This is a genomic window from Dyella sp. AtDHG13, from assembly GCF_003201105.1.
GTDB lineage: Bacteria > Pseudomonadota > Gammaproteobacteria > Xanthomonadales > Rhodanobacteraceae > Dyella > Dyella jiangningensis_B.
In genome coordinates this window covers 57,672-114,317 of record NZ_QICJ01000014.1, presented here as the reverse complement: position 1 = coordinate 114,317, position 56,646 = coordinate 57,672, and the positions used below count along the sequence as shown (strand labels likewise).

At 63.8% G+C, this 56,646-nt stretch carries 57 protein-coding genes and 3 pseudogenes (1 of these 60 cut by a window edge); 45 read left to right on the top strand and 15 right to left on the bottom strand.

Annotated elements, in window-relative coordinates:
* Positions 1–227 precede the first annotated feature (227 nt).
* Positions 228–710 (bottom strand): hypothetical protein, encoded by a 483-nt coding sequence (locus BDW41_RS20140; RefSeq protein ID WP_074551651.1) that lies wholly within the window; start codon positions 708–710, stop codon positions 228–230.
* Positions 711–843: 133 nt separating this feature from the next.
* On the opposite strand from BDW41_RS20140, the gene BDW41_RS20135 reads away from it, so the two are divergent.
* The 4 genes and pseudogenes from BDW41_RS20135 to BDW41_RS20120 all read left to right on the top strand — a co-directional run bounded on the left by BDW41_RS20135 (position 844) and on the right by BDW41_RS20120 (position 3,033).
* The gene (locus tag BDW41_RS20135) at positions 844–1,323 is read left to right on the top strand and encodes a hypothetical protein (protein WP_074551653.1); all 480 of its coding nucleotides are present in this window, start codon (positions 844–846) and stop codon (positions 1,321–1,323) included.
* Between the two features lie 42 nt (positions 1,324–1,365).
* A pseudogene (locus BDW41_RS20130) lies at positions 1,366–1,539 on the top strand (transposase); the annotation flags it as partial.
* Between the two features lie 166 nt (positions 1,540–1,705).
* Positions 1,706–2,665, top strand: coding sequence for a zincin-like metallopeptidase domain-containing protein (locus tag BDW41_RS20125; protein WP_074551655.1), 960 nt, complete (start codon positions 1,706–1,708; stop codon positions 2,663–2,665).
* A complete protein-coding gene (locus BDW41_RS20120) occupies positions 2,662–3,033 on the top strand; it encodes a DUF2958 domain-containing protein (RefSeq protein ID WP_074551656.1) in 372 nt (123 codons plus the stop codon). The genes BDW41_RS20125 and BDW41_RS20120 overlap by 4 nt, the downstream gene beginning before the upstream one ends.
* Before the next feature lie 122 nt (positions 3,034–3,155).
* On the opposite strand, the gene BDW41_RS20115 is transcribed toward BDW41_RS20120, so the two are convergent.
* Both BDW41_RS20115 and BDW41_RS20110 read right to left on the bottom strand, forming a co-directional pair.
* A complete protein-coding gene (locus BDW41_RS20115; RefSeq protein ID WP_199535394.1) occupies positions 3,156–3,572 on the bottom strand; it encodes a VOC family protein in 417 nt (138 codons plus the stop codon).
* A gap of 8 nt (positions 3,573–3,580) precedes the next feature.
* The gene (locus BDW41_RS20110; protein WP_074551660.1) at positions 3,581–4,300 is read right to left on the bottom strand and encodes an alpha/beta hydrolase family protein; all 720 of its coding nucleotides are present in this window, start codon (positions 4,298–4,300) and stop codon (positions 3,581–3,583) included.
* 680 nt (positions 4,301–4,980) lie between these two features.
* On the opposite strand from BDW41_RS20110, the gene BDW41_RS20105 reads away from it, so the two are divergent.
* The 11 genes from BDW41_RS20105 (at position 4,981) to BDW41_RS20055 (ending at position 21,376) form a co-directional block, all read left to right on the top strand.
* A complete protein-coding gene (locus BDW41_RS20105; protein WP_004624787.1) occupies positions 4,981–6,627 on the top strand; it encodes an Nramp family divalent metal transporter in 1,647 nt (548 codons plus the stop codon).
* A 65-nt stretch (positions 6,628–6,692) separates the two neighbouring features.
* Positions 6,693–7,970, top strand: a complete 1,278-nt coding sequence (locus tag BDW41_RS20100) for a CBS domain-containing protein (protein ID WP_083337770.1) — start codon at positions 6,693–6,695, stop codon at positions 7,968–7,970.
* Between the two features lie 87 nt (positions 7,971–8,057).
* A complete protein-coding gene (locus BDW41_RS20095) occupies positions 8,058–9,950 on the top strand; it encodes a KUP/HAK/KT family potassium transporter (RefSeq protein ID WP_074551662.1) in 1,893 nt (630 codons plus the stop codon).
* A 92-nt stretch (positions 9,951–10,042) separates the two neighbouring features.
* Complete coding sequence (locus BDW41_RS20090) at positions 10,043–11,113, top strand: DMT family transporter (RefSeq protein ID WP_074551664.1); 1,071 nt, start codon at positions 10,043–10,045, stop codon at positions 11,111–11,113.
* Between the two features lie 164 nt (positions 11,114–11,277).
* Entirely contained in the window at positions 11,278–13,410 is a 2,133-nt protein-coding gene (locus BDW41_RS20085) for a ParB/RepB/Spo0J family partition protein (RefSeq protein ID WP_074551665.1), read from the top strand.
* Between the two features lie 101 nt (positions 13,411–13,511).
* Positions 13,512–13,937: a hypothetical protein gene (locus BDW41_RS20080; RefSeq protein ID WP_074551667.1), complete on the top strand. Its 426-nt coding sequence runs from the start codon at positions 13,512–13,514 to the stop codon at positions 13,935–13,937.
* The gene (locus BDW41_RS20075; RefSeq protein WP_012047167.1) at positions 13,934–14,176 is read left to right on the top strand and encodes a DUF6117 family protein; all 243 of its coding nucleotides are present in this window, start codon (positions 13,934–13,936) and stop codon (positions 14,174–14,176) included. The genes BDW41_RS20080 and BDW41_RS20075 overlap by 4 nt, the downstream gene beginning before the upstream one ends.
* A 147-nt stretch (positions 14,177–14,323) precedes the next feature.
* Positions 14,324–14,665, top strand: coding sequence for a DUF4326 domain-containing protein (locus tag BDW41_RS20070; protein WP_074551668.1), 342 nt, complete (start codon positions 14,324–14,326; stop codon positions 14,663–14,665).
* Positions 14,666–14,731: 66 nt separating this feature from the next.
* The gene (locus BDW41_RS20065) at positions 14,732–19,066 is read left to right on the top strand and encodes a strawberry notch family protein (protein ID WP_110301671.1); all 4,335 of its coding nucleotides are present in this window, start codon (positions 14,732–14,734) and stop codon (positions 19,064–19,066) included.
* Entirely contained in the window at positions 19,063–20,127 is a 1,065-nt protein-coding gene (locus BDW41_RS20060; protein ID WP_199535392.1) for a toprim domain-containing protein, read from the top strand. Before BDW41_RS20065 ends, BDW41_RS20060 begins: the two co-directional genes overlap by 4 nt.
* A gap of 310 nt (positions 20,128–20,437) precedes the next feature.
* Positions 20,438–21,376: a DUF2493 domain-containing protein gene (locus BDW41_RS20055; protein WP_041751752.1), complete on the top strand. Its 939-nt coding sequence runs from the start codon at positions 20,438–20,440 to the stop codon at positions 21,374–21,376.
* A gap of 18 nt (positions 21,377–21,394) precedes the next feature.
* On the opposite strand, the pseudogene BDW41_RS20050 reads toward BDW41_RS20055, so the two are convergent.
* A pseudogene (locus tag BDW41_RS20050) lies at positions 21,395–21,884 on the bottom strand (flavin reductase family protein).
* 169 nt (positions 21,885–22,053) lie between these two features.
* Between BDW41_RS20050 and BDW41_RS20045 the strand changes: the two are divergent.
* Positions 22,054–22,536, top strand: a complete 483-nt coding sequence (locus tag BDW41_RS20045; protein ID WP_074551672.1) for a hypothetical protein — start codon at positions 22,054–22,056, stop codon at positions 22,534–22,536.
* Positions 22,537–23,082: 546 nt separating this feature from the next.
* A complete protein-coding gene (locus BDW41_RS20035) occupies positions 23,083–23,403 on the top strand; it encodes a DUF736 domain-containing protein (protein ID WP_041751086.1) in 321 nt (106 codons plus the stop codon).
* A gap of 70 nt (positions 23,404–23,473) precedes the next feature.
* Here the strand turns inward: BDW41_RS20035 and BDW41_RS20030 are convergent, their stop codons facing one another.
* The gene (locus BDW41_RS20030; protein ID WP_233496957.1) at positions 23,474–24,925 is read right to left on the bottom strand and encodes a heavy metal translocating P-type ATPase; all 1,452 of its coding nucleotides are present in this window, start codon (positions 24,923–24,925) and stop codon (positions 23,474–23,476) included.
* Complete coding sequence (locus tag BDW41_RS23605) at positions 24,889–25,131, bottom strand: heavy metal-associated domain-containing protein (protein ID WP_199535391.1); 243 nt, start codon at positions 25,129–25,131, stop codon at positions 24,889–24,891. The genes BDW41_RS20030 and BDW41_RS23605 overlap by 37 nt, the downstream gene beginning before the upstream one ends.
* Positions 25,132–25,338: 207 nt before the next feature.
* Between BDW41_RS23605 and BDW41_RS20025 the strand changes: the two genes are divergently transcribed.
* Entirely contained in the window at positions 25,339–25,845 is a 507-nt protein-coding gene (locus BDW41_RS20025; protein WP_083337771.1) for a helix-turn-helix domain-containing protein, read from the top strand.
* Here BDW41_RS20025 and BDW41_RS20020 read toward each other — a convergent pair.
* Positions 25,758–26,447: a transporter gene (locus BDW41_RS20020; RefSeq protein ID WP_233496955.1), complete on the bottom strand. Its 690-nt coding sequence runs from the start codon at positions 26,445–26,447 to the stop codon at positions 25,758–25,760. The two genes, BDW41_RS20025 and BDW41_RS20020, sit on opposite strands and share 88 nt — an antisense overlap.
* A gap of 45 nt (positions 26,448–26,492) precedes the next feature.
* On the bottom strand, positions 26,493–26,810 hold the full coding sequence (locus tag BDW41_RS20015) for a zf-TFIIB domain-containing protein (protein ID WP_199535396.1): 318 nt from the start codon (positions 26,808–26,810) through the stop codon (positions 26,493–26,495).
* 318 nt (positions 26,811–27,128) lie between these two features.
* On the opposite strand from BDW41_RS20015, the gene BDW41_RS20010 reads away from it, so the two are divergent.
* From BDW41_RS20010 to BDW41_RS19880, 25 genes and pseudogenes are all read left to right on the top strand, one after another.
* A complete protein-coding gene (locus tag BDW41_RS20010) occupies positions 27,129–27,854 on the top strand; it encodes a response regulator (RefSeq protein WP_233496954.1) in 726 nt (241 codons plus the stop codon).
* Between the two features lie 194 nt (positions 27,855–28,048).
* On the top strand, positions 28,049–28,327 hold the full coding sequence (locus BDW41_RS20005; protein WP_041751091.1) for a helix-turn-helix transcriptional regulator: 279 nt from the start codon (positions 28,049–28,051) through the stop codon (positions 28,325–28,327).
* Positions 28,328–28,375: 48 nt separating this feature from the next.
* Complete coding sequence (locus BDW41_RS20000) at positions 28,376–28,654, top strand: DUF2285 domain-containing protein (RefSeq protein ID WP_012047181.1); 279 nt, start codon at positions 28,376–28,378, stop codon at positions 28,652–28,654.
* Positions 28,655–28,990: 336 nt separating this feature from the next.
* Positions 28,991–29,548, top strand: coding sequence for a DUF2285 domain-containing protein (locus BDW41_RS19990; RefSeq protein WP_074551769.1), 558 nt, complete (start codon positions 28,991–28,993; stop codon positions 29,546–29,548).
* 120 nt (positions 29,549–29,668) lie between these two features.
* Complete coding sequence (locus BDW41_RS19985; protein WP_041751092.1) at positions 29,669–29,953, top strand: helix-turn-helix domain-containing protein; 285 nt, start codon at positions 29,669–29,671, stop codon at positions 29,951–29,953.
* Between the two features lie 8 nt (positions 29,954–29,961).
* A pseudogene (locus BDW41_RS19980) lies at positions 29,962–30,741 on the top strand (replication initiator protein A); the annotation flags it as partial.
* Positions 30,742–31,013: 272 nt separating this feature from the next.
* Positions 31,014–31,652 carry a ParA family partition ATPase gene (gene parA, locus BDW41_RS19975; protein ID WP_074551678.1) on the top strand — a complete coding sequence of 213 codons (639 nt, stop codon included), beginning with the start codon at positions 31,014–31,016 and terminating at the stop codon, positions 31,650–31,652.
* A complete protein-coding gene (locus BDW41_RS19970) occupies positions 31,649–31,903 on the top strand; it encodes a hypothetical protein (RefSeq protein WP_074551680.1) in 255 nt (84 codons plus the stop codon). Before parA ends, BDW41_RS19970 begins: the two co-directional genes overlap by 4 nt.
* Positions 31,900–32,406 (top strand): DUF2840 domain-containing protein, encoded by a 507-nt coding sequence (locus tag BDW41_RS19965; protein ID WP_074551681.1) that lies wholly within the window; start codon positions 31,900–31,902, stop codon positions 32,404–32,406. The genes BDW41_RS19970 and BDW41_RS19965 overlap by 4 nt, the downstream gene beginning before the upstream one ends.
* 17 nt (positions 32,407–32,423) lie before the next feature.
* Complete coding sequence (locus tag BDW41_RS19960; protein ID WP_199535389.1) at positions 32,424–32,915, top strand: S26 family signal peptidase; 492 nt, start codon at positions 32,424–32,426, stop codon at positions 32,913–32,915.
* Between the two features lie 2 nt (positions 32,916–32,917).
* Positions 32,918–33,736, top strand: a complete 819-nt coding sequence (locus BDW41_RS19955; protein WP_199535388.1) for a lytic transglycosylase domain-containing protein — start codon at positions 32,918–32,920, stop codon at positions 33,734–33,736.
* Between the two features lie 247 nt (positions 33,737–33,983).
* A complete protein-coding gene (locus BDW41_RS19945; protein WP_074551687.1) occupies positions 33,984–35,735 on the top strand; it encodes a DUF3363 domain-containing protein in 1,752 nt (583 codons plus the stop codon).
* Positions 35,736–35,841: 106 nt separating this feature from the next.
* Positions 35,842–37,824, top strand: coding sequence for a conjugal transfer protein TraG (locus tag BDW41_RS19940; protein ID WP_074551689.1), 1,983 nt, complete (start codon positions 35,842–35,844; stop codon positions 37,822–37,824).
* Positions 37,825–37,826: 2 nt separating this feature from the next.
* On the top strand, positions 37,827–38,264 hold the full coding sequence (locus BDW41_RS19935; RefSeq protein WP_012047192.1) for a ribbon-helix-helix domain-containing protein: 438 nt from the start codon (positions 37,827–37,829) through the stop codon (positions 38,262–38,264).
* A 187-nt stretch (positions 38,265–38,451) separates the two neighbouring features.
* Positions 38,452–39,369, top strand: a complete 918-nt coding sequence (gene trbB / locus BDW41_RS19930; RefSeq protein WP_074551690.1) for a P-type conjugative transfer ATPase TrbB — start codon at positions 38,452–38,454, stop codon at positions 39,367–39,369.
* Complete coding sequence (locus BDW41_RS19925) at positions 39,369–39,692, top strand: TrbC/VirB2 family protein (RefSeq protein ID WP_012047194.1); 324 nt, start codon at positions 39,369–39,371, stop codon at positions 39,690–39,692. The genes trbB and BDW41_RS19925 overlap by 1 nt, the downstream gene beginning before the upstream one ends.
* The gene (locus BDW41_RS19920) at positions 39,692–39,961 is read left to right on the top strand and encodes a VirB3 family type IV secretion system protein (RefSeq protein ID WP_012047195.1); all 270 of its coding nucleotides are present in this window, start codon (positions 39,692–39,694) and stop codon (positions 39,959–39,961) included. The genes BDW41_RS19925 and BDW41_RS19920 overlap by 1 nt, the downstream gene beginning before the upstream one ends.
* Before the next feature lie 10 nt (positions 39,962–39,971).
* Entirely contained in the window at positions 39,972–42,404 is a 2,433-nt protein-coding gene (gene trbE, locus BDW41_RS19915; RefSeq protein WP_041751095.1) for a conjugal transfer protein TrbE, read from the top strand.
* 11 nt (positions 42,405–42,415) lie between these two features.
* Positions 42,416–43,147: a P-type conjugative transfer protein TrbJ gene (gene trbJ, locus BDW41_RS19910; protein WP_233496949.1), complete on the top strand. Its 732-nt coding sequence runs from the start codon at positions 42,416–42,418 to the stop codon at positions 43,145–43,147.
* On the top strand, positions 43,147–43,461 hold the full coding sequence (trbK-alt, locus tag BDW41_RS19905; protein ID WP_074551691.1) for a putative entry exclusion protein TrbK-alt: 315 nt from the start codon (positions 43,147–43,149) through the stop codon (positions 43,459–43,461). Before trbJ ends, trbK-alt begins: the two co-directional genes overlap by 1 nt.
* A gap of 5 nt (positions 43,462–43,466) precedes the next feature.
* Entirely contained in the window at positions 43,467–44,729 is a 1,263-nt protein-coding gene (gene trbL / locus BDW41_RS19900) for a P-type conjugative transfer protein TrbL (protein WP_012047199.1), read from the top strand.
* 3 nt (positions 44,730–44,732) lie between these two features.
* On the top strand, positions 44,733–45,413 hold the full coding sequence (trbF, locus tag BDW41_RS19895; RefSeq protein ID WP_074551693.1) for a conjugal transfer protein TrbF: 681 nt from the start codon (positions 44,733–44,735) through the stop codon (positions 45,411–45,413).
* Entirely contained in the window at positions 45,413–46,399 is a 987-nt protein-coding gene (trbG, locus tag BDW41_RS19890; RefSeq protein ID WP_074551695.1) for a P-type conjugative transfer protein TrbG, read from the top strand. The genes trbF and trbG overlap by 1 nt, the downstream gene beginning before the upstream one ends.
* Positions 46,396–47,571 carry a TrbI/VirB10 family protein gene (locus BDW41_RS19885; protein WP_233496945.1) on the top strand — a complete coding sequence of 392 codons (1,176 nt, stop codon included), beginning with the start codon at positions 46,396–46,398 and terminating at the stop codon, positions 47,569–47,571. Before trbG ends, BDW41_RS19885 begins: the two co-directional genes overlap by 4 nt.
* 7 nt (positions 47,572–47,578) lie before the next feature.
* Positions 47,579–47,812 (top strand): DUF2274 domain-containing protein, encoded by a 234-nt coding sequence (locus tag BDW41_RS19880; protein ID WP_074551697.1) that lies wholly within the window; start codon positions 47,579–47,581, stop codon positions 47,810–47,812.
* A 22-nt stretch (positions 47,813–47,834) separates the two neighbouring features.
* Here BDW41_RS19880 and BDW41_RS19875 read toward each other — a convergent pair whose 3' ends face one another.
* The 7 genes from BDW41_RS19875 to BDW41_RS23245 all read right to left on the bottom strand — a co-directional run bounded on the left by BDW41_RS19875 (position 47,835) and on the right by BDW41_RS23245 (position 55,985).
* Positions 47,835–48,722, bottom strand: coding sequence for a LysR family transcriptional regulator (locus BDW41_RS19875; RefSeq protein WP_074551699.1), 888 nt, complete (start codon positions 48,720–48,722; stop codon positions 47,835–47,837).
* Positions 48,723–48,773: 51 nt separating this feature from the next.
* Positions 48,774–50,501 carry a Na/Pi cotransporter family protein gene (locus BDW41_RS19870; RefSeq protein ID WP_199535387.1) on the bottom strand — a complete coding sequence of 576 codons (1,728 nt, stop codon included), beginning with the start codon at positions 50,499–50,501 and terminating at the stop codon, positions 48,774–48,776.
* Between the two features lie 44 nt (positions 50,502–50,545).
* Positions 50,546–52,666: a carbohydrate porin gene (locus tag BDW41_RS19865; protein ID WP_199535386.1), complete on the bottom strand. Its 2,121-nt coding sequence runs from the start codon at positions 52,664–52,666 to the stop codon at positions 50,546–50,548.
* A gap of 159 nt (positions 52,667–52,825) precedes the next feature.
* Positions 52,826–53,143, bottom strand: coding sequence for a hypothetical protein (locus BDW41_RS19860; RefSeq protein ID WP_110301670.1), 318 nt, complete (start codon positions 53,141–53,143; stop codon positions 52,826–52,828).
* Between the two features lie 272 nt (positions 53,144–53,415).
* The gene (locus BDW41_RS19855) at positions 53,416–53,616 is read right to left on the bottom strand and encodes a hypothetical protein (RefSeq protein ID WP_041751098.1); all 201 of its coding nucleotides are present in this window, start codon (positions 53,614–53,616) and stop codon (positions 53,416–53,418) included.
* A 230-nt stretch (positions 53,617–53,846) separates the two neighbouring features.
* Positions 53,847–55,475, bottom strand: a complete 1,629-nt coding sequence (locus tag BDW41_RS19850; RefSeq protein WP_074551703.1) for an NRAMP family divalent metal transporter — start codon at positions 55,473–55,475, stop codon at positions 53,847–53,849.
* 288 nt (positions 55,476–55,763) lie between these two features.
* Entirely contained in the window at positions 55,764–55,985 is a 222-nt protein-coding gene (locus tag BDW41_RS23245) for a hypothetical protein (protein WP_146217393.1), read from the bottom strand.
* A gap of 61 nt (positions 55,986–56,046) precedes the next feature.
* Between BDW41_RS23245 and BDW41_RS19845 the strand changes: the two genes are divergently transcribed.
* Entirely contained in the window at positions 56,047–56,331 is a 285-nt protein-coding gene (locus tag BDW41_RS19845; protein WP_074551704.1) for a metal/formaldehyde-sensitive transcriptional repressor, read from the top strand.
* A gap of 4 nt (positions 56,332–56,335) precedes the next feature.
* Positions 56,336–56,646, top strand: the beginning of a protein-coding gene (locus BDW41_RS19840; protein WP_199535385.1) for an ATP-binding protein. Its footprint extends 880 nt past the window's final position; only the first 311 of its 1,191 coding nucleotides appear in the window; it begins with the start codon at positions 56,336–56,338; its stop codon lies off the right edge, out of view.

Below are 56,646 nucleotides of genomic sequence, written 5' to 3'. Positions count from 1 at the left end.
GGCCTTGCCGCGCGGCTTCTTCGTCTTCTGGCTCCTGCGTCTCTGGCGGGGCATGTTGAGGGGGAATGCCTTCCCCCGGGCCGGCGCCTTGGTCGCCGGCCCCCCCCTTCTGCGGGGAGGTCCCCCAGGCTGTGCAAAAACGTTGAGGACGGCGCGATCAATTGAGCTCGACGCCCGCTCCGCAGATGCCTGCAGTGGCGTCGGATTCGCAGCGGACCGCCCTCGCGCTATGCCAAGCCAATTACCATTGCCGCGACCGACGCAAGAGCGAGTGCTCCTCGAACGAGATTGGCCCTACGGAGTTTGCGGCGTTCTTTTTCGAGCGCCGCCGCATCCGCTGCGTCTATTTCGATTCTCGCTTTGTACGCGGGAAACTTTCTGCCAGTGACACGCGAATAGATCGGGAGGCTCATCTGCTTTGAAATGGCCGAGGTGATGACCCAGAGAATCAGCCCGGCTGTGAACCAAAGATTATTGAATCCGTAGAAGTACCAGTACGGAAACATGCCCACAAAGGTGATCGTATTCGCCAAGATCGCGACTGGTGACCTGGTCGCATGAGCGACCAGGCTCGCGAGGAACCGCTTAAACTCTGCAGCCTCCATGTCGTCCATGGTGCTCTGAACGACATCCGCAACGAACAACATAAACCCGGCCGCCATCGCAGCGGGAAACAGTAGCAACACCTCCGCAAATTTTTGCGTCAGCACTGATCCTCCACCCTGGATGTTGAAAGCCGAACCCGCTGATGACGATTGCAGCCCCGAGATAGGGAAGCGTAGGTCACCTCCGGGCTTGGCCCTTGTCGCCAGCGCTTGTTGTGATAAGCTACATATTCGATATATGCCGAATTTGTCAAACCAGAGGCTCGGCGACCGCGAGCTGCGCTTCATCGAGAACGTGGCTGGCCTGCTCCTGCCCTGGGGCGTTCCGCCGGTCGCCGCGCGCCTCTACGGCTATCTGCTATTGTGTTCCCATCCGATAAGTCTCGACGAGATCATCGCTGGGCTCGGTGTCAGCAAGAGCACCGCGAGCGTGGCCGCCCGACTACTCGAGAGCTACACGCTCGCCCGCCGGCATCGCGAACCGGGAACCAAGCGGGCGCTCTACGCAGCCGCGGACAACTACGAGGCCATGATAAGGCAGCAGAACCGCCTGCTCGACGCGTTGGCCGACCAACTGGAGGCGGGCATTGACGTCGTGCGATCGAAAGAGGCCGACGCGCGGCTGAAGGAGATGGCTGAGTTCTATCGCCTGATGCGCGGCGCCATGGACGACGCGCTGAGCCGCTGGAAACGTAGAAAGAGATCCGCCAGCGCCTGAGGCGGCGTGTTGGCAGGCCAGCCAAGTCTCATGGTGACGCACAGGTCCACCGTCGAGCACCCCTTCGGCACCATCAAACGAATGTCGGGCGGTGGGCGATTCCTCACCAGAGGCCTCAGACGAGTGAAGGCCGAAGCGGCGTTATCGGTCTTGGCCAACAACATCATCCACGCGGCAAACGCCTTCGGAATGGACGGGCTCGTCCGGGCAGGCTGAGTCAGTGATCGCGTTCTTGAGCCGCTCAACGACGTCCGGTCTGCTGGCGAGTTTTGGCACAGCCTGCCTCGCAACGCCCCCTTTGAGAGGAAGAGTGCGGATGGGTTTGCCGTGACGGGTTGAGGACTGGAGGAGAGGCCTCCGGCGCCCGTCGCGGAGACCCGCGATGTCCAGAAAGACCGCAAGCGCTCGCGCCGGCTCAGACCGGGCGAACCTCTATGACGAGATCACCGACAAAATCGTCGCCGAGCTGGAAGCCGGCCGCGTGCCATGGGTACAGCCTTGGGGGACGGCGGCGGTGAAGGCGCCGCTCGCCATGCCGAGGAATGCCGCCACCGGCCGGCAATACTCAGGCATCAATGTGCTGATCCTTTGGGGCGCAGTGATCGAACACGGTTATGCCGCACAGAGCTGGCTCACCTTCCGCCAGGCGCTCGCACTAGGCGGCAATGTCCGCAAGGGCGAGCACGGCACGACCGTCGTCTACGCCGACCGCTTTGTGCCCGACGATGAAAAGCGCCGTGCACGTGAAACCGGCGAGGAAGCCCAGGCGATCCCGTTCCTGAAGCGGTTCACGGTGTTCAACGCCGTCCAGTGCGAAAACCTCGCCGATGACGTTGCCGTTGCTGCGCCGCCTCCGCCGCCCGGATTGATCGAGCCCAGAGTCGAGGCGCTCATCCGCGCAACCGGCATCGACTTCCGTATCGGCGGCAACCGCGCCTTCTACGCGCCGGGGCCCGATTTCGTCATGGTCCCGCCGCCGCAGGCCTATTTCGAACCCATCAACTGGCATCGCACGGCCCTGCACGAGCTGGGGCATGCCACAGGTCACGCCTCGCGACTCGGCCGCGACCTGTCCGGCTCGTACGGCACGAAGAAATACGCGTTCGAAGAACTGGTCGCCGAGATGAACGCTGCCTTCTGCTGCGCATCGCTCGGCATCATACCGACCGTGCGGCACGCCGATTACATCGGTTCGTGGCTCGAAGTGCTGCGCGAAGACAATCGCGCCATCGTCCGTGCCGCGTCCCAGGCAAGCAAGGCGGCGGATTGGTTGCTCGGTCTGGTGCCGGCCGACAGCACCGAGCTGCAGGCGGAGCCTTCGACTGACAGGAGGGCGGCATGATCCTCCTCACGCCCGAGCTGCGCGAGCAACTCCTCGCCAACGGCCGTGATCGCGACGTCGACCACGTTCCTGTCGTCAAGTGTTTCAACCCGCTCGGCGAAGGCGTCTGGCTCGCGACCGAGCTTGACGAGGACGGCGACACCCTGTTCGGCCTCGCCGATCTCGGTGAGCCCGAGCTGGGCTCGTTCAGCCTCGCCGAGATGATCGCGGTCCGGCTTCCGCTCGGTCTCAGCATCGAACGCGACATTCTCTTCGAGGGACTGTTTCCGATCTCGGTCTGGGCCGAAACGGCGCGGCGAACCGGCAGCATCCGGGAAGCCGAGCGCGTACTTCACGCCGTCCATCGGTCCAAGCAAGAGGACGGCTGATGTTCGTCCGTCACGGCAACGGCTAACGCTGTACGAGCACGCGCGCGGCCCGCCTCGCAAAAAGCGCCTCGAGCGCGAATGCTCTGGGACCCTTGAAGCGCTTTCGATGGCGAAATGTCATCCTACGTCATAGCCTCTTTCAAGGACTGCCCAAGACTTATCAAATTCCCCTCACTGTCGTGAAACCAGCAGCCAAGTTCCGCTGATCCCTTGCTGGGATAGTTGCCGGCGACATGCGCTATGCCATCGATGGTCTTTAGCCGGCCGCTTTCATACTCGAGAAAGTTGACGCCACGACGCTTGAGCTCATCGACGACGGGGCGGACGTCATCAACGGTGATCGCGAGCTGTGTAAAGTCTCCGGCCGATCGGCCGCTTGAGAGGAATATCGAAAACTCACCCGCACCGATACAATAGCGCAGGCCACCGGGGCGTTCCTCCGTTGGCCTCAGGCCCAGCTTTTCCAGATACCATCGTCGCGCGCGGTCGAGATCCTGTGCCGGGAGGCGCGTTGCTGCGCTGAGGTATTTCTCTTCCACGGCCAACCTCATTCCTCCGCCCGATGTACAGGAAGCCCCTCGATTTGCTCCAGCAGCATCGCAATCTTGGCGGGCTCCGTGAGCATCGCGTCATGTCCCGCCGGCCGTGCGTCAATCATCTCAATCCCAAGAGCCATGGCGTGCTCCGCCTGTTCGGGAATGAGATCTGAAGTCCGAATGTACGCCCTTGGCAAACGGTTGAGAGCCCTCGCAGAGAAGTGGAGCGATTGCGCAAACGTGCGCCACGGTTGCCCCACCAAACGACTGGCCAAGATCACTGCCATCTCGCTATCGAACGATCCAAGTTTCTCGATAGAGATCATCGGAGCGATGCGGTCCTCGACGACCAGCGCTTCGACATCATGTATCGGCGCGAGATCGGCGAAGGATCGCCCATTCGCGCCCACAAAGGCGTCGAGATACACGATCCGCTCTATCCTATCCGGCACACGGTTTGCCACCCCTGTAATCACAAGCCCTCCATAGCTGTGGCCCACCAGCGTTACATCGCGAATGTCCTCTCGAATTATGAGATTGTGCACGTCCTCGATATGGGCATCGAGATCGACGTGAGCGCAAGGCTCGTCGATTGCCATGCCGGATAGTGTCGGCGCCCAAGTTCTGTGACCTCGATCATCAACAAGTTGTCGAACCGTCGCCCAACACCAACCGCCGTGCCAAGCACCGTGGACAAACACAAACCGCCGAGATCTGCTCGCGTGAGACATCCTCACCACAATAGGTCGACAAGACGCAGCTTCAAATTGGCTTGCCGCGTCTCACCGACGCCTCTCCATCGCGGCCCACGGCTGCCGCCCGTCAAGGACGCGAGCCTATCCCCGGGCGCGCGGCCCGCTTCGAAAGCAGCGCCGCGATCGATCATTTCTATACCCGGGTATAGTTGCAATATACCCCTATGGGTATGTATCAAACCCGCGGCGCGCATTGAAGACCAGCAATAATTCACGCTCCGGAATCCAGCCTTGCAAAGGCTGGATTTTTCATTGGCACATCAAGGGATCGCTATGAACCCGCGACCTAGCGGTCAGGCCGACGATTGCGACAGCAGACGCTCAACGTCTGCACTCGTCTCTCGCCGGCTCGGCCACGCTCAGGGCGACGACACGATTGTCGAGAGCCGCGCGAACCACTTCGCGCTGCTTTGATGCGTGCCGCCTCCTGAGCCAGGCATCAGGAGGCAGGAATGACCTACCAATTTTTCAGCGCACGCCCGCGCGGCGCCAGCTCATCGGATATCCGCCCGCGTCTCGCACTGGCGCGCCGGCGTCTCGGGTGCGGGTGGCGCCAACAACCAAACTGAGCGCTGCGCTCCATGCGTCGGGCGCCACGGTCGCTCGCCGTCGATCCCTAACCCCATACATCAACGCCCATTGGGAAGGCGCTCCTCGTGCTGGCAGACCCGGAAAATCAACGCGACAATCACGCGCGCGCCGCAGTGCTCGATGAAGCGCATATCGGCGACATCAAGGGCGCATTCGGCTCGATCCAACGCGGCGACGAACTGCCGCGCGCGAGCCTCAAAGCCCGCCTCACGACCCTACTGGCTATCATTGGGCCGGGTCTGATCGTCATGGTCGGCGACAACGATGCCGGCGCCTTCGGCACCTACACGCAGGCTGGCCAAGTCTATGGCACGCGCCTGTTATGGGTACTGCTGGTTCTCGTACCTGTGCTCTACGTCAATCAGGAGATGGTGCTGCGGCTCGGCGTGGTGACCGGCGTCGGTCACGCGCGGCTCATTCTCGAACGCTTCGGCAAGTTCTGGGGCGCCTTCAGCGTCATCGACCTCTTCATCCTGAACGCCCTCACCATCGTCACCGAGTTCATCGGCATCAGTCTGGGCATGGATTATCTGGGTATCCCGAAGATGTTCGGCGTGCCGATCTCCGCGGTACTGATTGTCGCCGCAGCCAGCACAGGGTCGTTCAAGCGTTTTGAGCAAGTCTGCATGGCGCTGGTGGCGGGATCGCTCCTGCTCGTGCCGATCTTTGTGATGGCTCACCCAAGCGGCGGACAGATGCTGCACGATTTCGTCGTTCCCGGCCTGCCGAAGGGCTCGGACCTGTCGGCCGTGGTGCTGCTGATCATCGCCATCATCGGCACCACCATCGCGCCCTGGCAGCTCTTCTTCCAGCAGTCGTACCTGATCGACAAGCGCATCACGCCGCGCTTCATGAACTATGAGCGCACCGACCTCTGGATCGGCATCGCCATCGTGATCATAGGCGCTGCGGCGATCATCGCCTTCACCGCCGCGACCTTCGCCGGCCACCCGGAATTCGGCAATTTCACCGACGCCGAAGGGGTCGCCCAGGGGCTGCAGAAGTATGTTGGCCACGTCGCCGGCGTGCTCTTCGCACTGGCCCTGATTGACGCCTCGATCATCGGCGCCGCGGCTGTGGGGCTTGCGACCTCTTATGCCCTGGGCGACGTGCTGGGGCTGAAGCACTCGCTGCATCGTAAGATCTCCGATGCGAAGGGCTTCTACGCCGTCTTTGCCGGTATCCTGTTCGTATCGGCGATTGTCGTTCTGGTCCCCGGTAGTCCGCTAGGCCTGCTGACCGTCGGTGTGCAAGTGTTGGCCGGCGTTCTGTTGCCCTCGGCGACAGTGTTCCTGCTGCTCCTCTGCAACGACACCGAGGTGGTGGGTCCGTGGGTAAATGGACTCTTCGCCAACCTCTTCACATCCGCAGTCATCGCCGTCTTGGTCGTGCTGTCCCTGGTGCTGACCGCCAGCGTGCTGTTCCCCGACATCAGCGCCCAAACCATCATCCTGATCCTGGAGATCGGCGCAGCGGTTTCCGCGGTCAGCGCCGCAGCTTTCTTCACCTACCGGCGCCTGCATCCCGCGGCGCCCAAGGTCGCCGTCGACACCAGCCTCCGCGCTACCTGGCGGATGGCCCCGCTGGCGCTCCTTAAGGCGCCGCAGCTCTCCGCCGAGGTGCGGATCGGTCTGACTGTCCTCCGCACCTATCTGTTGATCGCGATGATCCTGGTGATCGTTCGTGTCGTGGAGGTTGCCCTTGGCCACTGACCCTGCCGTCACCAGCCTTCTGGCCAAGGCATTCCACCGGGCTCATCCTGTTGAAGAGGTTTGCCATGACTCCTAACGCCACCGATGCCCCGCATGCGCCCGTCCACGAGACGGTCTCCCTGGTCTCCATGTTCAAGCATGGCGTCGTGGACGCCAACGGCGCCCCGGCCGGCCGCCTGGAAGACGTTGTCGCCGTCTTGCGGGACAATGACTATCCACTGCTGAAGGGCCTCCTGGTCGGCAGCGGCCCGGTCTTCGTGCCGATGGCGGACGTTATCGAGATCAAGCCCGATGGCGCTGTGCGGATCGCGGCGGGAGAACGACGACCCTTCTCACAAGAGGCTGGGGAAACGCTGCTGAAGGCCGAGATGCTCGGCCGGCGTCTGGTCGATCTGCCGCGCGGCGTGTTGGTCAAGGCGCACGACGTGCGCTTCGACGCAACCCCGTCGGGTTGGCGCGTGGTCAGCGTGGACGTGCACAAGCATAGCTGGCTGCACTTCGGCTCGCATGAGCACCACCCGGCCCGGGACTGGCACGACTTCCTGCCGCTCACCCGCGACGCAGCGCAGGCCAGGTCTACATCATCGCTCGGCCGCATCGAGGCGCTGAAGCCGGCTCAGATCGCCGATATTATTGAACGCGCTCCGAGCCAAGAGCAGGATGTCTTGCTGGCTTTGGTGCATACGGATCCCAGCCTGGAAGCCAATGTCTTCGAGGAGTTGGACGATGACAAGCAGGCACAACTGCTGAAATCGCGCAACGACGACGAGGTGGCCGACGTATTGTCGCGCATGCGCGCCGACGATGCGGCCGACGCGATCATGGAGTTGCCGCAGGAACGCCGGCAGAACGTGCTCGATCGTCTCCCGACGGCGACGAAGATGAAGGTCAGCATGCTGCTCGGCTTTAATTCGGCGACGGCGGGCGGCCTGATGGGCGCCGATTTCCTCGCCGTGCCGGAGGATCGCACGATCGGCGATGCGCTTGAGCAACTGCGAACACTGACAACCGTGCAGCCCGAGGCCTTGGTGACGATTCACAGCCTGAATGCGGACGGCGCCTTGGCCGGAACGCTAAGCGTGGTGCGCGCCCTGCAACTTAGTCCCTCGACATTCCTTCGCGACGCAGTCGACGCGCGCGCAATCGTCGCATCGCCTGATGACGACATCATTGCGGTGACCACGCGGATGGCCGACTTCAACTTGTTGAGCTTGCCGGTCGTTGACGCCGAGGGAAAATTGCTGGGGTTGGTGACCGTAGACGACGCTCTGGAAGCCGCCATCCCGCAGGACTGGGCCCGGCGCGAGGGGGCAAGTGGCTCGCCGCAACGCCGACTGGGATGATGTCCGACACCCACGGATTCCAGTCTAACGAGACGACCATCCTCGTCTTCCTCCATGCTGCGGGCCACCGCCCTACATGAATGACTCATGACCCCCACTGTCGCCCAGGACGCATCCACATGCACCCGCGAACGCCAGCATTGGGCGGCGCTCGGCGCGCTAGGCATCGTCTATGGCGATCTCGGCACCAGCCCGCTCTACACTCTCCAGACCGTCGTCCAGGCAACCGGCGGACATTTCACGACCGCCAGCGCGCTAGGCATCCTGTCGCTGCTCGTCTGGACCCTGATCATCACCATTTCGATCAAGTATTGTCTGTTCGTCATGCGCGCCGACAACCATGGGGAAGGCGGAATCCTTGCCCTGATGTCGCTGGTCGGCGCCAACAGATTCAAAGGGACCGCCAAAATCCTGGCCGTCATGGGCCTGCTCGGCGCGGCCTTGCTCTATGGCGACGGCGTCATCACGCCGGCCATCTCGGTGCTCAGCGCGCTCGAAGGCGTCAATGTCGTGACGAGTTCGCTCAAGCCCTTCGTCATGCCGGCGGCCGTCGCCATCCTGATTGTCTTCTTCGCAGCCCAGCGGTTCGGCACGGCTAGAATTGGCGCCGCCTTCGGCCCGATCATGCTGCTCTGGTTTCTCGTTATCGCGGTCCTCGGGCTCACCGGGATCGTTCGCAATCCCAGCGTCCTCACCGCCCTTGATCCGCGTCACGCAATCGGCTTCCTGGCCCATAGCGGAGGAAACGGGATGCTGGTGCTCGGCGGCGTCTTCCTCTGCATCACCGGGGGCGAGGCGCTTTACGCCGACATGGGACACTTCGGGCCCGGCCCCATACGCCTGTCCTGGTACGCGATCGTGCTGCCGTCGCTGCTGCTCAGCTACGCCGGACAGACCGCCTTGCTCATCCAGAAGGGTACGATCGAAGGCAATCCGTTCTTTCAGCTTTGCCCCACATGGGGGGTCTATCCGCTTGTGTTCCTGGCGACGATTGCCACCATCATCGCCAGCCAGTCGATCATCACGGGTTCGTTCTCGATGACACGGCAGGCGATGCAACTTGGCTGGCTGCCCGGCTTTCATATTCGCCAGACGTCCGACAAGGTTTACGGCCAGATCTACGTGCCCGTCGTAAACTGGATGATGATGGTGGCGACCATCGGGATCACCATCGCCTTCGGCAGTTCCGACAGGCTTGCCGGCGCCTACGGCACGGCGGTGTCGACAACGATGCTGCTGACCACCTGCCTGCTCTTCACGGCTATGCGGAAAACATGGCGTTGGCCGCTCGCGGTTTCGATCCTAATCGCCGGACTCTTCCTGATCGTCGATGTCGGATTCTTTGGCGCCAATCTGCTGAAGATCGCCGAAGGCGGCTGGCTGCCCCTGACCTTCGGCGCGCTCGTCTTCTTCCTGATGTTGACCTGGCGGTCGGGGATCGATGCGGTTCGCGAGAGCCTGGCGCATGCGTCGGAAGCACCCGAGAAATTTGTCGCTGACTTGGCCGCCGGCAAGGTGGCCCGTGTCCCCGGCACGGCGATCTTCCTGACCCGGACCTATCAGAAAATCCCGCCGCTGCTGATCGACCACGTCAAACACATGGGCGCCCTCCATCAGTCGGTGATCGCCTTGACGATTCTGTTCGAGGAATCGCCGCGCATCGATGATGAGGAGCGCTGTGGCGTCGAAAAGATTGCCGACGGTATCTGGCGCGTGACGATGCGCTTTGGCTTCGTCGAAATACCAGACCTCACCGCCGCTCTGAAGCGGGTTAAGGGTCTCGATCCGTCGATCGATCTCGATCACGCCATTTATTTCGCGACACGCGATCTTATCGTTGCAAGGGCCGGAAGCTCGCTGTTTGCGCATTGGCGTCTTCCAGTGTTCGCGTTTCTCTATCGCAATGCCGTAAAGGTGGTTGATCGCTTCAGCTTGCCGCCCGACCGCGTCGTGGAAATCGCGCGGCAGATCGAGTTGTAAGTCATCCCCGTCACGTGCTCAGACAAGACAGTCCCGCCGTGGATGCAGCGAAGAGGGCGGTGGACACACCTCTATTCTGCTAAGCTTGCGCCATGACACAGTCGCGCTCTCCCCTCTGGCCAGGCGTGCCACTGGCGCTCATATCGGCAGTGCTCTTCGGTGCCTCGGCGCCATTCGCGAAGCTCTTGCTCGGCTCGATGCCGCCACAGCTCCTCGCCGGATTGCTCTATCTCGGGGCCGGCATCGGTCTGGTGGCCATCATCGCCAGCAGAGCAGCCTTCGGCGCACCGGTTCCGGAGACGCCCCTACGGCGCCATGACCTCCCCTGGCTCGCGGCCGTCGTCCTATGCGGCGGGGTAGCCGGACCGCTCCTCTTGATGTTGGGGTTGGCGCGTACGTCCGCCGCCTCCGGGTCCCTACTACTGAACTTGGAAGGGCTCGCGACCATGGCGATCGCGTGGGTCGTGTTCCGGGAAAACGCGGATCGGCGGCTAATGCTGGGCGCCTTCGCCATCCTTGCGGGAGCGGCGATCCTCGCGTGGAATGGAACAGGTATACGCATCGACGCGGGCGGTGCCTTTATCGCCGCCGCGTGCCTAGCGTGGGGCATCGACAATAATCTGACGCGCAAACTGTCTTCGGCCGATCCGGTGATCACGGCGGCCATCAAGGGTATCGCGGCCGGCAGTGCGAACGTCGCCTTGGCGATGGTGCTTGGCGCGCATCTGCCGACGCCGACCACGATCGCGGCCGCGGCCGCCGTCGGCTTCCTCGGCGTCGGTGTAAGCCTCGTTCTTTTCATGCTTGCGCTTCGCAACCTCGGAGCCGCACGCACCGGCGCCTACTTCTCGCTAGCGCCTTTCATTGGGGCGATTATCGCCGTGGTGCTGCTAGGCGAACCTTTGACGATCCAATTGATCGCCGCCGGAATGCTGATGATGGTGGGGCTCTGGCTTCATCTCGCGGAGCGGCATGAGCATGAGCATCTACACGATGCCCTAGCGCACGAGCATGTGCACGTGCACGACGAGCACCACCAACATGAGCATGACGGTCTGGTAACAGAACCGCATTCGCATTGGCATCGGCACGCGCCCTTGCGGCACGGTCACGCCCACTACCCCGACCTGCATCATCGGCATACGCACGTCGAGGCAAAATGACTGTTCCCGACGACGGTCATCGGCGGTGAGACTTGGGTCTGGCCGGGAAGGCTGCGGCAATGTCCGGGGCGAAAACCCATAAGAGGAAGAGGGCTGCGCCGGTCTTCGCGGCGGGTTGAAAGCCGAGAGAGAGTCTTTCGGCGCCCGTCGCGGAGTAAGTCCCGATGGCCAGTGCCGTTCAGAAGATCACCCTGTCGTCCTCGCGCGACATCCCCCTCAACAAGCTCATCCTCTCCCAGTCGAATGTCCGGCGCGTGAAGGCCGGCGTCTCGATCGAGGATCTCGCGGCGGATATCGCCCGTCGCGGCTGCCTGCTCCAGAGCCTCAATGTCCGCCCGGTTCTTGATGCGGAGGGCGTCGAGACAGGTATGTTCGAAGTGCCTGCCGGTGGGCGGCGCTTCCAGGCGTTGCAGCTCCTCGTCAAGCAGAAGCGCCTTACCAAGACCGCGCCCGTGCCCTGCGTGGTCCGCGATCCCTCCACCAAGATCCTCGCCGAGGACGACTCGCTGGCTGAGAACGTCCAGCGCGTGCCGCTACACCCGCTCGATCAATTCCGCGCCTTCCAGACCCTGCGCGACAAGGGCCTATGCGACGAAGACATCGCGGCCGCCTATTTCGTCGGCGTCAATGTCGTCAAGCAGCGCCTGCGCATCGCCGCGGTGTCGGAGAAGCTTCTCGACATCTATGCCGAGGACGGCATGTCGCTCGAGCAGCTCATGGCGTTCACCGTGACAACGGACCATGCGCGCCAGCTCCAGGTCTGGGACGCGCTCCAGCGGTCCTACAGCCAGGAGCCTTATCAGATCCGGCGCATGCTGACGGAGAAAACCGTCCGCGCATCGGATCGCCGCGTGCTGTTCGTCGGCATCGACGCCTACGAAAACGCGGGCGGTGTCGTCATGCGCGATCTCTTCCAGCAGGACGACGGTGGCTGGCTTGAAAATATCGGGCTTCTCGAAACCCTTGTCGCCGAAAAACTGAGGACCGACGCGGAACGTATCGCCGCCGAGGGCTGGAAATGGATCGAGGTCGCAGTTGACTTTCCCTACGGTCACGACCACGGCCTGCGCGAGCTCGACGGCATACCGGCCGATCTCACCGACGACGAACGTGCCACGCGTGAAGCGCTGCGCACCGAGTTCGATCAGCTTCAGGCGCAATACGAAGATGCCGACGAACTGCCCGACGAGGTCGACCAGCGCCTCAGCGAGATCGAAACCGCGCTTGAGGCGTTCGAGTCGCGACCGCACATCTTCGATCCGGCCGACATCTCCCGGGCTGGGGTGTTTGTCAGCATCGCTCACGACGGCCAGATCCAGGTCGATCGTGGCTATGTTCGCCCCGAGGATGAAGCTCCAGTCGTCGAGCCCGGTCAGGAAGACCGCGACGATCTCGAGCAGGTTGGAATCGACAACGACACGTCGCCGGTTCAGCGTGTCGTCATCACCATCGGCCAGGCCGAGCCGGAAGACGATGAGGACGACGTCGTTAAGCCGTTGCCGGATCGGCTGCTTAGCGAACTGACCGCGTACCGCACGCTGGCGCTGCGGGATGCCGTGGCGAACAATCCGCATGTCGCGATGACGGCGCTCCTGCACAAACTCTGCCTCGACGCCTTCCAGCACACAGCGACAGGCAACTGTCTCGAAGCGTCGGTGCGGCACGTGTTCTTCTCGATCCAGTCTGCCGACCTCAAGGAGAGCCCATCCGCCAAGGCGGTCACCGAACGGCACGATGCCTGGAAGGCCGACATGCCGAAGGATGAAGCCGCGCTCTGGGATTGGCTCGCCGCACTGGACGACGCCAGCCGGGCCGCACTGCTCGCGCACTGCGTTTCCTTCGGCGTCAACGCGCTCTACGAGAAAGGCGATCGCTATGGCGGTCCCGGTCTCTCCGTTCACGGCGTCCAACATCGTCTCGCCCAGGCTGACCGCCTCGCACGGGCCGTCGGGCTCGACATGGTCGACGCCGGTTGGCGTCCAACGGTCGAGAATTATCTCGGCCGCGTCACCAAGCCTCGTATCCTTGAAGCGGTGCGCGAGGCGAACGGCGAGCAGTCGGCGCAGCTCATCGACCATCTGAAGAAGGCGGACATGGCGAAGGAGGCCGAACGGCTGCTCAACGGCACCGGCTGGCTGCCCGAGCCGCTCCGGTCTTCCGAAGCGACGACTGCCGACATCGGCGATGCCGACGCCAACGGCGGCGAAGAGGAAGCACTGCCCGCCTTTCTCGCCGACGGTGAAGACAACGCCGGCGAAGACGAGACCGACGCGCCAGTCGTGATCGCCGCCGAGTAATGCCCAGGAGCGGGGCGGCATGAGTCGCCCCGCTTACTTCTCTCCATCGAATTCCCTCCGCCCGGCCATCGCGCTGGGCGATTTCGTTTCAGGAGGCCATCATGGCTGATTTCTTCACGCACTTCTCATGCGTGCTCGATGTCGACACGCCCGACAACGCGGCGCGCGCGCTCGAACTCTATAATGCGCTGATGGAAGAGAACGCCCGGGAAGACCCGCCCTCGGATGCTTTTCTGCTCTCCATCCAGCCCGAACACGGCGGCGCCGCGCTGTGGATCCGTGATGATGTCACGGGCGATCCGCAAACAGTCATCACCTTCGTCCTTCGTTGTGCGGAGATCTTCGATCTCAAGGGTCGCTGGGGTTTTCAATGGGCCAACACATGCTCCCGGCCCTGCATCGACGCCTTCAGCGGCGGGGCCCATTGTCTCGATCTCGCCACCCGCGAGACGATCGCATGGACCGACACGCGCGGCTGGCTCGCGCGGACTTTGTCGCCGGGCCGCGGAAAGCGCGGTGCGCGATGAGCATTCCCGATCACGCGCGCGCCAACTTTCAGACGCTGCTCCACGCTGCGGCAGACGGCAACCTCGCCCTCATGGAATGTGCCGATGCAGCGACCGGCGAGACCCGTTACGTCATCTGCGCCGTCGGACGCGATGGCGCGGATTTCCTGTTCACGCCCTTTGGCCACCTGGCCGATGGCAATCCCTACGACGCCTATGTGCCGCCGTCTGAGAACCTATCGGACGAATCAGCCTCCTGACGCCCCGCGTCGTGACCTGTCTGGACGCGGCGGCTCGTCGGTCAACGGGCAAGCCGTTTCCGCATCGCGCGCGATGCGTGACCGCCAAGCCTTCACCGCATCCCGGTCGCCAGCCCCGTCGCAACGGAGATCAGGAGGCGGTCGACAATGTGCAGGGTTCTCGACAAGCATCACGCAGGCGTGCCGGCGAGCGCCGTCTATGTCGGGCGCGGCTCGAAATGGGGCAATCCTTTCCGAATTGGCCCCGACGGCGACCGCGCCGCCGTTATCGCGAAGTACGAGCGCTGGCTCGCAGACCAGCATCATCTCCTGCGCGCGCTCGACGAGCTTCGCGGCTGCGATCTCGTCTGCTTCTGCGCGCCGCGACCATGCCACGGCGATCTCTTGCTGCGGCTCGCGAACGCGACACGCGAAGCGCGGATCGCCTGGTCGCGCGGCGTCAAGGCCGGCGGCATGACGAGAGGGAGAGTGTGGCCGGAACGGGTTTGAGCCGGTGCGGACCAGAGAGAGCGCCGGCCGGCTCACCCGTGTCCCGCTCTCCCGAGGTCCCTTCCCATGTCGCATCCTTCCGCAGCGGCCGAGCCGACGGCCGCGCCAATCCCGTGCACTCCCACGGTAGCTCCTGCGCCACGCCTCGCCGAGGCCGCGCAGCTTCTTCTTCCCCACCTTGAGCAAGGCCGGCGCGTCGACGCCGCCATTTTGCGTGCGGCGATGGAGCAAGCCCTCGGCCGCTCCGACGCGTCCGGCGCCTGGGACTGGAAGACGGCCTATGACGCCTGCGAGGCAGCATCCGTCCTGTTTCTGCGCAAATACGGCAAGCCGATTTTCCGTAAAGCCGGTTCTGCGTCGGCAGCGCTGCCGCAGTTCGTGAAGCTCGTGAGCCTTCTTCCCACCCATACGCGGCGGTCAGAGGAGAGCCAGGCGCTCCAGCAATTCTCGACGCCGATCCCGCTCGGCCTCGCCGCGCTCTGTGCCGCCGCCATCACACCTGGCGACCGCGTGCTTGAACCATCAGCAGGCACCGGCCTTCTCGCCATTCTGGCGGAAATCGCCGGCGGCGCGCTCGCACTCAACGAGTTGGCCGAGGCCCGCGCCGCGTTGCTCTCCTCCCTCTTTCCGGCCGTCCCCGTGACGCGGTTCGATGCTGCGCAGATCGACGATCATCTTGGCTCCACGATCGATCCGACCGTCGTCCTGATGAACCCGCCATTCTCGGCGATGGCGAATGTCAGTGGCCGGATGGCAGATGCCGCCTACCGCCATGTGGCCTCGGCGTTGGCACGTCTCGCCGACGGCGGGCGGCTTGTCGCGATCACCGGCGCGAACTTCGGCCCGGAAACGCCGGCGTGGCGCGACGCCTTCGTCCGTCTGCAGGAGCGCGGCACTGTCGTCTTCACTGCGGCGGTCGACGGCGCAGTCTACGCGAAGCATGGCACGACAATCGACACGCGGCTGATGGTCATCGACAAGATGCCCGCGTCCGATCCGGCTCAGTTTCCGGCGTCCGCCGGCATCGCGCCGGACGTCGCCACGCTGCTCGGCTGGATCACCAAGCATGTTCCCCCGCGCCGCCCGGTCGCCACATCACTCGCCGCGCCGACCGCCGTCGGCGTCGCCACGCCTCGCAGCGTTCGCGGCTATCTCGCCCGCGCCGCCTCGCGGCAACCGGCCGCCGCGCTTACGGAGCCTGCAGGCGTTGAGCTTTCCTACGAGATCCTCGAATGGGCGCCGCCCGAGGGCGCCCGCCTCACCGATGCGCTTTATGAAGAATACGGATTGCAGTCGATCCGTATTCCCGGCTCGCAGGCGCATCCGACCAAACTCGTGCAATCGGCCGCGATGGCGTCGGTTGCACCGCCGAAGCCCTCCTATAGGCCGCATCTTCCAGTGAACCTCGTCACGGGCGGCCTGCTATCCGACGCGCAGCTCGAGAGCGTCATTTACGCCGGCGAAGCGCACGGCGATTTCCTCGCCGGCGCATGGACCGTGAACGAAACCTTCGATCTCGTCACCGCCGCACGCGACGACGCCGAGACGGCCGTACGCTTCCGTCGCGGCTGGTTCCTCGGCGATGGCACCGGCGCCGGCAAGGGCCGCCAAGTCGCCGGCATCCTGCTCGACAACTGGCTGAAGGGTCGTCGGCATGCGCTGTGGATCAGCAAGTCCGACAAGCTGATCGAGGATGCGCAGCGCGACTGGTCGGCGCTCGGCATGGAACGTCTGCTCGTCACGCCGCTCTCTCGATTCCGCCAGGGCACGCCGATCCGCCTCGCCGAAGGCATCCTATTTACGACCTACGCGACGCTACGCACCGATGAGCGCGGCGAGAAGCTTTCGCGTGTCCGGCAGATCGTCGAATGGTTGGGGGCCGATTTCGACGGAGTGATCATTTTCGACGAGTCTCATGCCATGCAGAATGCCGCGGGCGGCAAGGGCGAACGCGGCGACCAGGCACCCTCGCAGCAGGGGCGCGCCGGCCTACGGCTGCAGCACGCGCTGCCGAATGCGCGGGTTGTCTACGTCTCCGCGACAGGCGCCACCACCGTTCACAATCTTGCATATGCCCAGCGCCTTGGCCTCTGGGGCGGTGAGGACTTTCCGTTCGCGACACGCGCCGAGTTTGTCGAGGCGATCGAAGACGGTGGTGTCGCGGCGATGGAGGTCCTGGCGCGCGACCTTCGCGCACTCGGCCTCTATGCCGCCCGTTCGCTCTCCTATGAGGGCGTCGAATACGAGTTGATCGAACACGAGCTCACGCCGGAGCAAATCCGCATCTACGATACCTATGCCGGCGCTTTCTCGATCATCCACAACAACCTCGATGCCGCGATGCAGGCCGCCAACATCACCGGTGACAGCGGCACGCTGAACGCGCAGGCGAAATCCGCTGCGCGCTCGGCGTTCGAGTCGGCCAAGCAGCGCTTCTTCGGCCACCTGCTCACCTCGATGAAGACGCCCTCGCTGGTCCGCTCGATAGAGCGCGATCTCGAGGCCGGCCACGCATCCGTGGTCCAGATCGTCTCGACCGGCGAAGCGCTGATGGAGCGCCGGCTCGCGGAGATCCCGACTGAGGATTGGGGCGACGTCCAGGTCGACATCACACCGCGCGAGTATGTGTTGGACTATCTTGCCCACTCCTTTCCGGTGCAGCTCTACGAGCCCTTCACCGACTCGGAAGGCAATCTCTCGTCGCGGCCGGTCTTTCGCGACGGCCAGCCGGTCGAAAGCCGCGAAGCGGTTACCCGCCGCGACCGGCTGATCGAGAAGCTCGCCTCGTTGCCGCCTGTGCCCGGCGCGCTCGATCAGATCGTGCAGCGCTTTGGCACGGACATGGTCGCCGAAGTGACAGGACGCTCGCGCCGCGTCATCCGCAAGGGCGATCGGCTGATGGTCGAGAACCGCGCGGCTTCGGCGAACCTTGCAGAAACCGCGGCTTTCATGGACGACGCCAAGCGCATTCTGGTGTTCTCCGAGGCCGGCGGCACGGGGCGCTCCTACCACGCCGAACTGTCGGCGCGGAACCACCGGCTGAGGGTTCACTACCTCCTCGAACCCGGATGGAAGGCGGACGCCGCCATCCAAGGCCTGGGTCGCACGAACCGCACCAACCAGGCGCAGCCACCGCTCTTCCGCCCGATCGCGACCAATGTGAAGGCCGAAAAGCGTTTCCTGAGCACGATCGCCCGCCGTCTCGATACGCTCGGAGCGATCACGCGCGGACAGCGTCAGACCGGCGGCCAGAACCTGTTCCGGCCTGAAGACAATCTCGAAAGTCATTACGGCCGCGATGCGCTCCGTCAGCTCTACATGCTGCTGGCGCGTGGCAAGGTCGAAGGCTGCTCGCTTCAGACCTTCGAGGATTCCACGGGTCTGAAGCTGATGGATGCGAACGGCATCAAGGACGAACTGCCGCCGATTACCACCTTCCTCAATCGTCTGCTGGCGCTGACCATCGACCTGCAGAACGTCCTCTTCACCGCGTTCGAACAGTTGCTCACCGCCCGCATCGAAGGGGCGATCGCATCCGGCAGCTATGACGCGGGCCTAGAGACGCTGCGCGCCGAGAGCTTCGTCATCACGGATCGAAGCGTCATTTACAGCCATCCCGCGACCGGCGCCGAGACGCGGTTGCTCACCATCACCGACCGCAGACGCAACCTTCCGGTGACGCTGGCGGAAGCCTTCGATCGTCTCTCCGATCCGCGCGCGGTGCTCTTGATCAACGAGCGGTCGGGACGCGCCGCCGTTCAGGTCCCGGCGCCGAGCCTCATGCTCGACGACGGCGAGATCGAACGGCGGGTACGGCTGATCCGGCCGATGGAGCATCACAGCCTTCCGCTGAAGACAATGGCGGAAAGCCATTGGATGGAGGCCAACCGTGAGCGCTTCGCGGAGGCTTGGCACGTCGAACTCGGCGAAGTTCCCGATTTCACCGACAGCACCATCCATGTGGTGGCAGGCTTGCTCCTCCCGATCTGGAAGCGGCTGCCGAACGAGTCGACCCGGGTTTACCGGCTCCAGACCGATACGGGTGAGCGCATCATTGGCCGCAAGGTTTCGGCCGCCTGGGCGGCGAACGCGCTGGCGGCCGACACGCCGACCCTGACGCCTGACATGGCGTTCGGCGCGCTGATGGAGGGGCGAACCATCCTCGACCTCGCCGAGGGCCTGCAGCTTCGCCGTGTTCGCGTCATGGGCGCCAACCGCATCGAGCTGTCGGGATTCGACGACACGATGCGCGACCGGCTGAAAGCCTATGGCCTCTTCCACGAGATCATTTCCTGGAAGCTGCGTATGTTCGTGCCGACCGATGCGAGCGGCGTCGAAACACTCAATCGCGTGCTCGATCGCTATCCGGTCGAGCGCGTCGGCGAACGGGAGGCCGCGTGATGCCGCGCGACGCTTCCGACCTGGCACGCCGGCTCGCGCGCGACGCGGAGACGGTGTGCCGTCACTATCTTTCCAATGGCCGCCGCGAAGGTCGTTATTGGCAGGTTGGCGATGCCCGCAACACACCCGGTCGATCGATGTTCGTTCGGTTGAAGGAGTCATCGAAAGGACCAGCCGGCAAGTGGACCGATGCCGCAACAGGCGAACACGGCGATCTCCTCGACATCATCCGCGAGAGCTGCGGCCTCGTCGACTTCCACGATGTTGCTGACGAAGCGCGCCGCTTCTTGAACCTGCCGCGCAGCGAACAGGAGCCTTCGCCAAACTCGGCCAGACCACCTGCGCAGACTGGCTCGCCGGAGGCCGCACGGCGGCTCTTTGCGATGTCGCAGCCGATGATGCGCACACTCGCAGAGACGTATCTCCGTAATCGCGGCATTACGCCTTTGCACGAAGCCGGCGCGTTGCGATTCCACCCGCGCTGCTACTATCGCCCGGATGATTACTCGCCGACCGAAATTTGGCCAGCGATGATCGCACGTGTGACCGACCTTGATGGGCGCATCACCGGCGCGCACCGCACCTGGCTCAATCCCGCCGGCTTCGATCTCGTCCGTCTCGGCAAGGCGCCGATCGATACGCCACGGCGCGCGATGGGCGATCTTCTCGGCAACGCCGTCCGTTTCGGTGTGGCCACCGATGTGCTCGCGGCCGGCGAAGGCATTGAGACCATGCTGTCGCTGCGCTGCGTGTTGCCGACCTTGCCGATGGCCGCTGCGCTCTCGGCCAATCACCTCGCCGCCTTGTTGCTTCCGCCGACGCTGCGCCGGCTCTATATCGCTCGCGACAACGATGCGGCCGGCGACGGGGCCGCGATCGCGTTGACCGAGCGGGCCCGCTCGGCCGGGGTCGAGGCGATCACCTGGACCCCGAGGCGGGGCGACTTCAACGAGGATCTGCGCGGCATCGGCGTCGACGTGCTGGCAGCAGCCTTGCGGATCGAACTTATCCCGCAGGACGTCGCGCGCTTCATGAACGTTGACGCCGCCGAGACGGGGTGAAGGGCGACGGTTCGCGTGTCGCCATGGTTGGCCTGGTGAGGCCCCGCAAGCCGGAAAGAGTCCGCACCCTGGCCTTCTAGAGGGCGATCGGACCAGAAGCGCCCCGGTCCAGCAACCTCAAGGGCCGACTATTTTCCGTCGGCGGCGAAGCCGCCTTTACAGCGCGAGACAAAATAGCCGGCCCCTTCGGTCCTCCGCTGCGCTTCGGCCGCGGCGCGAGGGCGCCGCGGTGCAAGCCCGTTCCGCTCCCGGTCCAGTGATCGCCACGAAGGCCGCGATGGGCGCGGCCGATCCGGCAAAGGACCTCACCATGACGACCGACCATGACGACATCGACTTCGAACCGCCGCACAGCTCATCCCCGACCGATCACGTCCTCAACGAGCTTCAGCTCTACGGCTACCGTCCCTTCCAGGGCGAACCCGACCCGAGGCCGCTTCCCGAAGGCAATGTCGTGGCCGGCGCCGTCGTCGACATCTTCGACGCCCTGATCTCGACTCTGGGTGAAACGCGCCTTGAGCCGGACCTCGAGGATCTGCTCTGGTCAACGGTCAATCTCTTCCACCGCGCCGTCGATCGCATCGAGCGGGAACTCGACGATAACGAACAGGCGCAGCGGCGCAGCCAGCGCGAGCAGAACGGCTCGGAAGTGAAATCGGTCGAGCTCGAACGCCTGACGGCCGAGGGCATCACGCTGATCGAGCGCCGCAACAGCATGGAGCTCTTCCGCGACCAGGCCGCCGAACACTTCGAGACGCACACCGGCACACCCTGGCGTCCCCGGTCAGGATCGCTGATCAATCATCGCGCGCTCACCGCAGCGATGATCGACAGCCGCGACTTTCTGGCTGCGAAGCGTCGGGCCGAGACCGAGGTCATGCTGCCGCCTGGTCCGAAGATCGCGCTCACCGGCGGGCTCGACTTCAACGACCATCGCATGATCTGGGATCGACTCGACAAGGTCCACGCCAAGCATCCCGACATGGTGTTGCTGCATGGCGGGTCGCCGAAAGGCGCGGAGCTCATCGCCGCCAAATGGGCAAGCAATCGCAACGTGCCGCAGATCGCCTTCAAGCCGGACTGGACGAAGCACGCGAAGGCGGCTCCGTTCAAGCGCAACGACGCGATGCTGGCGGTCCTGCCGATCGGCGTCCTGCACTTCCCGGGCACCGGCATCCAGGACAACCTCGCCGACAAGGCACGCAAGCTCGGCATTCCGGTCTGGAAGCACGACGAAGGCGGCGCGTAAGCGCCGCCACTTACGGCATCAGGTATCGAGCAGCTCCGGCCGAAACAGCCGGCGCCGGCTGATGATCTTGCCGGCGACCATGAATACCCCATCGCCGGTGTAATGCAGCGTCTCCGGATGCCTCGGCGACTTGGCGACATGCGCCTTCACCACTTCGAAAACGAAGAAATTATATTTGTCGACCAGCGCATCATCGACAAGACGGCATTCAAAATTTGCGTGACACTCGACAATCAGCGGCGCCTTCACGCGCGTTGCCGATTGCGCCGTGAGCCCGAACCTCTCGAACTTATCGACCTCAGCGCCCGTCGTGTTGCCAACGCCGACCACGGTGTCGATCAACGTCGTGGTCGGGAGATTGATCACGCACTCACGGCTCTTGCAGACCAGGTAAAAGCTATAGTTTGCGCCGGCGATGACGCAACGACACCATCACGATTGGCCCAGGCTCAAGGTAGCGCCGAACCTGAGAGACCGGAAAATCAAGCTTTTCTAAGCGTCTCGCCATCGTTCCTCCTGCGGTCGGGTCAGGCCCCTGGCACGGTCGCGGACACCGCCGATGTCTGGTGGGACGGGTTTCCTCTCCCATTCGAGGCCAATTTTCGTTATAGTTCGGATCGCGCCGTGGTGGTGGTGGAAGGCGCGACCGTCACACGCTTTGTCACGGAGACGCCGCCATGCTCGTCATCGGACTCATTCTCAGCATTTTTGGGATCGGCCTGTTCTGCTGGCTGATCTTCGCCCTTGCGGTTTATGCGCTGCCCTTCTTCGTCGGCCTCACCGCCGGCATGGCCGCCTTCCACAGCGGCGCGGGCGTCCTCGGCGCCCTCCTTATCGGCATCGTCGTGGGCGCGTTGACGCTGGGCGTCGGCCAGGTCGCTTTTGCGCTCGTCAAGCCGATCCCCCTGCGCGCGGCCATTGCAGCGGCCTTCGCCATCCCGGCCGCGATCGCCGGCTACCACGCCGTGCTGGGGCTCTCGCAGATCGGCATGCCATCGCTGTTCTGGCGGGAGACCTTCGCTTGGGTTGGCGCCATCATCATCGGCTGCACGGCTTGGGCGCGCATGACGGTGTTGGCCGAACCCCTTCCGCTGCGACCGGGCGGGGCAAATGCGGATGAGCCGCAGCCGGTTCTTACGGCCGCAACACGGGAAGGCTGAGAGGCCGGCCTCTTCGTCATCGAACAGGTTCGCGAAGCACGGTCCAGCGCCATCGGGTCTCGGTTGAGAAACGAGGACGGCCCCGGCCTATCGAAGCGCAGAGCCCGCAGCACCGATCTCCCGGCACTCACATAAAGACGGATGAAGGCGTTCAGTCGCGGCGAGTCCCCGGCTATCGATCCCGCCTTTTTCTACGCCATGGCTTCTTTCTCTACGCCTGAACTCGCCGACATCTTGTGCAAGAGAACCGATATCCGCCACGTCTCCTCCTGAGGATGCTGTTCAGAGCACGGACGCACCTGGCCTCGTGATGGCCTGATCTGGCCGAAGACCGGCTGCGCCTCGATCGCCTGAGCCGCAACGCCGTCGGCTCGACTTTCTTCCCCTGGGCTAAAGCCCATTCCTCGCGAGGCAAGAAAGTCTCACCGCCGTCATCCTCCGCTGCGCTCCGGCCCGCGAGCGGGTGCGTCGTCGATCGTCCCCGGCCTGTCGATCGCCATCGAGGCCGCGGTGGTCGCGGGCTCGAAACCAGCAAGGAGAAGTGACATGGCTAACATCGGTTCTTTCAAGAAGGTCGGCAGCGACTTCCAGGGCGAGATCGTCACCCTGAGCTTGCAGACGAAAGGCGTCCGGATCGTCGCCGAGACCAACCGCTCCAACGAGAACGCCCCCAGCCACCGCGTCTATGTGGGCCGGGCCGAGATCGGGGCAGCGTGGTCGAAGCGCTCCGAAGAAGGCCGCGACTACCTCTCGCTCAAGCTCGACGACCCTTCCTTCAACGCTCCGATCTACGCGAACCTGTTCGATGACGAAGAGGCCGACGGCTACACCCTCATCTGGTCGCGGCCCCGCAAGAACGGCGACTGAGGCCTTCGCAGCAACCCCGCCCGGCCGCGCCGGGCGGGGTTCGCACGCGCAAGCATTAGACGGCGGCCTCTTACGAAACTCTGGAACCCTGAGCTTGCCCGACCTTGAGCAGGCGCAACGCGTTCATGGTCACAAGCACCGTCGCCCCCGTATCGGCGAGGATTGCAGGCCAAAGCCCCGTGATGCCGAAGACGGTCGTTACAAGGAACACCGCCTTTAGTCCGAGCGCGATCGCGATGTTCTGTCGAATGTTGGCCATGGTTCGCTTCGATAGGGCGATCATCGCGAAGACGTCCCCCACCCTTCCGTGAAGGACGGCAGCATCGGCCGTTTCGAGAGCCACGTCCGCGCTGCCGCCCATGGCGATGCCGACATCCGCCGCGGCGAGAGCCGGCGCATCATTGATGCCATCGCCGACCTTGATCACTGAGAAGCCCTGGCGTTTCAACTCGCCGACGACACGCTGCTTGTCTTGCGGCAGCAATTCGGCGTGCACCTCGATACCGAGCTGCTTGCCGATCGCGTCCGCGGTTCGCCGATTATCTCCTGTCAGCATCACGGTCTTGATTCCCGCATCAGCCAGCGCTTTCAGACCGGCCTTGGCGTCGACACGCGGTTCGTCCCGCATCGCGATGGCGCCGGCAACCTGTCCATCGGCGAGCAACACCGATACGGTCTTTCCGTCGTCGTTGAAGGCAGCGATCCGCGCGATCTGATCGGGCGTAAGCGCCGTGCGATCGCCCGCTGCGTGCGGTGAGCCGAAGAACACCTCGCTGCCGTCGACCGTCCCGGTGATCCCCTTTCCACCGATCGCCTTGGCGTCGGTGATCTGGGGCACGGCAGCATTATCACTCGCCGCGCGCTCCAGAATCGCCCTAGCGAGCGGATGGTTTGAGCCGGTTTCAAGCGCCGCGGCGAGCCTCAGCACCTCTGCCTCCGGCCGGCCGAAGCCGACAATGTCGGTCACTTGCGGCTTGCCTTCTGTCAACGTGCCAGTCTTGTCGAAGGCGGCAGCGGTAATCGTTCCGATCTTTTCCAGAACGGCGCCGCCCTTCAACAACAAGCCGCGCCGGGCACCGGCCGACAACGACGCTGCGATCGCCGCCGGGGTCGAGATCACCAGCGCGCACGGACATCCGATCAGCAGGATGGCAAGGCCCTTGTAGATCCATTCGCTCCAGGCGCCGCCAAACAGCAGCGGCGGTATGACGGCGACCAAAGCGGCGACCACGACGACGCCTGGCGTATAGTAGCGCGAAAACCGGTCGATGAAGCGCTCGGTTGGAGCCTTGCTCTCCTGCGCTTCCTCGACCAGCTTCACAACGCGGGCGATGGTGTTGTCGGCAGCGGCGGCCGTCACGCGGATGCGCAGCGCCGCTTCGCCATTAACGGTGCCAGCGAAGACGATAGCGTCTACGCCCTTACGGACGGGCGTGCTTTCGCCGGTGACGGGCGCCTCATCGATCGCGCTTTCACCCGATACGATCAAGCCGTCCGCAGGAATGCGGTCGCCGGGCCGCACGATCCCAGTCCGGTCACCGTCTTCGTGATCGCCGGACCAACTGCCTCATCGTCACCGTGGCGCACGGTCATCGTGCCGGCGGTGGCCGACACGGAGACATCTTCGACACCCGGCACGCGGCGCACCGCCGTGTCGATCTTTGCCGCACATGAAGCGCAGTCCATGCCATCGACCCGATAGCGGCTCTGTTGCGAATGCTTCGTCATGACCAAATCCTCGATTCAGCCATAGCGCTACGTCCTCTAGTCGCTAGAGGAGCAAGGGCAAAGATCCGCTGCGGGATAGAAAATGCGCACGGCGCGCTGTCAATCTCGCGGCTGGGCAGAGCCCGGCGAGAAAGAGCTCACCACTGGCAGCCCTTGATTTTTCGTACGCAATCGCCAATTCCTCTAGTGACTAGAGGAGTGACCGTCGTGCGCCACATCTCCATCGGCGAGGCAGCCAGACACAGCGGCGTGAAAGTACCGACGATCCGCTATTACGAGCAGATCGACTTGCTGCCGGCCCCACCCCGAACCGAAGGCAATCGTCGCACGTACGATACGCGCGATCTTCACCGGCTGATGTTCATTCGCCACGCTCGCGAATTGGGGTTCGAGATCCCAGCGATACGGACCTTGCTGACCTTGCAGGATCAGCCCAATCAGTCTTGCGCGACGGCGGATGCAATCGCGAAAGCCCGCCTTGTCGAGGTCGAGCAGCGCATTGCGAGCCTAGGCGCGCTCAAGGCCGAGCTTGAGGTGATGATCGAAGGTTGCAGTCACGGACGCCTGGCGGAGTGTCGTGTCATCGAGGTGCTAGCTGACCATGGCCAATGCATGCACCCGCACAATCAGCCGATCGCCTCCTCAACAAGCAAAAGCGCCAAGAAGCCGAAGAAGAACATCGCTGTCACCCACGGCCGATCGGGCGTTTCATGAGCTTCGATCAGCAATTCCTCGGTCACAAGGTAGAGAAGAGCGACCAGTCCGAATGCAAAGAAACCGGTCAGAATCGGACCGGGCAGCAACGCGACCGGAGCCCCGAGTAAAGCGCCGACAGGCAGCAGGATGATCAGCCCGGCCGTTATTCCGACGATTCTGGCTTTGGAGCGAACACTCTCTCCGAGCTCCGTCGCCACAGTAAGGCCGAGAAACAGAATCTCGATCGTCAAGGCAATCGTCAACAGAATGCCAACTTTTGGGCTCGCCGCGAATCCGATCCCAAGCACCAGACCGTCGATCAGAATATCGACGGCAATTGCCGTCAACAGGCCCGCTGGCCCTTTCGCCCACTCTTCCAACTGTTTTACCAGCAGCATCGTGACGACGCCGATCGCGCCACCGATCGCCGTCGCCCAGGGCGAGCCTCGATGCATGACATCGGGCAGGATCTCGCCAGCCGCCGCCGCGAATACAACGCCGGCAGCAAAATGTTGGATCGCGCTGACCAAAGTTGCTTTCGGCCGCGCGTTCACCGCAATCACGGCACCGATCATTGCGGCCGCAGCCGGGATCAAGGTGAATTGCCAAGCTGAGGCCACCCCAAGCACCTTATTGTTTGTTCGTTGCTCTTGTTGTTGTTGGCGTCAGTCGAATAGCCGACCGAGGAAGCCGCGTCCGTGACCACCGCGGCTGCCGTGGCCATCACGTGACCCGTGGCCACCATGACCGCCGTGCTGATCATATCCGCCCCACGGCCCCGGCGCGCTCGGTGCCTCTGAGGACGAAGGTGGTGCGGAAGACCTCTGCTGGGAAACCTGAGAGGTCTCGGCCGCGCTCCGCTCAATGATCTTGTCAAGCTCACCACGGTCCAACCATACCCCGCGGCATTTCGGGCAGTAGTCGATCTCGATGTTCTGCCGTTCGCTGATCACGAAATCGACACGGCAGACGGGGCACAACATGCCATTGCCTTCGGTTCGCTCCATCGCAAAGAACTCCTTCCTTCACCAAGCTGGAAGGAGACCCTAAATCCTCTAGTGACTAGAGGAGCAAGAGGTTCTCAGCAGGAAACCTCGCACCGCACCGGCGCCCCCTAATCCCGGTCTCACCCAATTCCGCCGACGACCACCACAGTCGCCGAAAAAGCAACTATTATCGTCCTCGCAAGGAACGCCACAGCAAGCCCTCCGTTTTCGCTCAATAGGAGGGCATCAAAGTGTTGCCTGAGCCGGCGTTGGATCGCGAGAAACCTCATGTGCTCGTTGTCGAGGATGAAGTCCTTGTGCGCGCACTCATCGCCGACGAGTTGCGAACAGCAGGCTGCTGCCGTCATCGAGGCCAACTCCGCTGACCAGGCGCTCGATTATCTCGTGGCCGGCGGCAAGGTCGATCTTATGTTCTCCGATATCCAGATGCCTGGCTCCCTCAACGGCCTGCAGCTCGCCGAGCGAGTCCGCGCAGATTTTCCGACCGTCCCAGTGATCCTCACGTCCGGAAACGATCACTTGAACAGCGAGACGATGCCCGGGCGCTTTATCGCGAAGCCATATGACATCACACAGACAGTGGCATTGGTTTTTTGTAACTTTGGGCGTCGCGCCGCCGGGAACGCTCGCGTGAGCGACACACGCATCCTTATTGTCGACAGCGACGTCCTGGTCCGCACACCGCTCGCCGAATATCTCCGCGAGTGCGGTTATCAAGTGCTGGAAGCCACCAATTCTGTGGAAGCCAAAGCGGTATTGAACAACACGGCTCGTCTCATTGACGTCGTGCTTATCGATGTCGGCGCCGAAGACCAAAGCGGATTCGCTCTCGCGCATTGGATACGCGATCGCGCCCCAGGTCCACGCGTAATCCTCGCCGGAACGATTACGAGCTCTGTCGAGAAAGCTGCGGATCTTTGTCAGGACGGGCCGGCCATATCGAAACCTTATGATCACCGCCTCGTGCTGGACCGTATCCAGCGTCTTCTGGCTGCCAAGAACCGCGGCGACCAGACCTGACAACCGTGCTAGGCGGTGCGTCGGATCGCCCCCGAGCATCTCACAACCGTCCCGGTCTGACCCGAATCACCCCGCACCCCGCCCACCCGCTCCAGAGGCCAAATATGGCCTCGGCGCACCGTTGCGACGACCCAGAACGACTATTATAGTCGTTTTTCTGGTGCGCGCAGATCGTCTGTCGGAGGTGATCATGAATGATCACCGGCCGACAAGTGCGGGCGGCGCGAGCCTTGCTGAATTGGACGCAAGAGATGCTCGCCGAAAAAGCCCTGGTGGCGTTGACCGCCCTCAAACGTCTGGAGTCCGAGCGCGGGCTCCCGACGCACGAGAGCACGCGGGACCAAGTTCGCCGCGCGCTGGAGGCGGCGGGGATTCTTTTTGTCGAATCCGACCGTGGCCGCGGAATCATGCTGCTTCACGAGGCAAAGCCTGCAACGGCTTCAGGGCGAAGGTCGGCAAACTTGAAACGTTGAAACCAGCATGTGTTAACGTTTAAGAAACCGTGTCGTCGAGGAGCTTTGATGCAGTCGCCACCCCGGGATCCAGCAGTGGATGATATCGCGCCGACAGCCGCAATCCTGACCGGCTATGACGAGCGCCACCTCGTGACATATCTCCGTCTGCTTGATGCCGACTCCGACGGCGCCGACTGGCAAGAGGTCGCAAAGCTCGTGTTGCGCATCGACCCGGCGACGGAACCCGATCGCGCACGCCGCGCCTGGGAGACGCATCTCGCCCGCGCACGATGGATGACGGAGAAGGGTTACCGCCATCTTCTCTATGGTGGAGCGCCGCACTAGAAAATAGTTCCGTGCAGACCGCGCAGCATGCGCTGCTGTTGCTGTGGGTTTCAGAACACCACCTGAACGTGCATTCTCCTATCCACATCCGCGCATGAGCGGACGCTGGAGGAGACATCACAATGAGTGCTGCCGATTGGCGATCGGCGGACGCGTACCAGGAACTGCGGTTGCTCGACGCGCCGGCCTTCGCATTTGAATTCTTGCGCCGGAACTCCGAATTTCAGGAAGACCATAGGCGGCTTGCACACCGGAGCCGTGGCCGCGCTATCAATCCCTTGGATGCCGAGACGGCTGCGTTCGCCGAACGCTGGGGGGTGCGATTTCGCCCCCGAATTGCCCGACCTCCCCGCAACGGCCGCTCAATGGACAGCCAAAGCGCTCCCTCGCGTCGTCACCATCACAGATGCGCCCGACGAACTCGTCAATCCTGAACTCAGCTTGCCGCCGAGACTTCTCAGCGCAATTGCAAGAGCGGCCGCCGCACGGGCTCTAACGCTCGGCGGCACGCCGGTCCGTGTTGAATTCCTCAACACGGATGGTCCATACGCTGTGCTCCTACCGCTCGACCGGCTTTTCGAAATCCGCGTCGCTACCGCGTTACGCCTTTGGCATGGCCTCGGCGGGCGTCGAACGCCACCGGATGCCGGCGCCCTTACTCAAGAGCGCCGCAAGCGCTTCATCCTTGCACTGCGCGCGCTCGATGCACGCCTGCTCGGAACGACATATCCGGACATCGCGGCTGGTCTCTTCGAAACCGCCCCTATCACCAAACGTGACTGGATTTCGCACGAACTGCGGGATCAGACCGGCCGTCTCGTGCGGCTCGGTTTCAAGATGATGAAGGGCGGCTACCGGCAGCTTGTTCTCTATCCTTACCGGCGCCGCATCTGAGACCGGTGCGATCTCACTGCCTGCCGACATCGCACTATTTTGGCCGAGACCCCTCCGCCACCGTGATCGCCAGTAGCCGCCGTCCTCCGACGGCCGCCCCAACGATCACCGAGGTATCCCATGTCCACCACTCTCGCAGGCGTGCCGCAACGCTACCTGCGTACGCCCGAAGCGGCACGCTTCGTTGGTCTTTCCATCCGCACGCTTGAAAAGCACCGCATCTACGGCACTGGCCCGCGCTATTCGAAACTTGGCGGACGTGTCGTCTATCGCGTCGAAGACCTGCAGGAGTGGGTCGACGCAGCCGCCAAGGCGTCGACGTCCGACCCTGGCAAAGCCGTCGTCCTGCCCGCGCGCCGCCATTCGCCTGCCGAGCTCGAGCAGGCGCGTCATCCGCGCCGCTGATCACCGCCATGTCGTCGCGCCACCGCTCACGCTCCGAACGCGAGCAGCTCGAACTGTTTCGGGCGCTGCCAGGCGATCTCGCGCCGCGCGACGCCCAGGACCTCATGGCCTATCCTTTCTTCTCGCTCGCCAAGACCCATCGCATCACGCCGATCGACTACCGGAGCGGCGAGATTGCCATCCGCGTCGAGGCCGTGCCGGAGCACGGCATGGCGACCATCTGGGACGCCGATATCCTGATCTGGGCCGCCTCCCAGATCGTCCAGGCACGCGACAGCGGCCTGCGCACCTCACGCCTAATGGCGGCAACACCCTATGAGATTCTCTCGTTCATCGGTCGCGGTGACAGCGCACGCGACTATCACAGGCTGAAAGCGGCCCTCGACCGCCTTCAATCGACGACAGTCGCCACGACGCTGCGCCAGACCAACGAACGCCGCGCGCACCGCTTCTCGTGGATCAACGAATGGACGGAGCGCGCGGATGCGCATGGGCGCGCCGACGGCATCGATCTCATCGTACCGGACTGGTTCTACAAAGCTGTTCTCGACGAAGCGTTGGTGCTCACGATCGACCGCGAATACTTCAGGCTGACCGGCGGCCTGGAGCGCTGGCTTTATCGCATCGTGCGCAAGCATGCCGGTCGCCAGCGTGCAGGTTGGCGGTTCGCCTTTCGTCATCTCTACGACAAGTCCGCAAGCCTTTCGCCGTTCAAACGCTTTGCCTTCGAATTGCGCGACATCGCGCGCCGCCAGCCGCTTCCGGGCTATCGGCTCGATGTCGAGCGCGACCGCGGCGGACATGAACTGCTCGTTTTCCTTCCGGCTCGTTTGTCCACAGCAGCCTGTGGACAGCCTGTGGAAGCGGTCGTGCCATCAGGAACCACCGTTCCCGTGCCATCGGGAACCGCGCGCCCGTGCCATCAGGAACCGGAAGGCGCATTTTCAAACGGAAAATCCGCTGCTTACGACGCCCCTAACTTAGAATCTAACAAACAAGAATCTAACGATTCTGTTGTTTCCCATCGGCCCGCAGGGTGGAAAACCGATGGTGACGCGCCGTGATCGTCGCGCTGCTCAACCAAAAGGGCGGCGTCGGCAAGACGACACTCGCCTTGCACCTCGCAGGACACTGGGCCCGTCACGGAAAGCGCGTGACCCTCATCGACGCCGATCCCCAAGGATCGGCTCTCGACTGGTCCGAGCAACGCGCCCGGCGCCACCACACACGTTTGTTCGGCGTGGTCGGTCTCGCCCGCGATACGCTCCACCGTGAAGCTCCCGAGCTTGCCCGCGATGCGGACCATATTGTCATAGACGGCCCGCCTCGCATCGCCGCCTTGCTGCGCTCGGCGTTGCTCGCGGCCGACGCCGTTCTTGTACCGGCCCAGCCATCGCCGCTCGATGGCTGGGCGTCCGCCGAGATGCTGGCCCTGATCGCCGAAGCGCGCATCTTCCGTCCTGCCCTTGTCGCACGCTTCGTGCTCAACCGCTGTGCCGCGCGCACGGTCATCGCCCGCGACACGGCGCAGAGTCTCGCCGACCACGATCCGCCGGCGCTCGCCACGCGCATCAGCCAGCGTGTGGTTTTCGCGGACGCCGCGCGCACCGGTCAGCTCGCCTTCGACCAAAGCGCGACGAGTGCCGCTGCCCGCGAGATCGCCTCCCTCGCTGTCGAGACCGAAAGGCTCGCACCATGACGGCGCGGCGTTCGAACGGCGGCTTCGCATCCCGACCACGCGATGCCGACGCCTGGATCAAGGCGCCCGATCGCAGCGCCGGTGCGACGCCGGAGAGCGATCCCTACGCGGCGCGCCTCACCGTGGACATCACGCCCGCGCTCCGCGGCCGCATCAAAATCGCGGCCTTCCAACGCGGCCAGACCGTCGCCGACATGCCGCGGGTGCTCCTCACGCGCGAATTCCCAAACACCGATGGAGAACAAACATGATGACCAATCCCGCCTTCGCACACGCGCGAGCCGGTTCGCCTGACACGCTGACGGCAGTCGAACTGACGTGGCTCGAGAAACGCATCGAGCACTGGATCAGATTCGGTCACGACACGGGCGAAACGATCATTGATCGTCGCCGACGTCTCCTCACCTTTGCGCCGAACACGATCTTCGGCTTCGTCCGCTGGGCTTCCAACGATTACGGCACGATCGTTTCACGCATCGACATCTTGCGCGCGATCGCGCCAGGCGAGGCCTATCAGACGCTGCCTTTCGTCCGTCCCGGCGGCGAGATCCTCCTGCGGATCAGCGGCTGGCCCAAAGTCGAGCGCGTCCTCGCCACGATCGACGCGGTCGAGACGCTCGGCATTGATCCCGCAGCCGTCGCGCCAGACTACTGGAGGCACGTGCACAATCGTCTCGGGGCAGGATACGAGCCTCGCCTCTACAGCCGCGACCAGCATCGCGCTTGGCTCTTGCGCGACCGGGTGCTCAAGTGACGCGGTTCGGCTACGTCATGACGACGTATCTGGTGCTGCTCGTTTCCGCCTGCAGCGCGATCTTCCCTGTCTCTCCCAAATTCATTTGGAACGCCAGCAACAGCGTGCCGATCGGCCTCTACGCCATCCACTCTGTCGGCGCGCTCCACGTCACCCAACTTGTCGTCGTGCGTCCACCGGACGCCCTGGCCCAATTCCTCTCCGACCGCCGTTATTTGCCCAAGGGCGTGCCCATGCTGAAGCGTGTGCTTGCGCTTCCAGGCCAGACGGTATGCCGCCGCCAGCGCACCATCACCGTCGACGGCATAGCGATGGGCGATGCGCTCGATCGCGACACGCACGATCGACCGCTGCCCGTCTGGCAAGGCTGCCAGCGCATTCCCGACGGCCAGGTCTTCCTCATGAACTGGCAATCCGCAGACTCGCTCGACGGCCGTTATTTCGGGCTGCTTTCCCGCACGACGATCGCCGGCCGCGCCGACCCGATATGGACGCGGGAGGAGGACTGACCGTGCTTCACCTCCAGCCGTCCTGCGGCCGAGCTTCGTCGGCGCACGGTCGATCCCCCTTCTCCTTTCCGGCCTGCCGATCCGGACAACCATCGCATCTTCGCATCGCGCTGATCAGCGCTTGTCTGTCCGCCGCGGTGATCGCGGCTGGCGGGCCGGTGTGCGCCCAATCGACGCCCATCCGTCATATCGCGCGCGTTCCAGATGCCACACGCTTTGCAGCGTTCGTGGCCGAGGCCTCGCAGCGCTTCGGCATTCCGACAACGTGGATACGGGCCGTGATGCGCGCCGAGAGCTTCGGCGACGTGCACGCGATATCGCCGAAAGGGGCGATGGGCTTGATGCAGATCATGCCGCAAACCTGGGCGACACTGCGACAACGCTACCATCTCGGCGCTGATCCCTACGACGTCCATGACAACATCATCGCCGGTGTCGGCTATCTGCGCGAACTGCACGACCGCTATGGAATTCCCGGCTTCCTTGCGGCCTACAACGCCGGTCCAGCGCGCTGGGAAGATCATCTCGCCACCGGCCGCCCGTTGCCGGCGGAAACGCGCGCTTACCTGACCAGGCTCGCGCCCATTGTCGGTGGCAGCGCGATCGACGACACGACATTGCTCGCGTCCGTCGTCCGATCATGGACCGAGGCATCGTTGTTTCCAAAACAGCCGTCCACCGCATCGGACGACACAACGAAGACCGGCGGGCCGCAGTCGTCCAACGCGCCGAGCGTCCGTTCGCCGCAGGATTGGACTGGACTCGCACCGCAAGCCGACGGGCTCTTCGTCGTGCTGTCGTCTGATCGACGAACCCCATGAGCGGTGTCAGTTCGGCAGGTGCATTGAACTGCGTACCCCGACAGTTGCGAGGGTCGGAAGGTCGGCAAAGGAACCACAACCACGGACGGCAAGGGAAAAGGCCGGCCTTCGGCGCGGCTTATGTGGTTGGTTGTATTGGACAATTTACCGATATCACCGACTACCCCTGCTGGCGCTCACCTCAATTTGTCCAAGCAAATCAATGTCTGAACCGCCGTCGCACGCCTGAACACCCGGATTCGGCACGATGACGACGCGCGACGACGACCTGCGCATCCGGCCCGGCCGCATCCAGCATGGCAACCGCGGCGGCAAACGTCCGCAGACCTTCGTCGGCGAGGTGATGCGGGCCGCGAAGAAGGCCGGGCATGTCGGGAACAGCTTCCGCTCCGGCCAGGGGCGGAGCCGCTCCCGCTTCGGCCGTGGCCGTCGCGCCGCGATCTCGATCCGACTGCGCTCGAATGCCCGGCGCGTCGTCACCAAGGCGCGCGTCGTCCGCCACCAGGGTCCCCGATTCCGCTCGGCGCCTTTGCCGAAGCACATCGCCTATCTCAAACGCGAAGGCGTCACCAAAGACGGTCAGCCGGCGCGGATGTTCGATGCGGCCGGAGACGAAGCCGACGAGCGTGCGTTCGCCGAGCGCTGCAAGGACGATCGCCACCATTTCCGCTTCATCGTCTCTCCAGAGGATGCGGCCGAGATCGGCGACCTCAAGACGTTCACGCGCGAGCTGGTCGCCGACATGGAAAGGGACCTCGGCACCCAGCTCGACTGGGTCGCCGTCGATCACTGGAACACCGACAATCCCCATGTCCACCTCCTGATCCGCGGCCGCGCCGATGACGGCCAGGATCTGGTGATCAGCCGCGACTACATCAGCCGAGGAATCCGCGACCGGGCCGCCGAGCGGATCACGCTCGAACTTGGTCCGCGCACTGAACAGCAAATCCACAGCGCGCTTCAACGCGAGGTGGAGGCCGAGCGCTGGACAAGTCTCGATCGGGCGCTGCGCGACATTTCGGACGAATGCGGCGGCGTCGCAGATCTTCGGCCTGGTCCGAACGCCGAGGATCCGGAGCTGCGTCGCCTGTTGCTCGGACGGGCGGCCAAGCTCGAACGTCTCGGCTTGGCCGATCCGGTTGGCCCGGCCTGCTGGACCCTCAAGCCCGGCCTCGACGGAACGCTGCGCCAGCTCGGTATCCGTGGCGACATCATCAAGACGATGCACCAAGCCATGAGCCGAAGCGGATCAGAACCGGACGTCAGCCGCTTCGCGCTGCATGGCGACGAGCCTTCCCATCCGGTGCTCGGCCGACTCGTCCAGCGTGGTCTCGATGACGAGCTCAAGGGCACGGCCTACGTCATCGTCGCCGGCGTCGATGGCCATACCCACCATTTGCGGTTTGCAGACCTCGAATTCACCGGCGATGCCACGCCCGGCGCGATCGTCGAGGTGCGCGCTTATGACGATCCCGATGGACGACGACGACTATCGCTCGCGACCAGGTCGGATCTGTCCATTTCTGATCAGGTCGGGGCATCGGGAGCGACCTGGCTCGATCGTCAGCTTCTTGCGAAAGACCCACCGCTCAGCGGCAGCGGCTTCGGCGCCGAAGTCCGCGACGCGATGGATGCCCGCGCTGATCACCTGGTCGAGGAAGGCCTGGCCAGACGACAGGGCCAGCGCGTGATCTTCGCCCGCGATCTCCTTTCGACACTCCAGCGACGCGAGCTTGAGGAGGCCACGGCCAGATTATCAGCCGACACGGGTCTGGCGTACCACCCGGCCGCTGAAGGCGAGCGTGTCGCTGGCGTTTATCGCGAACGGGTGACACTCGCGTCGGGGCGCTTCGCCATGATCGATGACGGGTTGGGATTCCAACTCGTGCCGTGGCGTCCGGCTTTGGAAAAGAACCTCGGCCGCGAAGTCCGTGGCGTCATGGCGCCGGGCGGACGAGTCGACTGGGACCCGGGACGGAAACGGGGACTGGGCCTGTGAAGGCGCGCCTGCGGTGCATCCGATTTCTGACCCAGCGTGTCCGGCCCTTTGATCCCATACGGTTCGTGCTTGCAGCAAGCGATCGCGGAAGCGCTGGTGTGGCGCCATGAACCCGACCAAAATACTCTGGCTGCAAGTCTTCGTTGTGTGCTCGACCACGCTCGGCTTCGTCTGGGCCGCGACGCAATGGACGGCGTGGCAGCTTGCCTTCCAGCCGCAACTCGGCAGCCCCTGGTTCTCGCTCTTCGGATGGCCGGTCTATTTCCCGGTGGCCTTCTTCTGGTGGTGGTTCTCTTTCGACGCTTACGCACACGACATTTTCGTCACCGGCGGCTTCATCGCTGGCGCAGGCGGGGTCGCTGCCTTCGTCGTCGCTGTCGCCATGTCGGTCTGGCGCGCGCGCGAGGTAAAGCGCGCCACGACCTACGGTTCGGCTCGCTGGGCCGAGGAACGCGAGATCCGCGCAGCCGGCCTTCTTCACCCAGATGGCGTGTTGCTCGGCCGCTGGCACGGAGCCTACCTCCGTCACCATGGGCCCGAGCATGTGCTGTGTTTCGCACCGACCCGAAGCGGCAAGGGCGTCGGTCTTGTTGTTCCGACGCTGCTGACCTGGCCGGGAAGCTGCATCGTCCATGACATCAAGGGGGAGAACTGGACGCTCACCGCCGGCTGGCGTGCGCGGTTCGGCCGCGTGGTCCTGTTCGATCCGACCAATCCGCAAAGCAGCGCTTACAATCCTTTGCTCGAGGTCCGGCGCGGTGAGTTTGAAGTCAGAGATGTCCAGAACATCGCCGACGTGCTGGTTGATCCCGAAGGCGCACTGGAACGCAGGAACCATTGGGAGAAGACCAGCCATTCGCTTCTGGTCGGCACGATCCTGCATGTCCTTTACGCCGAACCCGACAAGACGCTCGCCGGCGTCGCCAATTTCCTCTCCGATCCGAAGCGACCAATCGAGAAGACGCTTCGGGCGATGATGACCACGCCGCATCTCGGCGAGACGGGAGTCCATCCCGTCGTCGCCAGCGCCGCGCGAGAGCTGTTGAACAAGAGCGAGAACGAACGCAGCGGCGTACTGTCGACCGCGATGTCCTTCCTGGGCCTCTATCGAGATCCGGTGGTCGCGGCGGTCACACAACGCTGCGACTGGCGCATCCGCCACCTGGTCGAGGCTGAGCATCCGGTGACGCTCTATCTCGTCGTGCCACCCTCGGACATCAGCCGCACGAAACCGCTCGTGCGCCTCATCCTCAACCAGATCGGAAGACGGCTAACCGAAGAGCTAGAGAACAAGCGACGGCGACATCGCCTGCTGCTGATGCTCGATGAGTTTCCCGCGCTCGGCAGGCTCGACTTCTTCGAGTCGGCATTGGCGTTCATGGCGGGCTATGGATTGAAATCCTTCCTGATCGCGCAGTCGCTGAACCAGATCGAGAAGGCGTACGGTCAGAACAATTCCATCCTGGACAATTGCCACGTGCGCGTCTCGTTCGCCAGCAACGACGAACGCACGGCGAAACGCGTGTCGGATGCACTTGGCACGGCCACCGAAATCCGAGCGATGAAAAACTATGCCGGCAGCCGACTCAGTCCGTGGCTCGGACATCTGATGATCTCCCGGCAAGAAACCGCGCGGCCGCTGTTGACTCCCGGCGAGATCATGCAACTCCCGCCCGACGACGAGATCGTCATGATATCGGGAAGTGCGCCCGTCCGGGCGAAGAAAGCTCGGTATTACGAAGACCCCGAGCTCGCCGGGCGGATTCTTCCGCCGCCCAGATCATCGGGCGGAAACGCTGTTCTTCGACCGCCAGCCCCCAACACGTCCCAGGTGAATACCTGGAGCGGCGCGATCGCGTCAGCGTCAACCGCCGCAGAGACGGACGATCCGGACAATGCGGGAATCCGGCGCGAACCCGAACTTCCGGACCATGAGGAGATTGCTCCCGAGCCACGAAAGCCGGTGCAGGAATTCGAGCCCGTCGAGGACGAGCCAGACGACGACGCCCAGCGCCAGCGGATCATGCAGCGCAATTTCGGCAGCGCGCGACAAATCTCGCTCGACGCGGACGATGACATGCAGATGTAGCCGTGCGCACGAAGCACACCTTTCGGCTTCCACCCGACCTGGCTACGAAGCTCGCCGATTACGCCGCCCGCAAGCGCGTGCCGCAGGCGTTGATCGTCGAGGCAGCGCTCGCCTCTTATCTTTCGCCCGATGCCGCGGACCGACTCGAAGCGGCGCTCGCGCGACGCCTGGACCGTATGGTCCGCGACATGGAGCGCATCGAGCGCCACGTCACGATCTCGAATGAAGCGCTCGCGGTGTTCGTCCGGTTTTGGCTGACCAGCACGCCGCCGCTGCCTGACACGGCGCTTGCCGCCGCGCAAACAAAAGGACGAGAGCGCTACGAAGGTTACATCGAAGCGCTCGGCCGTCGTCTCGCGCGCGGTCACAAACTAGCTGACGAGGTGATTCGCGACGTGCCGCCGCAAAAGGAGGGTTCAGCAGACACGCAGTCAGAATAGCGATCGTCCTTCTCGCTTGTCATTCTATCCCAGAGCCCTCCCGCCTCCTTGTTGTTGTTGCGGAGTCCCAGTTCCGGCTCTTTCTACTCAACCCCGCTGACATCTGCGCCTCCACAGGAGGCTAATTTGCGGGGCTCTTGTGACGACGATCTCCCTCCGATCTGAAGTATTCGCCCGAGGCGCGCGCATGCTCCGCACGGCGCTTGGTCCGGCGATCTCCGGCTATCTCGAAGATCCCAGCATCGTCGAGGTGATGCTCAACCCTGACGGTCGCCTCTGGATCGATCGGCTGTCAGGTGGTCTTGAAGACACCGGCTGTCGCGTCACGCCCGCGGACGCCGAGCGCATCGTGCGCCTGGTCGCGCACCATGTCGGGGTCGAAGTGCATGCCGGCAGCCCGCGCGTCTCGGCGGAATTGCCGGAAAGCGGGGAGCGGTTCGAGGGCCTGGTGCCGCCCGTGGTGGCTGCGCCGTGCTTTGCCATCCGGCGGCCGGCCGTCGCCGTTTACACGCTCGGCGACTACGTCGAGGCCGGCATCATGTCGGCCGACCAGGCCGAGCTGCTCCGCGCGGCCGTGCGCGACCGAAAGAACGTGCTGGTCGCCGGCGGGACGAGCACCGGCAAGACGACGCTGGTCAACGCGATCCTCGCAGAAGTCGCCAAGACCGGCGACCGCATCGTGCTCATCGAGGATACGCGCGAGTTGCAATGCGCCGCGCCGAACCTCGTGGCGCTGCGCACCAAGGACGGGGCTGCGTCGCTGTCTGATCTGGTCCGCTCGTCGCTGCGCCTGCGGCCCGACCGCATCCCGATCGGCGAGGTTCGCGGGGCGGAGGCGCTCGATCTTCTGAAAGCCTGGGGCACGGGACACCCCGGGGGCGTGGGCACGCTGCACGCAGGCTCCGCCATCGGCGCACTGCGCCGGCTCGAACAGCTCATCCAGGAAGCCGTGGTCACCGTTCCGCGCGCGCTCATCGCCGAGACGATCGACCTCATCGCGGTCCTCGCCGGCCGCGGCTCCGCGCGCCGGCTCGCCGAGCTCGCAGCGGTGAAGGGCCTCTCGCCCGCCGGCGACTACGTCCTCACCCCCGCAGGAGAACCGTGATGTTAATCAAGGATGCCCGCCGTGCGTTCGCCACGGCAACCGCCTTCGTCTTCGTCGCCCTCGCGACCGCGCCGGCCTATGCGGCCGGATCGAACATGCCGTGGGAGCAGCCGCTCAACCAGATCCTGGAGAGCATCCAAGGGCCCGTGGCCAAGGTCGTGTCGGTGATCATCATTATCGTCACCGGTCTGACGCTCGCCTTCGGCGAGACCAGCGGCGGCTTCCGTCGCCTCATTCAGATCGTCTTCGGCCTCAGCATCGCCTTCGCAGCGTCGAGCTTCTTCCTGACCTTCTTCCAGTTCGGCGGCGGGGTGACGGTGTGATGGAGCAAGATGGCGCCATCGCCGGCTTCTATGCGCCCGTTCACCGAGCGTTGACCGAGCCGATCCTCTTGGGCGGCGCGCCGCGCGCCGTGGCGATCGTGAACGGCACGCTTGCTGCCGCGATCGGGCTCGGTCTTCGGCTCTGGATCGTCGGCGGCCTCATCTGGCTTGTCGGTCACATCGCCGCCGTTTGGGCGGCGAAGCGTGACGCCGCCTTCGTCGACGTCGTGCGTCGGCATCTGCGTTATCCGCAGCACATGGTCTCGTGAGGTTCGCCCGATGATGAACCTTGCCGAGTATCGTCGCCATAACCAGAGCCTCGCCGACTTCCTGCCGTGGGCGGCGCTCGTCGCCAAGGGCGTTGTTCTCAACAAGGATGGCTCCTTCCAGCGCACCGCACGCTTTCGCGGTCCAGACTTGGATTCTTCCACGCCTGCCGAGCTGGTGGCCATCACGTCGCGTCTCAATAATGCGTTGCGTCGCCTTGGCTCCGGCTGGGCCGTGTTCATTGAGGCCCAGCGCGTACCGGCGCACAGGTATCCGTCAACTCAATTTCCGGATCCCGTTTCGGCGCTGGTCGATGCCGAGCGTCGAGCCCAATTCGAAGAAGAAGGCGCGCATTTCGAGAGTGGCTACTTCCTGACACTGCTCTGGCTGCCGCCCGCCGATGACGCGGCCCGCGCGGAAGCTTGGCTCTATGAGAACCGCGCCCAGGGCGCCGCCGACTGGCGTGCCACGCTCGAAGGCTTCGTCGACCGCACCGATCGCGTGCTCGCGCTGCTCGAAGGCTTCATGCCGGAATCGGATTGGCTCGATGACGCCGAGACCCTGACCTACCTGCATTCCTGCATCTCGACGCGGCGCCAGCGCGTGCGCGTGCCGGAAACGCCGATGTACCTCGACGCCATCCTGGTGGACGAGGACCTGACGGGTGGCCTCGAACCACGGCTCGGCCGCGCACATCTGCGCACGCTCACCATCATGGGCTTTCCATCACAGACCTGGCCGGGCCTGCTCGACGATCTCAATCGCCTGGCGTTTTCCTATCGCTGGGCGACACGCGCCATCTGCCTCGACAAGACCGACGCGGCCAAGCTCCTCGGCAAGATCCGCCGTCAGTGGTTCGCCAAGCGCAAGAGCATCATGGCGATCCTCAAGGAGGTGATGACCAACGAGGCGTCGGTGCTGATGGACTCCGACGCCGCCAACAAGGCGCTCGATGCCGACGCCGCTCTGCAAGAACTTGGCACCGACCTCGTCGGCGAGGCCTACGTCACCGCCACTGTTACCGTCTGGGACGATGATCCGCGGATCGCGGACGAGCGCCTTCGCCTGGTCGAGAAGGCCATTCAGGGCCGCGACTTCACCTGCATGCGCGAAGGCGTCAACGCGATCGAAGCCTGGCTTGGGTCTCTCCCAGGGCATGTCTACGCCAATGTCCGGCAGCCGCCGATCTCCACGCTCAACCTCGCGCACATGATGCCGTTTTCGGCGGTTTGGGCCGGGCCGGAAAGGGACGAGCACTTCCAGGCGCCGCCGCTTCTCTTCGCCAAGACCGAGGGATCGACCCCGTTCCGCCTCAGCCTCCATGTCGGGGATGTCGGCCACACCTTGATCGTCGGCCCGACGGGCGCCGGCAAGAGTGTGCTGCTCGCGTTGATGGCCTTGCAGTTCCGGCGTTATGCCGGTGCACAGGTCTTCGCCTTCGACTTCGGCGGCAGCATCCGGGCGGCGGCCCTCGCGATGGGCGGCGATTGGCACGATCTCGGCGGAGCGCTCTCCGACAGCGCCGCCGAGCCCGTCGCGCTCCAACCGCTCGCGCGGGTCGACGATCCCGGAGAGCGCGCGTGGGCCGCCGAATGGGTCGCGGCGCTCCTCGGTCGCGAGTCCGTCACCGTCACTCCGGAACTGAAGGAACACCTATGGTCAGCGCTGACTTCGCTTGCGTCCGCGCCTATCCAGGAGCGCACCATCACCGGGCTCTCGGTGCTCCTGCAATCAAATGCCCTGAAACAGGCGATCCAGCCCTACACCGTGGCAGGCCCCTGGGGACGACTGCTCGACGCGGAAACGGAACGGCTCGGCGAGGCCGAAGTCCAGGCTTTCGAAACGGAAGGGTTGATCGGCGCGGGCGCGGCTCCAGCCGTCCTATCCTATCTCTTCCATCGCATCGAAGATCGCTTCGACGGCCGACCCACCTTGCTCATCGTCGACGAGGGTTGGCTCGCCCTCGACGATCCCGGCTTCGCCGGGCAACTGAGAGAGTGGCTGAAGACGCTTCGGAAAAAAAATGCCAGCGTCATCTTTGCCACGCAGTCGCTTGCCGACATCGACGGCAGTGCGATCGCACCAGCCATCATCGAGAGCTGCCCGACCCGCATCCTGCTTCCCAACGAGCGCGCGCTCGAGCCGCAGATCGCGGCGATCTACCAGCGCTTCGGTCTCAACGATCGCCAAATTGAGATTCTGAGCCGCGCGACGCCGAAGCGCGAATATTACTGCCAGTCGCGGCGCGGCAATCGCCTATTCGAACTCGGGCTGTCCGAAGTCGCGCTCGCCTTCACCGCCGCCTCGGCGAAATCCGATCAGACCGCCATCGAAGAGCTGCTCGCGGAACACGGCCGCGGCGGCTTCACCGCCGCCTGGCTGCGCCGAAAGGATCTCGACTGGGCAGCGGACATGCTCACCCACAACCAGGAGACCACGTCATGATCCGTCACCGCTTGCGCGCCTTGCTCATCGCAGGCGCCGCCGCTTTCACCATTACGGCCATCGCCAGCGGACCGGCGCGTGCGCAATGGATCGTGTTCGATCCGACCAATTATGCGCAGAACATCCTGACCGCCGCGCGTGAGCTTCAGCAGGTCAACAATGAAATCCAGATGCTGGAGAACCAGGCGACGTCGCTGATCAATCAGGCGCGCAATCTCGCAAGCCTGCCGTACTCGTCGCTCACGCAGCTTCAGCAGCAGATCACCCAGACCCAGCAGCTCCTCGCGCAGGCGCAGCGCATCGCCTACAGCGTCTCAAGCATCGACCAGTCGTTCACGCAGACCTATCCGCAGGCCTATTCCAGCGGGACGTCGTCGCAGCAGCTTCTCACGGATGCGAAGAGTCGCTGGCAGAACGCACTCGCCGGGTTCCAGGATACGATGCGCGTGCAAGCCGGCGTTGTGAGCAATCTCAACACCACGCGGACGCAGATCAACGCTTTGGTGTCCTCCAGCCAGTCGGCGACCGGCGCGCTGCAGGCCGCACAGTCGGGCAATCAGCTCGTGGCGCTTCAGACCACGCAGCTTGCGGACCTGACCGCGCTGATGGCGTCGATCGCACGCGCGCAGAGCCTCGATGCCGCGCGGACCCTTGAGACGCAGGCGCAGGCACAAGCGCAGACACAGGCATTCCTCAACTACGGCGCTGGTTACCAAGCCGGTTCCGCGCAGATGTTCCATTGATGCGAACCCGGCTTCTCAATCTGCCTGCTGTCGGCCGGGCTGTCGGCTTTTTGCTTGTCGCCATCGCGATCGTCGCGGCGGCACTGCACTTCCACACATCGCCTCCACGCCTCGAGCCGCGTGCGATGGAGGAACACACGCCCGACTCGCTCGCCGAAGAGCTCAAGCGATGTCAGCGCATCGCCGACCAGGCCAAGGACGATCCGGCCTGCGAGGCGGCCTGGGCTGAAAACCGCCGCCGCTTCTTCACCTATGCGCCGGCCTCCGGACCGAAGAACCCGACTCCGGCTCCAGCCAAGAACACCGACAGGTAAGCATCATGGGCGGGACGGGAGTCATCGACAATTTCCTGGGCACCTTCACCCAGTATATCGATTCCGGCTTCGGCCTCGTTCAAGGTGACGTGCGCTGGCTCGCCAGCGTCCTCATCGCCATCGACATCACGCTGGCGGGGCTCTTCTGGGCGATGGCGCCCGACGAGGACGTGCTTGCGCGCCTGATCCGCAAGACGCTCTATATCGGCCTCTTCGCCTTCATCATCGGCAACTACAACAATCTCGCGCAGATCATCTACAACAGCTTCGCCGGCCTCGGGATCAAGGCCGGTGGCGGCACGATGAGCGCTGCGCAGCTCCTGCAGCCAGGCAAGATCGCCGAGGTCGGGATCGATGCCGGCAAGCCGATCCTCACCGCCATCTCCGGTATGATGGGCTTCACCAGCGTCTTCGCCAATCTGGTGCAGATCGTCATTCTTCTGGTCGCGTGGCTGATCGTCGTCATCAGCTTCTTCGTCATGGCGATCCAGCTCTTTGTGAGTTTGATCGAGTTCAAGCTGACGACGTTGGCCGGTTTCGTACTCGTGCCGTTCGGGCTCTTTGGCCGCACGGCCTTCCTCGCCGAACGGGTGCTGGGCAACGTGGTGTCCAGCGGGATCAAGATTCTCGTGCTCGCCGTCATCATCGGCATCGGCTCCACGATCTTCAATCAATTCACCAGCGGCTTCAACAATCCGCCGACCATTTCCGACGCGCTGACGCTGATCCTCGCAGCGCTCTCACTCCTTGGCCTCACGATCTTCGGTCCAGGCATCGCCAATGGCCTGATCGCGGGCGGACCGCAGCTCGGCGCCGGCGCGGCTGTCGCGACAGGATTGGGAGCGGCCGGGATCGGAGCGGCCGGCATTGCGGCGACCGCCGGGGGTGTCGCCGCGGCCGGCGGCGCGATCGCCGGGACGGCGCGCGCGGGAGCCGCGGTCGCGGGCGGCGCCAGCGCCGCATATCGCGCGGGTGGGGCAGCGGGTGTCGCCCAAGCTGCCGGCTCAGTCGCCATGAGCCCACTGCGCCGCGCCGCCAGCAGCCTTCAAGAAAGCTTCGCCTCTGGCGAGCGTGCCGTCATGAGCGGCGGCGCGCGCTCGTCGTCATCCGCCGGCGCGTCCGCCGCGTCGGACAGCCCGCCAGCATGGGCCCAGCGCATGAAGCGCGGCCAGACCATCAACCGCGGCGTCACCGCCGCCGACCACGCAATCCGCTCCGGTGATCGGGCAAGCGGCGGGCATCAGGTCGATCTTTCCGAGGGGGAATAGCTCATGTTCCGACGATCGACCGTGCGCTATGGCAAGACGCCGGACGCGGAGACGCCATATCAAAAGGCCGGCCAGGTCTGGGACGAGCGGATTGGCTCCGCGCGCGTTCAGGCCAAGAACTGGCGCCTGGCTTTCTTCGGCGCACTCGTTCTCAGCGGTGGGCTCGCCGGCGGCCTGGTCTGGCAATCGGCCCGCGGCACCATCACGCCTTGGGTTGTGCAGATTGACAAGCTCGGCCAGGCCCAGGCCGTCGCGCCCGCCACCGCGGACTACCAGCCGACCGACCCGCAGATCGCGTGGCACTTGGCGCGCTTCATCCAGGAAGTGCGCGGCATCCCCGCCGACCCCGTGGTGCTGCGTCAGAACTGGCTCGACGCCTATAACTACGTCACAGACAAGGGGGCGCTCGCGCTCAATGACTATGCGCGGACGAGCGATCCGTTTTCCAAGGTCGGCAAGAACCAGGTCTCCGTCGACGTCGCGAGCGTCATCCGCGCCTCCGACTCCAGCTTTCGCGTCGAATGGACGGAGCGTCATTACATCGACGGTGCGCTCGCCTCGACTGAGCGATGGAGCGCCATCCTCACCATCGCGCTGCAGATGCCGACCGACGCCGATCGGCTGAAGAAGAATCCGCTCGGCGTCTACGTCCACGCCCTCAATTGGTCAAAGGAGCTCGGCTGATGCGCCCGCTTGCGATCTCGTCGCTCTTACTTGCGTCTGTCTCCCTCGGCGCCTGCGCCACAGCCTGGAAACCGCCGCAGATCAGCTACGACAACACGCCGAAGCCCGCGGTGCTGCAGGCCGAGCCGCCCAAGCCCATTCAGATCGTCGAGGTGCCGAAGCCGTTGCCGCTGCCCGGACAACTCAAGCCGCTGCCCGGGAATACGAAGCGCGCTCCCGAACCTGCGGATCCGCATGCTCGCGTCGATCAGGCCAATGGCGCGGCCCGCGTCCAGCCGACACGGGCAGGCTATCTCAACGCTATCCAGGTCTACCCCTTTTCCGATGGCGCGCTGTATCAGGTCTATGCCGCGCCGGGCCAAATCACCGACATCGCGCTCGAGCCGGGCGAGCAGTTGACGGGCTCAGGGCCTGTCGCTGCCGGAGATACCGTGCGGTGGATTATCGGCGACACCGAGAGCGGCGCCGGGCCAGCCAAACGTGTCCACATCCTGGTGAAGCCCACCCGTGCGGATCTCATCACCAACCTTGTCATCAATACAGACCGTCGGACCTATCACCTCGAGCTGCATTCCGACGACAAGACGTATATGGCGTCGGTCTCTTGGGCTTATGCGCAGGATCAGCTCATCGCGCTGCGCCAGCAGAATGCGGCCGCCGAGGCCGCTGCCCCCGTCGCAACCGGCGTCGACATCAATGCACTGAACTTCCGCTATCGCATCGAGGGCGATACTCCGCCGTGGCGGCCGCTGCGCGCCTTCGATGACGGCCGGCAGGTGTTCATCGAATTCCCGACCGGCATCTCACAGGGTGAGCTGCCACCGCTCTGGGTGATCGGCGCGGAAGGCGACGGCCAGCTCGTCAACTACCGTGTCCGCGGCAATCACATGATCGTCGACCGCATGTTCGCTGCGGCGGAGCTGAAGCTCGGCGGCAAGCACCAGGAGCTGGTGCGCATCGTCCGCACCGATGGGAGGCCGCGGTGACGGACGAAGCCAGGGATGACGTGGGGCCGAGCGCGGCCGCACGTCCGGCTGAGGAGATGCGCTTGCGCGCCAAGCGACCGCCGGTAACCCGGCTGTCCCGCAAGGTCCTGCTTGGCGTCGGCGCCGCCGCGGCCATTGGCATTGGAGGCGCACTACTCTTCGCCTTGAAGCCGCAGCACCAGACAACCGGCGCCGAACTCTTCAACACAAGCAACCGCAACACGCCAGATGGTCTCGCGAACCTGCCGCGCGATTATACGGGGCTGCCAAAGCCCGTGCCACAGCTTGGACCGCCGCTGCCCGGCGATCTCGGCAAGCCCATCCTCAACGCCGGCGCGCCTTCGCCCAGCATGCCAATGCCGGGACCGACACCGGAGGAGCAACGGCTCGCTCAGGAGATGGAAGCCGCCCGCACCAGTCATCTCTTCGCGACAACGAACGTCGTCGCGCCGAGCATGCCGATCGCGCCATCTCCAACGGCTGTCTCGCCGGGACTGACGCCGGCGAGCACATCGTCTGATCTCACGTCGCAAGATCACAAACTCGCATTCCTCAATGGCAACATCGACCGCAGAACAACGAGCCCCGATCGCGTCCAGCCGCCAGCAAGCCCCTATGTATTGCAGGCAGGCGCCGTGATTCCGGCATCGCTGATCACAGGCCTGCGGTCCGATCTGCCCGGACAGGTTACCGCGCAGGTGACCGAGGACGTCTACGACAGTCCGACGGGCAAGACCTTATTGATTCCGCAGGGGTCGCGCCTCGTCGGCCAGTATGATGCGCAGATCGCATTTGGCCAGTCGCGCGCCTTGCTCGTCTGGAACCGCCTCATCATGCCGAACGGCAAGTCGATCGTGCTCGAACGCCAGCCCGGCGCCGACACCGAAGGCTATGCCGGGCTCGAGGACGAGGTCGACAACCATTGGGGCATGCTGTTCAAGGCTGCGATCCTCTCCACCATCTTGTCCGTCGGCGCCGAGGCTGGAACGAGCAATAGTGAAAACAACCTCGCCCAGGCGATCCGGATGGGCGCGTCGCAGAGCTTCAACCAGGCTGGCGAACAGATCGTAGGCCGCTCCCTCAATATCCAGCCGACGATCACAATCCGGCCGGGCTTCCCCGTACGGGTCATGGTCACACACGACCTGGTCCTCGAACCCTACAAAGGCTAGGTGCCCGATGAGCAAACTCAAACTAAGCGCATTGGAAGACGACAAACCGGTGAAGATGACGATCGAGCTGCCGGCGGCCGTACATCGTGACCTCCAGGCCTATGCCGAAGCGCTCTCCCACGAGACCAACCAGAGCGGTATCGAGCCCGCCAAGCTGATTCCACCGATGCTGGCGCGCTTCATGGCGACGGACCGAGCCTTCCGAAAGACCCGCCGGACCTCGTCGCAGAAGACATCGTGATGACGTGCCGAGGCTGCCTCTGCTAAAGCAGCCCGCGATCCTTCGCTTCATCGCGCATAAACGCGACAAACCGTCCTACAACGGGTTCTTCGCATTCAGGAAGCCACACGAGATTCACACAAAATGATGCGTTCGCCTCCGAAATCGGCCTGAAGACCACGTCAGGAAATCCGAGCTCGGCCTGGCTCTCCGTCGCGAGCGTCACGCCAAAGCCCGCTGCCACAAAAGCGAGAATATATTGCTTGCTGGCGGCGTGCGACTGAAAGTCTACGTTCCTGCCAAGAAGCGAGGCGAAGAATTCGCGCTGCGCCTGACTTTCGCCCCAGCCTTCGACAAGAACCGTCTCGCCCGACAATTCCTTCCAACCAAGCGCCTTACGCCTCGCCAGGGAATGTTTCGCGGGAAGCGCCGCCATCAGCCGCTCACTATAGATGGGCAGCATCGCCGCATGCGGCCACAACGCGAAGCTCGGGACAAACGCGGCGTCAAGCCGTCGATCGGCCAGCGCGGCGGCGATCTCCCGTTCATGCATCTCGAATTGCACCACCGAAACACCAGGGTATCGTCCGTGCCAGCACCGCAACAAGTCCCCCAGAGGCTTTCCGATCGGCGGCATTCGTAGGCCCAGACGAATCTCGCCCGTCGTGCCAAGGCCGTTGTGACGACCTGCGGCCTTCACGGCATCGACTTCAGCGAGGACACGTCTAATGTGCCGCATGACCGTCTGTCCGCTCGGCGTGAGCCGCACACCGGCACGGTTGCGCTCGAAGAGGGTGAGGCCAAGCTCATCCTCAAGCCGTGCGATACGCCGACTGATCGTCGACGCATGCAGCCCGAGCACGAGCGCTGCACGCGCAAAGTTTCCTGCATCCACCGCCGCCGTCACAAACTGGAGGTCGGCGAGGTCCATTTCATAAGACCGCGGCGTGACGATCCTGCAAATTGATCGCGACCACCGCTATCATTGCGCGCCTTGCAGCTCGGATTCGTTGGCTTCTTCTTCTGCAGTTCCTTCTCGCGCCGGTGTCCCATCAGCGGTGCCGGCACCGTTCAGGATCGGATATGCCAGCGCTGCGATGTGCGAGTGAACGCGCCGGAGGTCTCTGACAATACGCAGAAACTGGCCGCCATCTTCGGCGACACGAGCGACTCCCTCGCCAGCATCCGCTCGCGCCGTGGTGGCCGCGACCCGCAGCAACTGCACATGGAGCGCGGTCGCACGCGCCTCCAGTCGCCGCAGAGCGCTCTTTCGCGAGATGAGCCGGTCCGCCTCGGCGGGATCACGGGTCAGAAACACTGCAAGCCCCATGTGGAGGCTTTCCAGGATTTCCGCATTCATCGAAACGATGAGATCGCGTTCGTCCTTCGCAAACGGCCTCCCCCGCTTGATCCGTTTGACCACGAATTCGATGAGGTTGTTGGCGACGACATCGCCAACGTGCTCGAGATTGATGACGGCTGACAATATCTCCTGGACCCGGGCGCCTTCGCTATCGTCATGCAACGGCTGCTCATTTCCGAGATCTGCCAGATAGCTGCGTATCGCGGCTCCAAGACGGTCGACCGACCGATCCATCCGGCTGATCGCGGTGGCGCGCCGAGGATCGTCTTGTTGGAACACCTCCGAAGCGCCCTTCAACATTGCTTCAACCATGTCGCCCATGCGAAGCGTCTCGCGCGCGGCATTCGCCAACGCGACGGTCGCCGCCCCTAATCCTGCCTCCTCCAAGTAGATTGGTTTTCCGGGATCATCAGGCGCCGGCGGGTCGGGAAGTATGCGGACGAGCAACCGCGCCAACCAATGAGACGGCCCGATAAACAGTGCGGCCAGGATCAGGTTGAACGCGGTGTGGAAGTTCACCACGATCCGCCCCGGCGCAGGATCGATGTGGGCGAGAAGCGGCACGCATATTGCCAGCAACGGAAGCGCCACGACCGCGCCCACGATTCGAACCAGGCAGTTGCCGAGCGGAAGACGACGAGCAACCGGTGAACCCGCCTCAAAGAGCGCGGGCAATGTGCCGCCGATGTTGGCGCCGACAACGAACGCCAACGCGCCGATCGGCGAAACGGTCTGACTCGCAGTCAGCGACACGATAAGAAGCACGACCGCCACGCTGGAATGACAAGCCCAGGTGAGCAGCGTTGCCACCAACACCGCAAGGAGAGGCTCGTTGCCGATTGCAGCGAGAACGTTTTTCAGCAAAGGCGCGTTCTCGATTGGCGCAAACTCATGCGCCATCCCCGACAAGGCCAGCAACATCAGTCCCAGCCCGATCGCGATTCGCCCGGCATTGCGCAGCCGATCATCGTCGAACGAGCGGAAAGCCATGACCCCGAGCAGGACCAAAGGAGGGCCGACGACACCGGCGTCGAACGACAGCACCTGCGTAACCAGCGTGGTTCCGACGTTGGCGCCCAGCATCACCACCAAGGCGGGCCCGAGCCCGATAAGACCGTTCGCCGTAAATGCGGAGGCCATGAGACCCGTCGCGGTGCTGCTTTGCAGAAGCGCCGTAATGCCGACGCCGGCAAGAAACGCCCGCCACCGCCGCGTCAGATTGTGCTCCAGCCATATCCGAAGGACATGGCCGAAGCCCCGCTGGACGCCGGTCGTCACCATATGAGTGCCCCAAAGGAGCAAACCGACGTAGCCGGCGAGCTCGAACAGAACGATGGTCCCGGTCATCAGAGCCACCCCCCGTCATCTGGCAAGTACACGCCGTCCATGGCTCAGAACTCCGCGTGAAGACGGCCAGAAAAGACCGACACCGGACCGCGGTCGGCGTTGTATGCAGGGTTGACGATCAGTTGGTAGTCGGCGGTGAAGGTGAGCCCGTTCCCGATCGCCAGCGCGTAATAGCTTTCGAAAATCCGCTCGGTGCTGTAGTTCAGCGCCCCATCACCGATCAGGAGTCCGTTTCCACCAGCGGCAAGGAAGTCGCGATGGGCCGCAGACAGCCCATTGATGGCCCCACCGATCCCAACGGTATCGCTCGGCCGACCCCAAGGATTGCCCTTGATCGAAACGCCGCCTGACACGCTACGGTCAATGTCGGTGAACGACAGCGTCTCGTTTTGCCCGTCGTTCCAGCTCACGCGACCGAAAACGCCGATCCCAGGCGCAATCTGCTGCTCCAAGTTCGCGTAGAAGCCGTATTTCGGATTCACGTGGCGAATACTCGCCATTACCGTATTGATGTCTTGCCCGGAATCCTGGCTCTCGATTGCCAGTGCTTGGCGGTAGTTGCCCATGACGCCCTGGGTGCCGAAGACGCCGAGCCGCAGTTTTCCAGGCTCGCCCGCGATGGCGTAACGCTTCTCGAACTCCACCACGGCGCCGCCCGTGTTGAATTTCAAGACATCGCTGTTGGGCTCGGACGGCACCTGAACGAATGCCGCGCGGACTGCCCAGTCCTTCTTATTCAATTCGACGATTGCGCCGCGCGTGTATCCGGGGAGATCCGCGGGGAAATCGTAAGCCGCGGACGACCACAGCGCCCAGTTCATGAAATCGGCGCGAGGATCGTGCGCATAGGTGTTGTTGTCAAAGAAATCGCCGATGGCAAAGCGTCCGACGATCACCGTGATGCGATCGATATCACGTTTGCCCGCGAGCTGGTTGGGACCGTCGTCGACGTCCTCTTGTTCGCCGCCGAGGCCAAAGGTCTGCTTGAAGTAATACCGTTGCGGCCGAATCTTCGGGAATGCGGCTCCAGCCTTTTGCGCTTCGCCGTTCGGGAAGCCCGCCAGACCCAATGTCCCGTTCAGGCCGAATCCCTGCGCCAATTCGGGATTGAAATAGAACTCGCCGCCCTGCCACAGCCGGACGCCGATGAAGGCGGTCGTCGTCCACGTCTCGCGGACCTCGCCGCCCCCCGGCAAGCTGTTCACCCCCGCATAGGGGGAGCGGAAGCTTGGATATCCCTGCGCAATCACCGTCGTTTGCGCATGGACGTTCCAGTCACTCGAATCCGGCAAGCGTGGCGTCGCGCTCTGCGAGCCGGACGCCGCCCACGGCAGATCGTTGAAGTGGTAGTTCAGTCCGATTTTGGCGAGGTGAAGCCCGGGAGCAAGACGAGCGTTCGGCAGATCGAAGCGGCCCAGATCATAAGTAGCCGCAGAAAGATTCACATAGTCGTACTCAACTTTCGCCGTCCAATTGCCGCTCACCGCGAATTCCGCACCGAGGCCTGCGGTCCACCCCGTCTGATAGCGGCCGAGCTGCGCACCGCTGCCGTCGTTGACCTCGATATGACCATGCCCCCAGGCGAAGCCACCCGTGACATAGGGCATCCACCGATCGAATGCGTAACCTACTCGGCCACGCGCGGTGCCTACGTAGTCGACCGTAGAATTGAACGGCGACGGCGCCAACGCCGGCTCGTCGGTCGGGCTCGTGAACGACGCATCGGCTTCAACACCGAGCACCAGATGATTGTCGAGTTGCCGGTTATAGCCGACCTGAAAACCACCAATGAGGCCGGTCGGACTATGAGGCAGGAAGACGCCCTGCTCAGGCTTGGGGTGGGAGTCATCACCCAAGCGGCCGCCACCGTAGCCGAAGTGACCACCGACATAAAAGCCGGTCCAGTCATAAACCCTCTTCATTTCGGCCTCGCTGGGCGGCCGATCCGCTTTGGTCCGAACATCAAGACCCCGTTCCGTGCCCAAGCGGTCGGCGCCGGCCGGAATCTCCTGGGCGTGCGCGTTTCCCGCGCCTGTCGCGGCGACAAGCACCAGAACGGGGAAGCAGGCGCGCGCCGACAGACCGCGTCGACCGAACCGCGGTTCACGGCCGTAATTCCGTACAGGCGCATCCTTCTTGCGAACTTCAATTTCATCACAGATCATCAGCAGCTCCACTGATCACGGGACGAGCAAGCCATCTCGTGATCGACGTGAGGCCGCTCTATTTTCGGGGTATTGGGGCGCTGCGTGAGTATTCACTCACGCAGCAACTAGGAGGTTCGGGCATGGTTGATTCCTTTCGATTTGGTACGCAAAGTTTGGTCACCAGCGATCTGTTCTAAAACGCTCCCGCTGCCGCAGGCGGATACTTTGCCGATTGACCTGCGCCGCCATGCGCAAAAGCGCCTTTGCTTGCGCAACGGAAATCAAGCGCTCCCGCGCGAGTTGAAAGGCAGTGCGGGCGAGCCAATGGGCACCCGCCGCCAACAGCCCGCCGACCCGCAGACGGACAGCAACCCGAAGTGCGGCGCTTGAGCGCCCCCGCGTTTTCACGATGTCCCGTCGCCGCTCGGTCACCAACCGGCTGCCGAATGCGCTTCTTTCGCCATGAAAGAATTCAGCTCGCTTTCTCACTTGCATTGCACGTCTCCTCAGTAGACTTCGCTGCTGGCCGACCGAGCCAGGTCAGTTGGACTCACCCCACATTGCGCTTCGACGGCGGGCTCGCTCGGACTTCCAAATGCGCCACGACCTCCTCGAAAGGCGCGACGAAAGGCGAAACGCCGCGAACGCGCCACGCCTGTTCAGAAACCCCTCCCGCACAAGAATGCGCGCGACCCTCACAACCCAGATCGCACCGAACAGGCAGGCCCGTTCTTCCAAGTGACGCGCGATTGACCGCGGAGAGCGCATCAGCGCTTCCCGCCGGTTTCGTTGCGACCGAGCCTTTGCCGGATTCGCACGTGGCTCTGGTCCACCCATGCGAGAGCGGATCGCGCAAACGGGCCTTTCGGCACGTGTTTGAGAACAAGGACCTCCACTTTCCCGAGCCACCAGAGCTGCAGCCGAACGCTGATAGGCCGCTCCCGATGCTGGATCTTGCGGGTCATCATGGCTGCCTCCGCCAAACAGAGCCGATAAGCTCACGACCTCCAGCCCAACAGAGCCGTCGCGCTCTCTGAGGGCCGCAAGCGTGCAGGCGCGCAACCACAGCTCCGGATCGGCAAACGGGGCGAAACCCGATACAAGCCGGTCCCAAATTGTTGGTCGGCACCGGCCAGACGCCGCAGTCGTCGAGTGAGGCCGCAGCGATGTGGAATGACGTATGCACATGCTCCCCCCTTCACCGGCCGACGAGCGAAAGCTGCACGATCCGCACGAGGACAAGCCCGCCGGCCAAGATCAGATAGCCGCGCAAGACCAGCATCCAGAGACGAGTCATCGGCGTCATCCGAGCTGACGGAAGCTCATCCAGCGGCGGCATGCGGTACGTCGCGCGCACCATCTCGTTCTTCGCGCTGGCCGGCTCTTCGCGGTGGATGAAGAGGAAGGCGACAGCGACGGCGATCGTGAATACGCCTCCGATCCCGAGTATCGCGAGAATCGTGCTCTCGCTCATGTTCGGATACAGCACCGATGCGGTCAGAATGATCGACAGCATCACAAGGACACCGACGACGGCGCCGGTGAACAGGTTCATCCACCGCCCATTGATCCACGGACCCAGAACGGCCTTGTCGTTGCAAAGCAGCAGCAGGAACACGGTGGCGCTCGGCAGCAACACGCCGGCCAGAGTCTGCACGGCGTTGGTCAGCAAACCGAGCGGCATGCCGGGGGTCAAAACCAGCGCAGCAGCCAACGTAACGAGGCCGCCATAGACCGCATAGAAGCCCTTGGCGTCCTGCGGCTTCCGATGCAGCGAATGCCGCAGCGACAGCACATCGCCTATCGCGTAGGCCGTCGACAATGAGACCGCCATCGCGCCGATCACGCTGGCATCGAGCAGCGCAAGGGCGAAGAAGACGCCAGCCGTCTTCCCGACATAGGCGCCAAGCCCGGCAGCCACGGCTCCGGCGTCCTGGAAATTCCCGAACTCCGGACGACCTGCGAACGTCGCTGCGGTGAACGCCATCATCGCCACTGCGCCGATGACGACCAGCACAATGCCAAGGACGAGATCGATGCGCCCGTAGCTCAGAAAGCGCGTCGTGATGCGCTTGTCGATCACATAGCTCTGCTGGAAGAAGAGCTGCCAGGGCGCGACCGTTGTCCCGACAATGGCAATGATCAGGAGCATCACCTCGCTCAGCTTCCCGCCTTCAGGAAACTGCGGCACGACGAGATCATGGGCGATCTGGCTGACCGGGGGATGAACCCAGACGAGCACCGGCACCAACAGAAGACTGCCGAAAACGAGAAACAGCGAAAATCTTTCGAATCGCCGGAAATTGCCCGTCCCAGCCGCAGCGATAATGACGGCCGCTGCGGCAATGACGCCTACGCCTCGCGGAAGCCCGAGGTACTCGAGCGCCAGACTGATTCCGATGAACTCGGTGACAATGGTCAGAGCATTCAGCAAGAAAAGGTCGACGACGCTGAAGGCGCCCCAGAACTTGCCAAACCGTTCGAGAATGAGCCGCGCGTGGCCGACGCCCGTCACCGAGCCGAGCCGCAAAACCATTTCCTGGTTCACGTACAGGACGGGAATGAGCAGGATGAGCGTCCACAACAGCGAGGTGCCATAGTTCTGGCCCGCCTGCGTGTAGGTGCCGAAGGCGCCGGCATCGTTGTCACCGACCATGACGATCAGGCCCGGTCCAAGGATTGCCAGCAGCGTCATCAAACGAGCACGCCAACCGTTCCTGGGACCCGTATCGTTCTTCTTGATTGTGCCGAGCGCGCCTTTGATGTCGCCGATATGCGCTTCATCCAGCACAGCGTGACGCACGGGAGTATCGAGGTTAGACAGCATGATTAACCGCCTTTGAAATGGCGTTGACTTGAGGGTTCTTGCGTTGGAGCGGTCGTGCGGCTCGACCTGTCGCGCACGACACGCGACCGCGCTCAGTCCGGTGACAGAAACCACCGGCATTCGAGGCGCCCTCCCGCCGTCAGTCGCCAACGGGCTGTCAACCGCGGGCGCCTGCGCTTGAAAGAGAGAACCGAGCTCGCTGGGGAAGTGACGCCTTGCGGACGCACACTGGAAAACTGGAAGGTCATTTTTTGCCTCCTGATGCCTGGGCTCAGGAGGCGGCACGCATCAAAGCAGCGCGAATTGGATCGCGCGGCCCTCGACAATCGTGTCGTCGCCCTGAGCATAGCCGAGCCGCAGCGAAACGAGAGCAGACGTCGAGCGTCTACTGTCGCATTCGTCGGCCAGACTGCTAGGTCGCGGGTTCATATCGATCCCTTGCTGTGCCAATGGAAAATCCAGCCCACCATAGGCTGGACCTTGGCGCGTGAAATCGTTGCCGGTCTTCACAGCGCCACGGTTTTGATATATACCAGAGGGGGTATATTGCAACTATACCCGGGTATACGAAATGGGCAGATCGCACGTCGTTGCCGAGAAGCAGCGACTCCTTAACCGTGTCCGCCGCTTGCGCGGCCAGGTCGACGCATTAGAGCGGGCTCTCATCGCCGACGAAGCCTGTGACGACGTCATGCGCCTGGTCACTGCAACCCGCGGAGCGATCAACGGAATCATGGCGGAAGTTATCAACGGCCACATCCGCACCCACATGGTCGACCCCAACCGCGCGCCCAGCCAGAGCGAGCGAAACGCCGCGGACGAGTTGGTCAGTGTCCTGCGAACATATCTTAGGTGACGTAATGATGCCGCCCCACGCCAAAGCTCAGGGCGTTGACGAGCCGAACGCGCCCGCACACCCGAACCGTGCGCGCCGCTTTGCTCGGCCATGGGCGTACTTTGTCTCCCGCCTGGACCCGCGACCACAGGCCCTCTTCTCGCCGATGCTACCGATCTTCACGGCAGCACTCGCCATCGCCATCTTCATTTTCGACACGGTCACACCCTACGAGATCGCGGCCGCGAGCCTCCAGGTCGTGGTCGTCCTCCTGTCCCTGCGCTTTTGCCGGAAACAAGGCGTCATCTTCGTGTCGCTAGGCTGTGCCGCGCTCAG

Excerpts from the sequence above, each read along its gene's own strand:
- BDW41_RS20055 (WP_041751752.1), top strand. The coding sequence starts at position 20,438 with ATGACGACCGACCATGACGACATCGACTTCGAACCGCCGCACAGCTCA.
- trbL (WP_012047199.1), top strand. The coding sequence starts at position 43,467 with ATGGGCGGGACGGGAGTCATCGACAATTTCCTGGGCACCTTCACCCAG.
- trbB (WP_074551690.1), top strand. The coding sequence starts at position 38,452 with ATGCTCCGCACGGCGCTTGGTCCGGCGATCTCCGGCTATCTCGAAGAT.
- trbF (WP_074551693.1), top strand. The coding sequence starts at position 44,733 with ATGTTCCGACGATCGACCGTGCGCTATGGCAAGACGCCGGACGCGGAG.
- BDW41_RS20035 (WP_041751086.1), top strand. The coding sequence starts at position 23,083 with ATGGCTAACATCGGTTCTTTCAAGAAGGTCGGCAGCGACTTCCAGGGC.
- BDW41_RS19965 (WP_074551681.1), top strand. The coding sequence starts at position 31,900 with ATGATGACCAATCCCGCCTTCGCACACGCGCGAGCCGGTTCGCCTGAC.
- BDW41_RS19880 (WP_074551697.1), top strand. The coding sequence starts at position 47,579 with ATGAGCAAACTCAAACTAAGCGCATTGGAAGACGACAAACCGGTGAAG.
- BDW41_RS19925 (WP_012047194.1), top strand. The coding sequence starts at position 39,369 with ATGTTAATCAAGGATGCCCGCCGTGCGTTCGCCACGGCAACCGCCTTC.
- BDW41_RS20090 (WP_074551664.1), top strand. The coding sequence starts at position 10,043 with ATGACACAGTCGCGCTCTCCCCTCTGGCCAGGCGTGCCACTGGCGCTC.
- BDW41_RS20045 (WP_074551672.1), top strand. The coding sequence starts at position 22,054 with ATGCTCGTCATCGGACTCATTCTCAGCATTTTTGGGATCGGCCTGTTC.
- BDW41_RS19855 (WP_041751098.1), bottom strand. The coding sequence starts at position 53,616 with ATGATGACCCGCAAGATCCAGCATCGGGAGCGGCCTATCAGCGTTCGG.
- BDW41_RS19985 (WP_041751092.1), top strand. The coding sequence starts at position 29,669 with ATGTCCACCACTCTCGCAGGCGTGCCGCAACGCTACCTGCGTACGCCC.
- BDW41_RS20000 (WP_012047181.1), top strand. The coding sequence starts at position 28,376 with ATGCAGTCGCCACCCCGGGATCCAGCAGTGGATGATATCGCGCCGACA.
- BDW41_RS20005 (WP_041751091.1), top strand. The coding sequence starts at position 28,049 with ATGATCACCGGCCGACAAGTGCGGGCGGCGCGAGCCTTGCTGAATTGG.
- BDW41_RS20085 (WP_074551665.1), top strand. The coding sequence starts at position 11,278 with ATGGCCAGTGCCGTTCAGAAGATCACCCTGTCGTCCTCGCGCGACATC.
- BDW41_RS19945 (WP_074551687.1), top strand. The coding sequence starts at position 33,984 with ATGACGACGCGCGACGACGACCTGCGCATCCGGCCCGGCCGCATCCAG.
- BDW41_RS19845 (WP_074551704.1), top strand. The coding sequence starts at position 56,047 with ATGGGCAGATCGCACGTCGTTGCCGAGAAGCAGCGACTCCTTAACCGT.
- BDW41_RS19860 (WP_110301670.1), bottom strand. The coding sequence starts at position 53,143 with ATGCAAGTGAGAAAGCGAGCTGAATTCTTTCATGGCGAAAGAAGCGCA.
- BDW41_RS19850 (WP_074551703.1), bottom strand. The coding sequence starts at position 55,475 with ATGCTGTCTAACCTCGATACTCCCGTGCGTCACGCTGTGCTGGATGAA.
- BDW41_RS20095 (WP_074551662.1), top strand. The coding sequence starts at position 8,058 with ATGACCCCCACTGTCGCCCAGGACGCATCCACATGCACCCGCGAACGC.
- BDW41_RS19920 (WP_012047195.1), top strand. The coding sequence starts at position 39,692 with ATGGAGCAAGATGGCGCCATCGCCGGCTTCTATGCGCCCGTTCACCGA.
- BDW41_RS23605 (WP_199535391.1), bottom strand. The coding sequence starts at position 25,131 with ATGACGAAGCATTCGCAACAGAGCCGCTATCGGGTCGATGGCATGGAC.
- BDW41_RS20135 (WP_074551653.1), top strand. The coding sequence starts at position 844 with ATGCCGAATTTGTCAAACCAGAGGCTCGGCGACCGCGAGCTGCGCTTC.
- BDW41_RS19875 (WP_074551699.1), bottom strand. The coding sequence starts at position 48,722 with ATGGACCTCGCCGACCTCCAGTTTGTGACGGCGGCGGTGGATGCAGGA.
- trbG (WP_074551695.1), top strand. The coding sequence starts at position 45,413 with ATGCGCCCGCTTGCGATCTCGTCGCTCTTACTTGCGTCTGTCTCCCTC.
- BDW41_RS20080 (WP_074551667.1), top strand. The coding sequence starts at position 13,512 with ATGGCTGATTTCTTCACGCACTTCTCATGCGTGCTCGATGTCGACACG.
- BDW41_RS20075 (WP_012047167.1), top strand. The coding sequence starts at position 13,934 with ATGAGCATTCCCGATCACGCGCGCGCCAACTTTCAGACGCTGCTCCAC.
- BDW41_RS19865 (WP_199535386.1), bottom strand. The coding sequence starts at position 52,666 with ATGATCTGTGATGAAATTGAAGTTCGCAAGAAGGATGCGCCTGTACGG.
- BDW41_RS20100 (WP_083337770.1), top strand. The coding sequence starts at position 6,693 with ATGACTCCTAACGCCACCGATGCCCCGCATGCGCCCGTCCACGAGACG.
- BDW41_RS20070 (WP_074551668.1), top strand. The coding sequence starts at position 14,324 with ATGTGCAGGGTTCTCGACAAGCATCACGCAGGCGTGCCGGCGAGCGCC.
- BDW41_RS20110 (WP_074551660.1), bottom strand. The coding sequence starts at position 4,300 with ATGTCTCACGCGAGCAGATCTCGGCGGTTTGTGTTTGTCCACGGTGCT.
- BDW41_RS20125 (WP_074551655.1), top strand. The coding sequence starts at position 1,706 with ATGTCCAGAAAGACCGCAAGCGCTCGCGCCGGCTCAGACCGGGCGAAC.
- BDW41_RS20065 (WP_110301671.1), top strand. The coding sequence starts at position 14,732 with ATGTCGCATCCTTCCGCAGCGGCCGAGCCGACGGCCGCGCCAATCCCG.
- BDW41_RS20015 (WP_199535396.1), bottom strand. The coding sequence starts at position 26,810 with ATGTTGTGCCCCGTCTGCCGTGTCGATTTCGTGATCAGCGAACGGCAG.
- trbE (WP_041751095.1), top strand. The coding sequence starts at position 39,972 with ATGATGAACCTTGCCGAGTATCGTCGCCATAACCAGAGCCTCGCCGAC.
- trbK-alt (WP_074551691.1), top strand. The coding sequence starts at position 43,147 with ATGCGAACCCGGCTTCTCAATCTGCCTGCTGTCGGCCGGGCTGTCGGC.
- BDW41_RS20120 (WP_074551656.1), top strand. The coding sequence starts at position 2,662 with ATGATCCTCCTCACGCCCGAGCTGCGCGAGCAACTCCTCGCCAACGGC.
- BDW41_RS19970 (WP_074551680.1), top strand. The coding sequence starts at position 31,649 with ATGACGGCGCGGCGTTCGAACGGCGGCTTCGCATCCCGACCACGCGAT.
- BDW41_RS19960 (WP_199535389.1), top strand. The coding sequence starts at position 32,424 with ATGACGACGTATCTGGTGCTGCTCGTTTCCGCCTGCAGCGCGATCTTC.
- BDW41_RS19870 (WP_199535387.1), bottom strand. The coding sequence starts at position 50,501 with ATGACCGGGACCATCGTTCTGTTCGAGCTCGCCGGCTACGTCGGTTTG.
- BDW41_RS19940 (WP_074551689.1), top strand. The coding sequence starts at position 35,842 with ATGAACCCGACCAAAATACTCTGGCTGCAAGTCTTCGTTGTGTGCTCG.